The sequence below is a fragment of the Acetobacter pasteurianus subsp. pasteurianus LMG 1262 = NBRC 106471 genome, from assembly GCF_000285275.1.
GTDB classification, from domain to species: Bacteria; Pseudomonadota; Alphaproteobacteria; order Acetobacterales; family Acetobacteraceae; genus Acetobacter; species Acetobacter pasteurianus.
On sequence record NZ_CADO01000034.1, the window covers coordinates 56053 to 111037 of the forward strand.

The window sequence follows — 54985 nt, forward strand, 5'->3', positions numbered from 1 at the left end:
CAATTACCCGGAGAGACATGCCGGTGACGGTAGAATCTGGGTAGCCAGAATTAGAAACCAGCCCCCAGGGATCTCCCGCTAATGTAATGGTGCCCAGTGCAGTACCATTACTATCTGCCAGATGTATGATGGTTTCTTGATCGGGCTTTGCCGTAACATCTACTTTACTATTCGCTAAGGAAACATTGTCTGCCGTGCCAAACGTCAGAATGTTGCTAATGCCACCTCCAAAATTTCCGGTAATTGTAAGAGAGAGCGGGTTGGAGGCAGACAGGTTCTGCAAATCCAGATTGCCGCTTGTGCCCGTAAAATCAATGGTGCTGTTTAGTGTGCTGGATGAGGCATCAAATGTAACAGTTTGGTTGCTGCCAATGGTAATTGTGGATGTCGCCATAACAGATGCTTTCTAAATATAAATTAAGTTTGAAAATCCCTAATATGTTTGCGTTCAATAAGGAAACCAAAAACGCGAAAGTTAAAAATGTTTAAACTAATAAAAAGTGAGGGAACCTTTCATCGCGGGCCATAACACGGCTGTGTGCCGCAGTTTCTGGCCATGTTGCGGGGGCGTGTGTAAAACAGGCTGTCTCTCTCACTATGTTTATCAATATACAGTAAGGCTTGTAGTATGACCTGGCACAACTGGGGTGTGTTCTGCGGCATTGTGTTCTTTCTGTGCGCCATACCCGGCCCTAACATGCTGCATGTGTTGGCCAGCGTGGCGCGGGTGGGCATGGCGCGCGGGGTGGCCACCATGCTGGGCTGCTTAAGTGCGGTTGTGCTGGTGCTTGTGGCCTCTGCCGCCGGGCTGGGGGCAGCGCTTGCGGCATCGCCCCATCTGTTTGGCGTGCTGCGCATATGCGGCGCAGTGTATCTGATCTGGCTGGGCATACAGGCGTGGATGGAAGGCGGGCAAACACCCCCGGCCAGCATATCCGCCCCGCAGGTAGAAAACGCCGTGCAGGGCAGCGCATGGAGCCGCTGGCGCAAGGGCTTCTGGGTGGGGCTGAGCAACCCCAAGCTGTTGCTGTTTGCGGCAGCGTTTTTCCCGCAGTTTATTGCGCCCCATGCCCCGCAACTGCCGCAGTTTGTGGTGCTGATAACCACCTTCGCGCTGCTGGAAATGCTGTGGTACGGCGTTTACGCCATAGGCGGTTACACACTGGCCCAGCAGCTCCAGCGCCCCTCCATCCGCCGGGTGTTCAACCGCATAACGGGCTGTGTATTTGTGGGCTTTGGGGCCGTACTTTTACGCGGGCGCGCATAAGGCGGCGGTAGGGCAGCCATTCGCTGCGTAGAGTGTGCCCGGCGGCCAAGGTGCGCCATAATACCGCATCAACAGCCCCATTGTGCGGGCAAAAATAAGGATAGCCCCATATGTCTCAGCCCAAAGAATCTGCCCTTGTTGCGCAGGCATTGCAGAGCATTTTAGAAAAATCTGGCCAAAACTGTGTCACCCTGCCGTGGGCAGATGTGTATGCCATTGCAGACCGTAAGCACTGGACAGACAAAGCCCATGAAGAAACCCGGTACGAACTGCATGATCGGGGTATTACAATAGGTTACGGCAAGCACTTTGTTATTGTGGCAAAGGATGAAGATTTTGCCCCGTTGAAAGGTGCATCCGCGTAATTTTATAGCACCCTAATCTTGCGTGCCCCAGCGCCACTTCCACCCGCCTTGGGTGCGCGTTTTGCACACCCAGAAAAAGGCTGCTGTGGCCGCAAGATTAAGCACCATCACCACGCCTACGGTTAAAAGGGGCCTGTGCAGAGGCACAAAGGACAGGCCAAAACTGGAGCCCAGCGTAACAGCCAGAAACAGCCCCAAAGCCACCCAACCCTGCCACGCAATAGGCAGGCCTGCACCATAGCCAAAACGCCGGGCGGCAAACCACGGGGTGGGTGCGGGCGGCGGGTTTTTATGTGGGGTGAGCATAACGGTGCCTTTTATGCCAAAAGGGTGTGCCTGTTATTTTTACAAAAAATGCAGCGGCATAAAAGCATGATCTACCAAAAGTGATTGCGCCCGCATGTCTTTCAACATGCTTACACGCTGGCCACCAGCGGGGGTGTTTGCAGCGCCTTGCCATGTGTGGGCTGTTCAACCGCGTAACGGGCCGTACTTTTGCGCGGGCGCGCATAAGGTGGCGGTAGGGCTGCCATTCGCTGCGTATATTGTGCCAAGCCGCCCAGTTGATTACGATACGCAATAACACAGCACCCACAGCCCTCGTTGCGCGGGCAAGATGAGGATACCGCCGCCACATGTCTCAGCCCAAAAAGGGATGGCCCAAAAGCTGGCCTCTGGCCGTGTTGTGCTGCTGTATTATTCTTACGCTCTCTATTGCCGCCTTTAGTGTGGGCGTGGCCTTGGTGCTGGAAAACAGCGTGGCGGGGCCGCTATGGCTGTTTATTGCCGCCATTACCTATTACATCGCCGATCAATCCATAGAATGGAAGAACAGGCCCGGCGGCGGAAACTAAAACCCCCGCACGTTGGGCAACATGCGGGGGCAAAAGTAGGCGTTAGCCGTTGGCGGCAACTGGCAGCGTAAATGCAACCGGCGTGGCCAGATAAGGGCCAGCCTGAAGCACTTCCACCGTTAGCAGCGCGGGGCCGCGTGCCGTGGTGGTGCCCAGTGGCAGAAGGGCGTTGCCATCTGTCCACCGTGTTGTGGGCTGGGGCATATCCTGCCAGCCATTTGCACCATCTTCTTCTGCCAGATGCGCGGTTATGTCTGCGGTGGTGCCAGCAGAAAGCACCGTTACGCGGCCCAGCAGCACGCCCAGCACGCGGCGCTTATCTACAAACGGGCCTTCCACATCACACGGGCGCGCAGCGCGAGAAACAAGGCGCACGTTCTCCACCCCGGCAGGCAGCATGAAGGAGATATTGCGCCCCATGGCCCGCAAAGGCCGAATAACCGTGCCCGCTGCCGTAACAAGGTGCAGCCCGTGGTTGTGGGTGATGTCCGGCTTGGCGAGGGCGGAAATATGGCCTGCAATTTTGGTTGCACGCGCGGCCAGCACACGCCAGATGGGTTCTACCACATGGCGCGCAGTGCCCAGCGGTGCGGCCGCGTGTTCTGCCCAGTTTTTGGCCTTGGCCCCAATGGTCACAACATTGCCATCGGATACAAAATTGCGGCGGTTGCCTGTATCCAGATAGCTTTCCGTCAGCATGCCATTGGCCATGATAACGCTGTGTTCTGCCGTTTCCACATGGTAATAGGCGTATGCGGTAATGGAGCGATCAAAAAAGATGCTGCTGCCATTTACCAGCATACGTGCGGGCACCAGCATGCCATTGGCAAAAATGCCGTGTTCCGCCGTAACCAGCAGATCCTGATACGGCACACCCGGCGCAATGGCATCGGCCAGAATACGCACGGGGTAGCCTGCCATATCATCGGGCAGGGCGGGGTTAACCGTGGCCTGCGCCATGCCAGCCCACACCACCGGGCGCACATGGGTTACGCCGTTTACAAACGTTAACACCTCATCACCCCGGCGGATGTTTTCCACCGCCACCACACCGTTGGGCGTGGCAATCATGCTGCCTGCCAAAAAGCAGATCACGCCTTGCCCGCTATCAATGGTGACAGTCTGGGTTTCATCCCCCGTAGGCGCATCCGTGTAGGAGCTGTCATACGTAACGGACTTGGGCTGAACGGTTTGGCCCGATGTCGTGGTCAGGCTCACATTGCTGGCGCTGAGTGTGGCGGTTGCAACATCCTGCCCGTTCACGCCCAGCCTGTCTCCCTCTTTCAGGCCTGTAATGGAAACACCTGCGGCCGGGCTGCCTCCTGTTGAACTTACTGGCAGCACCACCGTGTTGTTGCCCGTGCCAAACACAACAGTAGCTGTGGGCCATGTGCCGTTGCCAAACGTGGCGGTTGCGCCATTGTTCAGCGTAAGCGTGCCATTATATTGAAAATTGGGCGTAAAGGTGGAGGACGTGACCGTAATGGGGCCACTGTAGCTGAGCCCGCCATCATATGAGCTGACATTGGAGCCATTGGTAATGTTCAGTGCCCCAGCCGTGGCGCCGTTGGTCGTGCCGATGACAATATTGGAATCATCAATGTTCAGCGTGCCGCCAGAGGCCACATTGAACATGAAGGTATGAGTGTGCCAGTCCTGCGTGACATCCTTGACCGTGGCCGTGCCGCCGTTGTTGACTGTCAGGCCGTTATTTGTTGTCAGCGTGCGTGAAATGGTGGCGCTGCCGCCGCTATCCACCACCAGAGAGCCAAATGTCAGATTGCTGCTGCTGCTGGCAATGCTCAGCTTGCCTTGTACGTCTATGAGCAAAGACCCCAGATCCGTCACGGTTGACGGAATGGTAATATCTGCTCCAGCGGGAATGGTGAGCGTGCCAGTGGTGTTGGCATCTGGCGCATTGGGTGCGGGCTGGCCGTTATAGAGCCAGTTGCTTACGTCGTCCCATACCCCTCCTGAAGCAGGACCAATCCATGTATAGGATGAACCAGTTGTCGAAGCCGTGTTTGTCATAGGTGGGTATAGTCCTGTGCGAATACAGTAAAGCCATTCAACAAGCACATCAGTACTTGGTGTTTTTGTTCACTTTAAGGCATTGTTAGGGCGCGTTTAACGCATTTGGTGGGATGTGTTTACGCAACAGGAAACAGGACCGCAAGGGTCTTGTTAAAGAAAATGTGAGGTTTTAATGAACTCTTAACGCGATTGTTGCAAAAAAGCCGCAGCACTTATACGCAATGTGCATACCACACAACGCGGCCCAGTATCTGCACGCGGCTGGCGGGCAGGGTGCAGGCAGAAAACCTTTTGTTCTCGCAGCTTATCTGCACCACGGGGCGGGTTTGGGCATCAAACGTGCGTTCTGCCCAGCGGCACACCACGCTTTCACCATCAAACAGCACAAAAAGCCCCGGTTCTGCCAAGGTGGTGCGCTGTGTATCCATCAGCACCAAATCCCCATCACGCAGCAGGGGTTCCATGGCCTGGCCCTCTACATTCAGGGCGCGCAAATCTTCGGCGCGGGCGTTCAGGCGCTGGGTTATCAGGCTTTCTTCAAAATATTTGGGGCTGCCCAGCAGTTGTGCCTCATCATACCGGCCAGAAGTGATGCTGCGCTGCGCCAGATAAGGCACCATCACATAGCCCGGTGGTGCTGGCACTGCGGGCATGGCGGGGCGAGGCTGAGTGGTGCTGCGTGTCCGTTTGATCTGCGCCATATCCAGCGCCAGTTGAGGGGCGTTTTCTGGTTTTTCCCGGCTGGAAAACCCATGCACGCGCAATGTGTCACGCGGGGTTTCCTGCGGGGTAAAAGGCGGGGGCAGGTAAGGGGTGCGGCGTTCACGCAGCATCAGCCCCGGCTGGGCGTGGTCCACACCGGGAAACAGCAGATCCCGCGCGGTGCAGCCCAGCACCGCAGCAATGCATTCCAGTTTTTCTCCACCCGGATTGCGAGACTTCCCCTTAAGAATATCGCGCACATAGGTATCGCCCACACCAGCCTTGCGGGCCAGTGCCTTTTGGGAAAGCCCAAGGTGGGCCATCCGGCGTTCCAGTTCATCTGCTACGGGTGATCTTGTCATGGTTCCGCACTATTCCACGCCGGGGGTATGTGTGCAAAAGGGGATATATCCCTCTTTTTTGGGTTGACGCTGCGGGAGTGGTCACCATAGCGTCCGGGGCAGGCCATGTTTTGGTGGTGTAAATGGCCAGCCACCCAGCAACCACGGATACCCCATTATGCCTGTTCCCGGTTCCATTGCGTTCAATGTTTTTTCAAACACCATTTCAAATCATAATGTTTTGCAGTTTCCTACCCTGTTGCGTGCCCCCAAAAGGGGTGGGGTTATGCCCCCCAATGCCGCCGCACTGCATCAGGCTGCGCCAAAGGGTGGCACCCCAGCCCTTAACGGGCAGAAAGAGCCGGATGAAAAGGTTTCTAACACGTTAAAAAGGTGTGACACATCACAACATCACGCCGAATCCGCAACCGCTTTGGTGCTGCCGCCGCAGGGGGGTGTGAACGCGCGGGCCTGCCAGCAGGCACAGCGACCCGGCACATCGGCGCAGGTGGTGGCCAACATGGTGGGGCTGCGGCGCAAGGGCTATTCCTTCCGGCGTATCGGGCGGGAAGTGGGCCGGTGTATGGAGGGCGTGCGGCAGGTGCTGATGCGGTATGAAGATGCCCTGAAAGCCCAAACCCCCGCCCACGCGCCCCAGCCCAAAGGCTATGCCGAACTGGTAAGAGACCCCGAACCCCTGCCCGCAGGCCACCCCATTGCCATGCGCGGGCTCTGGAAAGGGCTGGAACACTGGCAACCCACACAGGCCCACACCCCCACCACATGGCAGCAGGATGAAGCCGCTTTGGCGCAGGCGCTACTGTGGAACGGAGGTGCCGCTTAATGCCCCGTTCAGCCTCATCCCCCGCAACGCCCGCAGCCACACCCGCCAGCACGCGGCGCAGGTGGTCCAAGTTCTGGTGGCAGGACCATGAGCGAGATCCGGCCTTGCGGTTGTGCAGCCTGGCCGCACAAGGGTTGTGGATGCGCCTGCTATGCCTGATGCACGAGGCCGAGCCCTACGGCCATTTATGCGTAAACGGCAAACCCCTGCACCCGCGCCAGATTGCCCAGATGGTGGGCGTAGGCCCCCAGCAGGTGCGCCGCTATATGGCAGAGCTGCAAGATGCCGGTGTGTATGCCACCACGGCGGAGGGTGTGCCGTATTCTCGCCGCCTGGTGCGAGACCGCGCTGCATCCGATGCCGGGGCCGCGTGGGGCCGCACCGGGGGCAACCCGCAGCTTAAGCCCGATACCCCCGCAGCCGAGGCAGGGCAGGGGATAACACCCCCACCCAAAGCCAAGGTTATGCTCCAAGAAGCAGAGGCAGAAACAGAGGCAGAAGCAGAACATCCCCTCACCAAGTTCGGGCCGGACACGGATGCGCGCACGCATCTGTTCAAATCTGGTCTGGCATTTTTGAAAAAAGCCACCGGCAGGCCGGATCGTTCTGCCCGGGCCATTCTGGGCCGCTGGCTGAAGCTGACGGGGGATGATGCCGCCGTGGTGCTGAACGTGCTGGCAGAATGTGCACGCTTTAACCCCGCCGAACCCGTGGCGTGGATAGATGCCACTCTGCGCACCCAGTTGCAGATGCGCCCCGCGCCAGAAGAACCCACCAGCCAACACGCCCGCCGCATGGCCGCGTGGGATGGCGTGCCGGATGTGGAGGGCGTGTAAGTGCCGCAACGGGCGCAGATACACCTCGGCAGTGTGCAAGGCGGCACGGCCCAAAAGGGTACAGAACCGCAGGCGCGGGCATATGGTACGCGCTTGGCGCAGGCGCAGGGTGCGGGGGGCATAACGCACCCGCCCCACGGCGGAGGCTACACGCCCGCGCCACCAGATATACAGGCTCTGTTTGCCGCAAGGCGTGAAGGTGTGGCGTTAACTGCGCAAGACGTACCACCCAATATGGAGGCCCAAGTGCAGGCGTGCTGGCAGCGTGTGCAACTGGCCATGCAGCCGGTAAGCCAGCCTATTGTGGCGGCGTGGCTGAAAAAGCTGGGGCAGCTTGTTTCCAACCCACCGGGGGCGGCCGATGCCGCAGCGCAATGCCGCGCCATTTACGAAGTATGCGCCGATATACCAGCCGGGGCGTGGTGCCCGCAGGCGCGTCTGGCATGGGCGCGGCAGCCTGCGCGCAATGGTTACCCCGTAGGTGCCCGCTGGCCAGCCCCGGCGGAATTGCGGGCTGTGCTGCTACCTTTTGCCAACACCATCTGGCGCGATGCCCACGGTTGCAAGGCCCTGCTGGGGCTGCACACACGCACGCCCTAACCCACGCACACTTTGCAAACACCCTTTAAAAACACGGAACACACATGAAAACACAGGCCACAGCCCAGCACACAACATCCGCCCCCGTTGGCCTTATGGCGCAGGCCGCGCTCAACAAGCCACGCCGCACAGTGCAGGGCTTGTTACAGGCAGGGGATATTACGCAGGAAGCTGCCGATGCCGCAGAGCGATGGTGCCGCAACTATGTGTTTGGCTATTTTGATTATCTGGAACACACCACCCCAACCCCGCAGGGGCAGACTGTGCGGCATGATGCGGTATCCTGGCAGATGGTGCGGGCCAAGGCCATGGCGCGCATTACGGCGGTGCGCGATGCGCTGGGCCTGTGTGCACACCAGCGTTTGCGCATGATGCTGGTGGATGATCTTTCCTTCCGCGCAATGGGGGAGGCGTTGTTCCCCAATATTTCCAGCAGCTCCGCCCAGCGCAAGATTGCGGCGCAATGTGCCCTGGTGCTGGAGCAGCTTGCCGCGCTGGAGGCCTCGTTCCGCCGTGCGGAGCAGGCCAAAAAGGCCGGAAAGCGCAAAACAGCGCGTGCAGAAAAGGAAGTTTTGCAGGCGTAAGCCAAAAATACGCGTGCAAGAAAAAAGGAGCCGATGCACTCGCACCGGCTCCTTTTTTGCAAAGCGTATGCTGTGCTGTGCGATTTTTTACGCCAGAGCAGCCTGCGCATATATCTGGCCAAGCCCCTGCAACGTGGCGGGCAGTGGCGGCTTGGCGTGGCTTGGCTTGGCTGTTTGTCCCCCATGTCTGCCAGATGCAGGTTGGGCTGGGCATCTGCTGCACATGCAGGAACTGCCTACCCTACAAAAATGTTTTCTACGGTTGCATCACCTTTTGGTGTGCGGCGCAGGCGCGCATGGCATGTGGCATGTATAACATTGCCCGCCCCCGCAGTGTTAATGGGCGAGCCAGCGTTGCTGAAACCTGAAATGTTATTGAACGTTAGGGAACTGCGGCCGGATTGAAAGGGGAAGCATCAGGCTGCCGTTTCTGGTGCGTTTTTAAATGCTGTACCGGAAATAAAGCATATTTCTGATTCTTATATGTATATCATGCAAAAACGCTGATGAGGTGGTGTGTTTGGCTTTTTTTCAAAAATAGTAAAATTATGAAAAAGATATTTATATATAAACAAAAGTTTCAAAATTAAAATTAAGACATAATTGAAAATGGGCTGTTTTTGGTACGGATTGTTTCTATATGATGAAAGTGGTGCTATAAGGCCGCCAGAAAAGTCTGGAACTTTTTTGAAAAAAAAGGAAATTTTATCAAATTTCATATCTGAACATTATCTGCACATGGAGGTGATTATGAGTATAGGATATGTGAGTGCAGATTGCCCATTTGTAAAACAGGATGAGCAAAAGAAGATTTTAGAAGAATCTGGATGTCAGGTTATATTCACAGGTTCTTTTTCAAAAAATGGGTCGTCCTTTTTGCAATTTGTGGCACGGCAGAAGGTGGGCACACACATTGCTGTGGCGCAAATGGATTGTATTGTAAGCAGCTGGCGGCATTTGCGTGATATTATCCTGCAGGTTCAGAACCAGAACTGCGCGCTTATTTCTGTAAAAGAGCCGTGGGTGAACACACGCGCAGAACGCAGCACGCTTATGCTGGAAATTTTGGACGGGCTGGAAGAACTTGAAAAACGCTTTATACGCCAACGCATGTCTACAGGCCGGCACAAGGCCATGTCTGCCGGGTGCCGCATGGGGCGGCCCTGCAAATTAACGCAACTCCAGCATGAGGCCGTGGCACAGGCGCGCGCCAGAGGCCATACTTTGCGTGAAATTGCCAAGGAATATAATGTAAGTATCAGTATGATTTCGCGGTTATTGAAAAAGATACCCCGTAAATCATAAACTCATGTGTTCAGGAACGTGGCCCTATGTGTTGTGGGGGCCATATTCCTGAACGCGCTTTGTTTAAAAAAATATTTTATATTACTTGTGGTTTTTACGAGGGCCGTGGAAATCATGCGTCATGTACGGAATGGTATCCAGAATCTGGATAGACAGCAGCCCCATTTTGTTTTTGCTGCGCTCTGATGTCATGGGCAGGTGGGCGTGGCCATCTGTCCAGCGGCCGGGCTCACCATCATGTTCATGCCAGCCGGGCAGGTCTTTCTCCATATGTGAAGAAATCTTGCGGGGCTTTCTGTTTTCCTGAAGGGTAATTTCCCCCACGCGCACGCCCAGGCGGCGTTTATCCTGCACATAGGGGGCAATAACATCTACCGGCCTGCTTGCGCGGGAGGAAAGATGTACTTCATGCACATTTGGCGGCAGCATGAACATGGCCAGATTGTTTTGTTCACGCATTTTGCGGATAAGCTTGCCGGTATCCGTAATCAGGCTGAGGTCATGCTCATGCGTTATTTCGGGCGGTTCAAACAGGCTGTGGCTCAGGCCGCGGCTTTTGGCGCGGGCCAAAAGGCGGTGGTATAGCGCGCCCACAACTTCGCGCTCTGTTACCACGGGGGCATCTGTGCGGGTGTGCCAGTGGGTGTTGTTGGGGCAGGGGGGCAGGGCGCTGGCTACCAGCAGGCCTTCGGCCACAATAATGGCGGGGCCATCTGTTTCCAGCGGGTAGGCGATGTAGCGCTCAAACGTGTGGTCGTAAAAAATGGAAAGCCGGTTGACCAGCAGGGCTGCGGGCACAAACTTGTTTTCAAAAAACAGGCACTGGTCTGGTGTCAGCAGCACATCCTGCGTGGGCAGCCCATCTGCAATGGCATCTTGCAGCACGCGTATGGGGTATCCGGCCTCATCTTCTGGCAGGCCGGGCAGCACGCACACATGCTGAGCCATAACCTTGGTGATGGGGGCAGGCATTTCTGCCATTTCCGGATCATACGTTACCAGCACATGGCCGGGGGTAAGGCTTTGAACAGGCTGCGGCCCGCTTTGGGTATGGATGTTGGTATTATGGAGAACGCCCGGCACAGAGGTATCTGGATGGCGTGCGGAGGCACCATCGGGAAGGGTCTGATCGGATTTGTCGTGAATGTCATGCACAACCGCATGGCGGGGAAGCGCTGTCATTTCTTCCTTCTGACTTACACCACGGAAAACAACTTCCGTATCTGTGCTTCAACATAAAATGTTCCTTGATCCTGACAGGACAAGGCGCATCCAGAACTTTTTTTCAAAACCTGAGAAATAAGGCATACATGCCTAATGTATGTTGCAACTGCATTCATCAGGCCTTGATTGCGCCATACTGTACCAGCCATAAAAAATTTGCCAAGCTATAAAAGCAAATAAACCATGCCGAAGCTTAGTTTATCATTTTACTATGTTGTGTATATGTAAATCTAACTTAAGTAAAAATAAAAATAATATAAATAAACGCAAAAAGTAATTTTCTTATTTATTGAAATTTGTACAGATTTTGTGCGTCGTTGTCATGAAAAGTGCATTTATGCAAAAGACACGGGCAAGCTAAAAATTGGAAAACTGAAAATTATAACAACAATCTGAGGATTTTTTTCCAATGCGGGGCGGTCTGTAAATATTTCTTTAACGCGATTATCAATTTGTTATAGGTGCCCTTTGCAATCTATGTAATTTAAGTATATCTGAAATGCATTGCCGTTATGGTTAGCAGAAGCCTTCCCCCCCGCCGTTATGGCAGGGGAAAAGGACTTGGCTGTGGTGTTAGTAAATATCGAAGTCGTTATTGCCGGTGGAGGAAAAAGCCATGCGGCGTTCTGTAAGATCCAAAATCCACGAGGACATGTCAGACCGGGTGCGCGGCGGAAACGGCAGCCGCTTGAAGATGGAGCGCATGGAGTAGAACTTTTTATACATCCACTGAATGCGGGCTTCCATTTCCTTGGGGGAGCAGTTCTTGGGCCAGATCTGGCAGATTTGGCCGGGCCAGCGGTCAATTTCTGGCGCGTTGATAATACGGCCTGCCTTTTCCATACGGTTAAACAGCGCCGTGCCCTTGGTGGGCGTAAGGATGTTGAAATACGCCGCAGGCACCTTGTGTTCTTCCAGAAAGGAGATGGTGGCGCGGTAGATATCGTGATCTTCATCATCAAAACCGAAGATGAAGTTGAGCGAGTAGCTGATATCGCGCTGGCGCAGGTTTTCAAACATTTCGTGGTAGCGGCTGGCTTTGTTCCAGCCTTTGCGCATGCCGTCCAGAATATCCTTATCAATACTTTCAATACCGATATTCACGTGCATCACGCCGGATTTGCGTGCCAGATCGAGAAATTCCTTATCCAGACACAAATTGGAAGACCACAGGGTAGACCAGCGAATACCCAGCGGCACCAGCCCTTCCATCAGTTCCATGGCGCGGCTTTTCTTGCCGCCAAAGTTGCTTTCACCAAAAAAGAAGTGGCTGCCACGGTTCTTGATGAGCTTGAGCTCATTCACCATTTCGTCCACCGGGCGCCAGCGGTAGCGGCCACCAAGGTAGAACCGTTCGGAGCAGAAATCGCACACAAACGGGCACCCGCGGGAGGACTGCACCGCAAAAGTGCGGAAGGGGCCAAACTTTTTAAGGTCCAGCAGGTCATACCGTGGGGCGGGCAGGCCGTTCAGTTCCTTAAGCGGTGTGGCGCGGTAAATGCTTTTCAGCCGGTTGGCTGCGGCATCTTCGAGCATTTCCTTCCAGATGGGTTCGGCCTCACCCACGCCCACGGCATCTACGTGCTCGGCGGCTTCTTCGGCGTTAAAATACACATGGGGGCCACCCATAATTACTTTTACGCCGCGTTTACGAAATTCCTTGGCAATATCGTAAGCGCGGTAGGAATGGAGGGTCCAGGCCGTAAGGGCCACAACATCCACCGGCGCATCAAAATCTATATCTTCAAGCTGTTCATCCAGCAGCGTGACCTTCCACTCTGGCGGGGTCAGGGCGGCAAGGTACGGCAGGGGGAGCGGGACCATCTGTCGGCGCTTGGTTTTGAACAGCGTTCGGTCCGTAGGGGCTTTATAATGCGTGGGCTGAATGATCAGGAGGCGTAGGTCATTTGCTGGCATGTGGGTATCAGGATCTGCTGAATTAAAAGAAAAAACGGGCAGATGGTGCCCCTTTGTTACAGAATATACATAAGCAGGGGTGGGGGGCTGTCCACCTCCGCTCAAGCATGGCGGATGTGTGCCCACCGTAACCAAACGCAGCCCCTAAGCTGGCCTGCGGGGTGGCGGTAAGGCGCGGCGTGCGCCGTAATAACAGGGATGCACGCAGGGCATGGATTTGGCATATCCATGCGCGCACTGCAATGCGGCGGGGCCGGGCTTTTGGCATGGCTCCCATGCCTGCAAGTGGGGTCCGTGGCGGGCTGATCTTGCGCGGGGTGTGGGGGCCAGCAGGGGCCAAGGCAGGGCGCGGGGTAAAACCTGCGTGTAGGGTGGTGTTGCAGTATATATAAGGGGCATTGGCATATGGGCTGGCGGCGTAAAGGGGCGGGATGATTGGGTTTGGCTTTTTGCGGCCTGTTATGCAGGCGGCGGCGCGGGGTATGGCGCGCGCATATGTGCAGCCCTCCGGCGCGGTGCCTGTTGTGCTGGCCCGCATAAGCCAGCGCCTTGCCCGTGTGGCGGCGTGGTTCTGGCCCGGCAGTGCGGCCCAGCTTGTGGCCCCGCCCAACAATGCCGGGTGGCGGGCAGATATAGATGGCCTGCGCGCGCTGGCTGTGGTGGGGGTGGTGGTGTACCACGTCTTTCCCGCCGCGTTGCCCGGTGGCTTTGGCGGGGTGGATGCGTTTTTTGTAATCTCCGGCTTTTTAATTAGTGGGCATCTGGTGGCGCATTTTGGGGCGGGGCGGTTTTCTGTGGCCTCGTTTTTTGCGCGCCGGGTGCGCAGGCTGGCCCCCGCGCTGTTGGTGGTGCTGGCCGCCACCCTGCTGGCCGGGTGGTTTACCCTATTGCCCACCGAGCTTGCCGCCGTGGGGCAGGATGCCGCAGCGGGTGCGGCATCTGTAGCCAACCTGCTGATGTGGCACGCCCAAGGCTATTTTGACCGCGCAGCGGTGCTTAAGCCCCTGTTGCATTTATGGTCATTGGGGGTGGAGGAGCAGTTCTATCTGGTCTGGCCGTTGGTGCTGGCGCTGGGCTTTGCCGCACGGGTGCGCGCAGGCGTGCTGGTGGGGGCCACGGGGGCGGCGTGCTTTGTATATAGCGTGGCGTGCAGCGCGTGGTGGCCGGGGGCCGGGTTTTATTCTCCCTTTAGCCGAGGCTGGGAGTTCATGCTGGGCGCGGGCCTTGCGCTGCATGGTGTGGCGGAGCGTGGGCCGGAGGGTGCCACCTCGGTGCAGAGTGCACCTGCGGGCATGGGCCGCATGTTGGCGCGGTGTGGCACTTTACTACGCACAAGCCGGGCGCGGAATGGCGCGGGTGTTTTGGGGCTGGCCTGTGTGCTGGCCGGGTTTGTGGTGCTGCGGCCGGGTGTAGGCTTTCCGGCACCTTTTGCGCTGTTGCCTGCGGGGGGTACGGCATTGCTTATTTGGGCGGGCGTTGGCGCGTGGGTAAACCGGCACGTGCTGGCTGTGCGGCCCATGCGGGCGGTGGGGCTTATCAGTTACCCGCTGTATCTGTGGCACTGGCCGCTGGTTTCGTGGTTTCATATTGTGCGTGGGGCTGGGGTTATTCACAACAGTGCGGGGTTTGCGCTTATGGGCGCGGCACTGGCGCTGGCGTGGCTAACCACCAAGTGTGTGGAAAACCCGTTACGTGGCGGGCGTTTTCGGCAAGGCAAAACGGCGGCCCTTGTGGGCGGCTTGGTGGCCATATGCACGGCGGGGCTGGTAACGTGGCACACGGCAGGTTGGCCCGCACGGTTTGCGCACACCCCTGCGGGCACGGATCTTTCTGCCATCAATCTGGCGGTGCGCGATGGCATTTTTGCCCCCACAGCGCATATGCACATCACGCACGAAAACGGGCTAACAATCGCCTCCATAGGCCATGCGGGCCACCCCATAATGTTTACGGGGGACAGCCTGCTTTTTCAGTGGGGGCCGAGGGTAGAGGCGCTGTTGCAGCAGGGGCAACTCAAGCACACGGTTATATTTGTGGCAGGCCCCAGTTGCAGCCCCTTTGCGGGCGAGGTTTATGAAAAATCCTTTGCGTATTGCCGCAATATGCAAAACGTGCAGCAGCGTATCATGCAGCAGCAGAATGTTCAAGCCGTGGTGGTGGGGGCGTTCTGGCCGCGCGTGCTGTTACACACACCGGGCACACAGGCACAAAAACAGGCAGCTTTTGTGCAGGATATGCGCAGCCTTTCGGGCAACGGTGCGCGGCCCGTGTGGCTGGTATTGCCCACCCCGGCAGATGCACGCTTCAGCCCCGATAAACTGGTAGCCCGTAGCCTAACGCATATAGGCGTAAACACCGCCTTGCTGGAGCAGGGTATTCCCACCCAGCAGCTCCGCAATGATACAGCGGCGGATACGGCTTTTGTGCGCGCCCTTGCCGCACAAGCGGGGGCAAAGGTGCTGGATGCGTGGCCCGATATCTGCGGCACCGGCCCGGCCTGTGCGGTTATTACCCCGCCAGCCACGCCCAAATATGCAGATGACAAGCATTTAAGGCCCGGCTTTGTGCAACAGCACGCCACGTTTTTGGATGATGTTCTGGCCCGTTAGGGCGTGTTCCAGCCCAGCCAGAAATCCGGGGCATCGTTCCACTTGGCCAAGGTGGGGGAAAGGTGCCTGCGGGCCTGAAAACAGCCCATGGCAAAACCTGCCGTGCCATCGCACGAATCATTACGCTGGTGCACGGCACCCTGCATCCAGAACAATGCGCCGCGCTTGCGCTCACCACTCAGCCCGGCAATCCAGCGGTTCCAGTTATGGCGGGCGTTCTGCCCTTCATGATACGCCGTCATATCCTGCGCGGGGGCAGGGGGCATGGCCATTGCGGGTGGCATAAGCTGTGTGCCCGGTGCCGGGGGCGCGGTGTTAAGCGCGTAGGTAACGCCCGGCGGCATGCGCCCACTGGGCGGAGGTTCCAGCGGCACGGGGCCAGCCAGCAGCAGCATGGCAAAGCCTGCCGCCGCAATGCCCACAAGGCTTACCAGCCCAAAACGTATGGCGCGGGTTGCATCCGATGTGTGGGAAATGGGCTCAACCGAGACAGCACGCAGCGCTTTTTCTGCTTTTTTCTGGCACCGGGCGCTGCAATACGGCGCGTAGGTGTTGGTGTGGTAGATACGGTCACACCATGCACAAGCTTTGTCCATGACCTCCCCATCACCCAATCTGCCAAGATTTTCTGTCACGCGCGGCGCACTATAACAGTGTTCGATATATTTGCCAGTCCTGATTGGGAACAGTTCTTAACTGTCTGTTCACATACCGGTTTGCTTTGTTTTGACGGGCTGCGTGGTCAGCCCTAATTCCGGCTTATCATCCCAAAAATTGTAAAAACCAAGGACATTCCCATGCCTATAGCAGTGCGCAGGGCAGAGCTGGCCTGTGGCGCGGTTTTGCGTGGCAGTGGCCGATGGTGGGTTGTGGCGCAGGCTGTGCCCACGGGTGTGGTGATGTGCCCGCTGCTATGCACACCGCAAGACCATCACCGGGCAGATATTTGCATAGGTTGGGCGCAAGCCCTGCTGCTGGGGTGCCCCGCGCAGGCCGTGCTGCGCTGCCGCCCGGTATGGCGCGGCACTGTGGCGGGGCTGGCCTGTGTGGGCCAGCTTAACCCGCCCACATGCCAGCGCATGGTGGCCGCCCTTGCGCGCGAACACCACCACCATCAGCACGAAACAGACCGCCCGTTTGTAGCCCAAGGCAGGGGCGTGCGGTCTGGATCTTCCTTTGTTCAACAGGGTTGGATATGTGGCCATGCCCCGCAAGACAGCAGCACCCGCGCAGGGCGCATCAGGGCCATCAGCTTTGGCCCCGATGGCGCGCCGCAAAAGGCGCAGCACAAAACCCGTAACCCCGCTGGATATCTTCACCCGCATCATGCAGGGGGATGAAAGCATAACAGACCGCCAGTTTGATGCCGCCAAGGTGGCCGCGCCCTACATGCACCCCAAGCTTTCGGGCCTTGCCACAGATGCCCTGCCACGCCGCAGCGCAGATGCCTTTACGGATGAGGAACTGGCCGCCCTTGCGCAGGAAAACGGCGTGCACCCGCAGGCCTGATTTTTGTAGCTGTTATTTGGAAAAACCCTTTCATGCCCCACGCTCGGCCCGAATGCGCACGCACCATGCAGGCGGGCCGGGTGGCGCGGGCGGAACTGGCACGCAGGCAGGCCGCACGCCAGCATGTTCTGGATTTTGCCCGCTATACGCTGCCAGATTACAAGGCAGGCGCGCATCATGCCCTGCTGGCCCGCACGCTGGAACAGGTGGAGGCCGGGCGCATTGCGCGGCTGATGGTGTTTATGCCGCCCCGGCACGGTAAATCGGAGCTGACATCTCGCCGCTTTCCCGCATGGTATCTGGGGCGGCACCCCAAGCGGCAGATTATCGGGGCCTCCTACGGGGCCACGCTGGCGCAGGATTTTGGGCGCGATGTGCGCAATATTGTGGTGTCCTCCCGCTATGGGGCGTTGTTTTCCGGCACTCGGTTGGCGGCAGATAGCAGCGCGCGCGATGTATGGCACACCGCACAGGGTGGGGGGTACACCGGCATGGGTGTGGGCGGCGGGCTTACGGGCCGTGGCGCGCATCTGGCCATTATAGATGACCCCGTAAAGGACCGGCAGGAGGCCGAAAGCCCCGCCCGCCGTGCCGCCGTGCTGGACTGGTACCGCGCCGTGTTGCGCACCCGCCTGATGCCCGGCGGTGCCATTGTGCTGGTGATGACACGTTGGAGCCCGGATGATCTGGCAGGCCGCCTGCTGGATGACATGCACAACAAAACCGGCGAGGCATGGCATGTGCTGGACCTGCCCGCCCTAGCCACCCAGCACGATGCACTGGGCCGCAGACCGGGGCAGGCGCTATGGCCGCAGGCGTTTGATACAGCGGAACTTGCGCGTATTCGCCAAGCAGTGGGGGAGCGGGAATGGGCCGCACTTTACCAGCAAAACCCGGTGCCGCTTTCTGGCAATCTGTTCCACACCCACATGCTTGGGGTGCAGGAGGCACTGCCCGCAGCCTCCGGCCCCGCCGTGCGCAGGTGGGACCTTGCCGCCACCCGCCAGACCGGCAGCAACAACCCGGATTGGACAGTGGGCGTAAAAATGCACCACCTGCCAGATGGGCGCTTTGTGGTGGCGGACATTACCTGCCTGCGCGGAGACCCCGCACAGGTAGAAGCCGCCCTGCTGGCCACCGCCGCGCGTGATGGTGTGGGGGTGGACATTGTGCTGCCGCAAGACCCCGGGCAGGCCGGTGTGGCGCAGGCGCGGTACCTTACCGGCAGGCTGGCCGGTTACAAGGTGCGCTGTGTGCGTGAAACAGGAGATAAAGCCACCCGCGCGGCCCCATTTGCCGCGCAGGTAAATGCCGGCAACGTGCTGCTGCTACGCGCCCCGTGGGTGCATGCGTTTATGGAGGAACTGGCAGCATTCCCCGCCGCCACGCATGATGACCAAGTAGATGCCGCAGCCGGTGCTTTTGCCGCACTGGCAGAGGCACATCCCCTGCCGCGCTTTGGGGCGGATTTTTTGGCCCGTATTTAGTGTGCGTGCTGCTGGCGCAAGGCCTGCTGGCGGCGCTTTTCTTCCTCACGCTGCTGGCGTTTGCGGGCGCGTTCTTCCGCCATGTTGGCGCCCAAATGGGCCTCGCCCCGCTGTTCGGCCAAACGGGCCTGGCGTTCACGCTCTGCATGGCGGGCGCGGCGGGCTTCATCCCACTGGCCGTAGCAGTGCGGGCAGGATACGCCGGTTTCAAACTTGGGGCTGGCTTTATCTTCCGCCGTAATGGGCGTGCGGCAGGCGTGGCACAGTTCCAGCTCACCGGGTTTAAGGCCGTGGCCTACCGTTACACGCTGGTCGAACACAAAACATTCACCCCGCCACAGGCTTTCTGCCTCTGGCACGGTTTCCAGATACTTCAGGATACCCCCTTGCAGATGGTACACTTCATCCAGCCCTTCGGCCTTGGCAAAGGCGGTGGATTTTTCACACCGAATGCCACCGGTGCAGAACATGGCCACACGCGGCTTGCGGCCCTTTGCCAGAAGTTCCTCACGGTGCTGGCGGAACCATGCAGGAAATTCCCGAAAGGTTTTAATCTGCGGGTCTATCGCGCCTTCAAACGTGCCTACGGCCACTTCGTAATCATTGCGCGTGTCTATCAGAATGGTGTCGGGGTCTTTTAACAGTTCGTTCCATTCTGTGGGGGGTACGTAGGTGCCCACAATGTGGTTGGGGTCTGTGCCCTCCACACCCATTGTCACAATTTCCTTTTTCAGCCGCACCTTCATGCGCAGGAAGGGCATTTCTGGCGCGCGGGAGAACTTCACCTCAATATCCGCGCAGCCGGGCAGGGTGCGGATATGCGCCAGCACGGCCGCAATACCGGCATCTGTGCCTGCAATGGTGCCGTTAATGCCCTCGGATGCCAAAAGCAGAATGCCCTTTACCCCGTTGGCGGTGCACACATCCTGCAACGGCCCGCGCAGATCAGCCGGGTTTGCAAATGGGGTAAAGCGGTAAAGGGCCGCCACGCAAATGGGCAGGGCTGCGTTTTCGGTATCGGGCGTGGGGGCAGTGGGCTGGGCAGTCATGCTCGGCAAGTTCCTTGGGCTTGTTGGGTGATTGCAGATCATCCGTTCCGCGCCACGGCTTACAGCACCGCAATCAGGTTGCATTTCAATGCCGCCCATTTACCCGCCCGCAGCGGGGGCAGACAAGTTTTTTCCGCGCTTACCATAGGTTTTTGGCGGCGGAGGGGTGTGCATGCCGTGCGGGTGCATATGGGTTTGTGTCTTTTGTAAAAACAGGTTTTTCCAATTTTTAACTTAAGGGCAGGGTATGTCTGGTTTGTCTTTTTCTTCCCGCGCTCGGCTGGGGTGGTGGCAGCGTTTGCGCGGGCGGCGTGCCCCTGTGGCCCTGCCGCGTAAGGAGCCGGTGCTGCCCCAAGGGGCCTTTGCGGCAGATGTGGCCAAGGTGGCCCCGGCAGCCATGGCGCGGGCAGATGTGTTTGCGCCGTATCGGCCCCCGCGCGGGGTGCGGGCCAATGGCAGCACCGCCCCGCTGGCCATGGATAGTGCCGCCGCACAAAACGCCCCCGGTTTGCTGGACTGGCTGCGCAATGCCGTGGCGGATGGGGTGGTGTTTCCCGGTTATGCACGGCTGGCGGAAATGGCCCAGCGGGCGGAGTATCGGCACATGGTGGACACCATTGCCACCGAGGCCACGCGGCAATGGCTGGTATTCACTTCCCGCTCCGGGCAGGGGGCGGGCAAGGCAGACCGCATCAACCAGTTGGAGGCCGAATTTACCCGCCTGAATGTGCGCGATGTGCTGCGCCGCATGGCGGAAATGGACGGCCATTACGGCATGGGCCTGCTGTATGTAGATACCGGGCTTTCCCCCGTGGCGGGTGGTTTGGCATCCCCCTTGCTGTTGCGGCCAGAAACTTTTCGCAAGGGCAGTTTGCGCGCCTTGGTGCCGGTGGAGCCGGTTTGGACAACCCCCGCCACGTATGAAACCGCAAACCCGCTGCACCCGGCCTTTTACAAACCGCAAAGCTGGTGGGTGCAGGGCACGCTGTTGCATGCCACCCGCCTGTTGCGGTTTTGCGCGCGGGAGGTGCCGGATATTCTCAAACCCGCTTATAACTTCGGCGGGGTTTCCCTTACGCAAATGGCGCGGCCCTATGTGGAAAACTGGTTGCGCACGCGGCAGAGTGTTTCGGATTTGCTGAATGCGTTTTCCATTGTCGCGCTGTCCACCGATATGGCGGCCTATGCGCAGGACCCTGAAGGGCTTTTGGCGCGGGTGGAGGCGTTTAACCGCTTTCGCTCCAACCGGGGCACGTTTGTGCTGGATAAGGAGCGCGAAAAGCTGGAGCTTCTGGCCGCGCCCCTTTCCGGGCTGGACAGTTTGCAGGCGCAGGCGCTGGAGCAGATATGCACCGTGGCGCAACAGCCGCTGGTAAAGTTTGCCGGTATTTCCCCTTCCGGGCTGAATGCCTCGGCTGATGGCGAGATCCGGGTTTTTTATGATCGGATCAGCGCTTATCAGGAATCCTTCCTGCGCCCCAACCTCACGCACATTTTGCATATGGTGATGCTGAACCTATGGGGCGCGGTGGATACGGACATTACGTTCACCTTCCGCCCGCTCTGGCAGATGGATGAGGCCGAACAGGCAGAAATAGACGCCAAAAAACAGAGTACGCCACCATGAACACACGCAATACCGGGCAGGCCTGCGCCAGCCCGCACGCCGCTGTTGCGCCCGATACGCAGCTTTTGGCGCTAGATAGGGCCAGCGTGCGCCGGGTGGATGCAGATGGGCATTTGCACATTGCACACTGCATTCTCTCTGCCGCAACCGTTAGCCCCTATTATGGGCGCGAAATTCCGGGTGCCGCTGCGCTGGGCCTGAAAGATGATGTCCTTTACAGCGTTTTTCGCCCGCCAGATGCGCTTATGCAGGCTGCCCCCAGCCTGCGCGGCAAACCGGTGCTTATGCAGCATACCCCCGTAAGCGCGCAGGATCACCCAGCCAGCATTACCGTGGGCGCGGTGGGCAGCGATGTGCGCTTTACCTCACCCAACCTGACAGGCAGCCTGACGATATGGGATGCCTCAGCCATTAAGGCCATAGAAAATGGCACACAGCGCGCGGTTTCTGCCGGGTATCGGTACACGGCTATCAAACAGGCGGGCACCTATATGGGCACGCCCTATACGCTGATAATGGCGGATATTGCCTTTAACCATCTGGCCCTTGTGGCCCAGCCCCGCGTGCCTTCCGCCATTATTGGCGATGCCGCACCAAACCCCAACATGCCTTTTAATAACAGGAGCTTTCAGGCCATGCCTGATCAAACGCCCATTACCGTTGCGGCCATGGATGCCGCCATTGCCCAGGCAGTGCAGCAGGCGGAAGAACGCGCCGTGCGCCAGATGGCGGACCTGCACACAGCCCGCGCTGCCGTGCGCCCCTTTGTGGGCGATGTGGCCATGGATAGCGCCCCCGCCATTTACGCCTTTGCCTTAAAGGAAGCGGGTATTGATGCCACGGGCGTGCCCGAACAGGGGCTGAAACCGCTGTTTGAAAGCTTTGCCCGCATGCAGCCGCGTGCGGGTGGTGGTGCCCCCGTAATGGGGCAGGATGCCGCCGCCACACAGGGCTTTCGGCAGCGCTTTGGGCTGGAACGCATTGGCGTGCGCGGCTGAAGCCCTTTTTCCTTTTTGCATGATACAAGGCAGGTAAATGTCTTTTCAAAATCAGGTTAATATCCAGCCAGCGCCTGCTGTGCCGGGTGATTTTGCATCCCTCAACCCCACGGCCACCTTTCCGGCGGGCGAGGGCGCATTGGTGGCGGCTGCCGGTGGTTGCACAGTGGCTGCCTTTGGCTGGGTGCAGGCCGATGGCGTAAGCGTGGCCAACATGCCGCCCAGCGGCAGCACCACAGCGCCCGATGGCTTTGTGCATCGGGATCTGACAGCCCAGATCACGGATTTTACGGCATCGGAAAGCATGGTTATTCCGCAGGGCTTTCCCGTAACGCTGTTTACGGCGGGGGATTTCTGGGTGCAGCCCACCACGCAGGCTACACCGGGGCAGGCAGTTTTTGCCAGTTTGAGCGATGGCACCATCAAAACTGCCGCCACAGGTAGTTCCGTAACAGGTGCGGTGGCCACAGGGTTTTTTGTAGCTTCCGCCGGTGCTGCGGGTGAGCTGGTTCGGATTTCTACATGGATGCACGCATAATGCTAACTTCTCATTCAGAACTGGCGGAACTCAACCGCCTTGGCTTTGTGGTGCCCGATGCACGCGGCCTGATTGGCGCAGAACATCTGGTGTCAGACAGCATGGCGCTGGATGCCCAGCCCGCGCTTTCCACCACTGCCAATGCGGGTATTCCGGCCTTTATGTCCGCCTGGGTGGATACGGGGCTTATCAAGGTGGCCTTTGCCCCCATGCGCGCGGCCGAACTGCTAGGCGAGGTGCGCAAGGGGGATTGGGTTTCCAAAACCGCCGTCTTTCCCATGTTGGAAACGGCCGGGCAGGTTTCCTCCTACGGGGATTGGAACCAGAATGGCACGGTCAGCCTCAACCCCAGTTTTCCCGAACGCCAGTCCTACCATTATCAGGTGTTTGTGGCGTGGGGTGAGCAGGAACTGGCGCTGGCCGGGCAGGCACGCCTGCAATGGGCCGCCAGCCTGCGAGAGGCCGCAGCGCTTAAGTTGAACAAGTTTCAGAACCAGACATACTTTTTTGGCATCAGTGGGCTGAAACTGTATGGCTATCTGAATGACCCGCGCCTGCCCGCTGCCATTACGCCCGCCACCAAAACCGCAGGCGGCACGGCGTGGGAAAACGCCACCCCGGAAGAACGGCAGGATGACGTGATTGCCCTTATCAACCAGCTACGCAAACAAACCGCCGGGCTGGTGGATACGGATACGCCAATGGTGCTGGGCCTTGCCCCAACCCGCATGGGGCTGCTGACACGCCGCAACAGTTTTGGCCTTTCCGCCCTGACGATGCTGCGAGAAACCTACCCCAACCTGCGTTTTGTGCAGGCTGTGGAATATGGAGATGCCGCCGCCAACGGCGTGCAGACCATGCAGATCATGGCCGACCATGTGGATGTGCAAAAAACTGCCGAAGCCGCGTTTACAGAAAAACTGCGTGCCCATGCGGTGGTAACCGAGGCCTCGGCATGGAAGCAGAAGCTCTCTCAAGGCACATGGGGGGCCATTATTTACATGCCCGCAGGCATTGCCACCATGACCGGCCTGTAAAACACACAGCCCGCGTAACGCACACTCCTGCATAAAAACGGAAAAACACATGGCAACATCATCAACAGTTACCGTTGGGTGCAAACTGCCCAATGGGCTTGTGCTGGAACTGGCAGGCCAGAAGCACGAACTGGCAGGCGCACGCACGGCCAAGGCAGGCGGGTATGGGCTTACCCCCGTGCCAGCAGATTTCTGGCAGGCATGGGCGCAAAAATATGCAGGTTTTCCCCCGCTGGAAGCCGGGCTGATTTTTGCCCAGACCACGCCAGAAAAAGCCGCAGGCCAGGCCAAGGAACAAGCCAGCCTGCGCACGGGTATGGAGCCACTTAACCCCGCAGCCCCAGCCCCCGGCATTACGCCCGCGTAAGGCCAGAACTTCCGTTATCTTGCAGCATGTAAAAGGATGTTTTCCATGCCGGAAAATCAGCCAATGCAAGCGGCTGCCTTACCTTCTGCCTGCAACATGGCGGAAGATGGGGCTGTTGTGTTTGATGCCGCAGCCTTTAAGGCATGCTACCCAAATCTTGTAGCCAGTGCGGGGGCAGATGCCGCCAGCGCGTGTTTTGCCCGTGCAGGGCTGTTCTTGAACAACACTGGCACATCCCCCGTGCGCAACCCGGCCAAGCGGGCAGAATTGCTCATGCTCATTACAGCGCATCTGCTTCAGCTTGGCATCAATAGCGGGGCGTATGCCACAGGTACGGGGGATGGCACTGCCGCGCTAGTGGGGCGCATTACCACCGCGCGTATGGGCAGCGTGCAGGTGCAGGCCGATATGGGCACGGTTTCCCCCACACAGGCGTGGTGGGTGCAAACACCTTATGGCGCAACCTTTTGGGCAGCATCTGCCTTTTTGCGCATGGGGCGCTATGTGCCGGGCTGGCCACAAAGAGTGGTTTCCTGGCCATGAATGCGCTGTTTAACATGGCGCTGGGGGCCACGGCGGCCTTGTTGCCATCTGTGCCCGCCATATTGCGCGTGAACACAGGATACGAGACCGCGCCAGATGGTAGCACCACGCCGTGCTTTATGGATATTGCCGTAACAATCAGGGTGCAGCCCGTGCCCACGGCTGAACTGGTGCAAACCGATGGGCAAAACCAGAGCATAATTCAGCGAGAAATCTATATGCCCGGCACCATTTGCGGGGTGGACCGCACGCATCAGTTTGGGGGCGATGTGTTTGTGTTTGATAACGCCCACTGGTTGGTAACGGCCCAGCCCGAGGCATGGGGCGGGCAATGGTGCCGCGTGCTTCTCACCCAACAGGTGGCGGCATGAGCACCCAGAGCATGCAACAGCCAGATGAGGCACAGCTATTTGCTGCCCTTCGTGCCTTTGTGCTGGAAGTTCTGCCCGTAGGCACAACCGTTTTGCAAAGCCGGCAAAACCACACGCCACCGCCACGGGGGATGTTGGTGCTTATCACACCGCTTTCTCGCCAGCCTATTGGCACGGGCAGCACACGCTATGGGCCGCAAAGTTGCACCCTGTTGCGGCAGGAGCAACTAGCCACCCAGATAAGCCTTTTTGGCACAGGTGCAGCAGATGCCGCGCAAACGCTACTCACCCTCTGGCGCGATGCATGGAACACCACGTTTTTTGCAAACCGTGCAGCACAGCAACACGGCATGCCGCGCCTGGCCCCCTTGTATGCAGATCACGCCGAATGTCTGCCGTATGTAAACGCGCAACAGCAATACGAACCCCACTGGCAGCTTACCCTGCATAGCCAGCTTACTTTTTCCATCACCCTGCCAGCCGCCACAGCCACCGCTGCCACAGTGCACAGCGTGGCCGCAGACAGGCTTTGAAATGCGAGTGAAACCTGCATGATCCTTCCTGTTTCTTCCCTTGTGTCTGTCACGCCGGGTGTGTTGGCGGCGGGGGGCACCACAAACCTGCTGAACGGGCTTATATTTTCTACAAACACAGCGCTTTCTTCCGGCCTTTCCACATTTACAACTGCGGCAGAAGTGGCAGCCACATGCGGCGCGGAAAGTATTGAAGCCAGTATGGCCAGCATTTACTTTGCGGGCTACACCAATGCGCAGGATCTGCCGCAAACACTGCATTTTTACCAACTGCCCGCCACCCCGGCAGATACGGATTACACCACAGCCCTTACAAACGCTGCCGCCGCCAGTGCAGACTGGTGCGCCTTTGCCTTTGCGCAGGAGCCAGATGCCACGGCCAAAACCGCCATTGCCGCATGGATGCCCACAAACCCCAACCGCTACTGGGGCATTGTGCAGGATAGTGATGCCAGTATTTTGCAGGCAGAATCTCACTGTTTTGGCAGCACCGTTGCAGCGCAGGCCACGCCGGGGCTGACATGCCTGTGCAATACGGATGGCAACGGTACACTGGCTGCGGCCCTGTGTTTGGGCTGGGCGGCCAGCATAAACCCGCAGCGTAATGCCGGGCGCACCACGTTGATGTTCCGCAACAATGGCGGCGTTACCCCGGCGGATATTACGGCCACACAGGCGCAGGCCTTGCTGCAAAATGGATACAGCTTTTGCGGGTCCTACAAAAGTGGAGATTCCACATTCAGTTTTCTCAACAACGGGGCCGTATCCGGCGCGTTTGCGTGGGCAGACAGTTATCTGAACCAGATCTGGATGACATCCTCCTTCCAGTCCGATCTGCTCACGCTGTTTTCTGCCGTGGGGCAAATTCCCTATGCCGTGCAGGGTGATACGCTGCTGGCCACCGCTGTGCAGAACACCATTGATACCGCCGTGGCTTTTGGCGCTATCCAGCCCAACGTCACGCTTTCTGCCGCGCAGGCGCAGGTGGTGAATGCACAGGCCGGGCGCAGCATTGCAGATACGCTGGCCACACGCGGGTGGTACCTGCTGCCCGGTGCTTCCACCGCATCTGCCGCCACACGGGCCAAACGCGGGCCGGTGCAGGCGCGGTTCTTTTATATGGATGGGCAGTCTGTCCAGTCTATCTCTTTGGCTACGGTAGAGGTGCAGTAAGCATGTCTGATTACGATATTACAGCCGCCAACTCGGTTTTTACCATTACGGTGCCAGGGCTGTACAACACGCCCATTACGCTGGAAAACTATGCCGCCGACCGGGCTTTTGAAACCACCGCACGAGATCTAGCAGAAACGGCCATGAGCATTGATGGCTACCTGAACGCAGGCTGGATACCCACACCCGTGCGGCAGACAATCTCCCTTGCCGCCAGCAGTGAAAGTGGACTGGTGTTTGAGGCCATTGCCGCCGCCCAAGATGCACAGCGCGGGTTGTACCGGCTGGGGGCGGAAATTCAGCTTCCCTCTATCGGGCGCAAATACACCATGGTGCGCGGGCTGTTGCAGGCTGTGGCCGTAATGCCCAGCGCAGGCCGTGTGCTGGAAGCCCGCAGTTTTGAAATTCTGTGGGAACGCGTGTTGCCTGCTGCCCTGTAAAACAGGTGTGTTTTTAAAAACAACAGGAAAGAGCAGGCATGAAAACCGTGGAATACACGCATCCCCTACCGGGAGAAGATCAGGGCAAGGTATTTGTGCTGACACGCATGGATGCCTTTGCCGCAGATAGCTGGGCGCGCCATGTGTTGCAGGCCGCCATACGCGGAGGCGCACGCGTGGGAGCGGATATGGCAGAGGCAGGCCTTGCCGGGCTTGCCGCCTTTGGGCTGGAAATTTTTGGCTTTATGGAAGAAGCCGATCTGGATACCGCTTTGGCGCGGCTGATGCAGTGCGTTAAAATGCGGCCAGACCCACACCGGCCAGAAGTGACACGTGCTGTTATTTCCGCCGATTTTGCAGAACCCGAAACACTAGGCATGGTGCGGGCCGAGGCCTTTAGGCTGCATGTGGGTTTTTTGCGGGCCGCCGCGCACCAGCTTTTCCCCATGGTGGCGGCTTTGCTGGGGGACGAGGCCGCACAGGCCCCGTTGTAAACTGTGTAAACGTCTCGCCTGCCATGGCGGCAGTTGTGGCATCCGGCCTTGCAAGTTTGCATGACCTGAAAACGGTTTATGACAGTGAAGATTTTTACACGCTTGTAGAAATACTTTCTGTACGCAACTGGAACATGGCGCACACGCCCGCGCAGGAAAGCCCCCAAACATGGCCCAAATTGTAAACATATTTCCCAAAAGCAAGGCGCGCGCAAAGTTGCCTTTACTGGAACGCCTGCACCGTGTGCTGGAACGCTTTTTGCAAAGCCAAAAGCACACAAAAAAGACCAGGAACAAAGGGATTTTGGCATTATTGCAGCTTCTGCGCCAATACAGCATGGGGGCGGGAGGTGTGCCTTTGGGTATGAGGGCGCAGGAGCCCGTGTTGCCCGTTGTGCACGCTCTGCCGGGGGGTGCGCTGCCTGTGTTTGCAGCCAGAACTGGTGGTGGCGTGCGGCATAAGGTGGATGTGGGGTCTGTTAGGGGTATGCCTGACAGGCAGAAAGGTATTTTACAAAATAATCCTTCTGTATCCCGGCGTGTTATGTTGGCGTCCAGCACAGCATCGGTTGCGGCGGAAGGCGCTTTACAGGTTACGCACCCCAGAAAGACCCGCCAGCACAAAATCAAAGATACGGTGGAGCTTCTGGCGCGCAGGCCGTTTTTTATGCCGCCTGTACGTGCATCAAGGGGCAGAAGGTCTGTGCCCCGCATACTGGCCGCCGAAAAGAAAGGTGCCTCGGTTGTCACGCCTATATCTGCCCGTCCCGCGCTGGTGCGGAGGCAGGGAGTGCTGCGTGATACAAAAACCCTTGAAAGCACAGGTGGTTTAGAGAATATTCTGGTGCATGGGCGTGGCTTTCAAAGTGTTTCAAAACAGGTCGTGCATGGTGGCTTACGCACCTCGCAGCGTGTTGCTATGCCGGACAAAGCCCAACCTGTTGCGCGCAATATGGTGGGGGCATTTTTGCCGTCATCTCCGCTTATGCGGGCGGCTGTTCAACCTGTTGTGCCAGTGGCGCGGCCTGCTCCGGCTGCGTATGAGCCGCAAACATCTGCCAGAGCGTTTGCAACACCTGCTCCACACCCCGCACCCATGCCATCGCGCGCAGCCATGCAGGGGCTTGGTGGGGGAGATAGCGCCACTTTGGCAGCACTTTCCACGCTTGGTTCCATTTAAAAACCTGTTTCCTGTTCAATAAAGAGTTCTGTTTCATGCCCATGTTGCCAGTCAGCCTGCCATCTGTGTGGAATATTCCTGTGGCAGCGGGGGTGCCTGCCCTTATGGGGCAATCTGTTTCTGCCGGGGTGCAGGCTTCGGCCTCTGTTACGGTGGGGAGTTTGCTGGATGATCTGCAAATTACGCAGGCCGCCAGCCAGTGGGGCATTTTTACGCAGGACGGGCAGCGGGTTTTAACATCTGCCCATGTGCTTTCTGCCGATATGCAAACGGCGTGGCGCATTGCAGAAGCTCCGCTGGAGGAAGGTGCATTTTTATCTTACAGCAAGGTGCGCATGTCTCGGCAGCATCGGATTGTGATGGTGTGCGATGGGTCTGAAGCCGGGATGGAAGATGCCAACGCCACCAGCCTGGCGTTGGATGTTCTGGCCGGGGCGGGGCAGGCGGGCGCGCTGTATGTGCGGGCAGGTTTTTTTGCCACGCTGGAGGCATTGGAGGCCGATACAAACCTGTATGCCGTAATAACCCCGGAAAAGAAATACGATAGCGTGAACATTATCGGCCACCGTTGGATGCGGGAGGCCCGGCAGGGCATTACCATGCCGGTTGTAGAAATTGCCTTGCAGGAAGTGCGTATAACCGGAAGCACGCAGTTTGCCAGCACACGCATGCCGCAGGGCCAGCAGATACAGTGCGGCGGCATGGCCTATGCCACCACCAGCACCGCCAATGCCGGAGAAATTGCATGAGCAGCACAGATACCACACTGGTGCAGGTGCCCATAAGTGCTGTGCCTGCACAAATGTTTAAGATCACACTGGCAGAACAGACACTTCAGATAGCCCTGCGCCAGCGGTCCACCGGCCTGTATGCAGATATCTGGTGTGCAGGCGCGCGCGTGCTTTCTGGCGTGCTGTGCCAGGACCGCACATGGCTGGCGCGCACTGCCGCCACCGGCCTGCCGGGAGATCTGGCGTTTATGGATACCCAAGGCACGCAGGACCCGCAAAGCACAGGGCTTGGCACGCGCTATGTGTTGCTCTGGCGCACCGGTTGGCCCGCATGAGCGGCACACAAACTACAAAAACGCCAGATTGGGCAACGCGGGATGTGGAGGTGACGTTCCGGCTGCTCAATGGTGTGTTTGGTGCGGCGGATGGGGTGGATACGGTTACCCTTTCTGGCTTGCAGGTGCAGGCGGATATCATGCAGGCCCCATACCCAACGGGAGAAACAGCGCAGATACGCATAACCGGCCTACCCCCGGATTTGATGAACCGCCTGAGCCTGAGCGCGCCAGACCCCACCAGCCAGAGTGCCAGCGAGGTGCTGCTGATGGTGCCAGATGGTACTTCTGGTGCGCAGGCCCTTGTGTTTCAGGGCGGGGTTACGCTGGCTTTTGCAGATTATAGCGCAGCGCCAGATGTTGCCTTTGTGGTGCAGGCGTTTTCTACAGTTCTGCCAAACGCACTGCCTGCCGCGCCCACCGGGTTTAGGGGGGCTGTGCCATTGGCGCAGGTGTTGGCGCGTATTGCCGCACAGGCCGGGCTGAATTTTGAAAATAACGGCCTGAACACCGTGCTGCATGATCCGTATTTTCATGGCACGGCGGGGCAGCAGATCAGCCAGTGTTGGAACACACAGCCTTTTCAGGCCGCATTGGGCCGGGGGCGTTTGGCGGCATGGCCTGCCAGAACGGGCGGGGCTAACGCAACGGTGGAAACATCTGCCGCCATTGTGGTTTCAGCCAGCACGGGGCTGGTGGGGTATCCCACATGGTCTGCCGGTGGGGTGGCGCTGAACATGCTGTTTAACCCGCGTATCAGCTATGGCAGTGTACTGGCATTGCAAAGCCAGTATCAGCCCGGTGGGGGTGGCACGGGGCTGTGGCAGGTTTTGCAGCTTCGGCACAGTTTAAGCGCACAAATGCCAGATGGCCCGTGGTTTACCCATGTGGTGGCGCAGGCTGTGGGGGCAGAAAATTCATGACGTATCAAAACAGTTTTGCATCCGGCTTTCCGCCCAACATGCCTGCATCCGGGCAGGCGGTGTTTGACAGGGCAGGTGCTGCGGCATCGGATTACAACGCACTTGTGGCGGTTATGCGCCGCATGTTGGTGGAGGTACGCACCGCCATACCGGTGAAGGTATGCGCGGTTTCGGGCGCAGGTTTGGCCCCCGTGGGGTTTGTGGATGTGCAGCCCATGGTGCACCAGCAAGATGCCGCAGGCCAGACCACGCCGCATGGGGTTTTGTATAACGTGCCGTATTTTCGGCTTCAGGGCGGCAGCAGCGCTGTGGTGCTGGACCCGGCAGTGGGGGATATCGGGCTGGCCGTGATGGCAGACCGGGATATCCTGAACGTTAAAACCGCGCGTGCCGCCGCACCGCCCGCCAGCTTTCGCCATAACAGCATGGCGGATGCGCTGTATCTGGGTGGTTTTTTAAACGCGGTCCCCAGCCAGTACATTCAGTTTACGCCCGATGGGGTGGTGATACACACACCCGGAACGGTGGAAATATCTGCAAAATCACTCAAGATTTCAGGAGATGCCAGCATAAGCGGCAGCCTGAATGTGGGGCAGGATGTGCAGGCCGGTGGTGTGTCTCTTACATCGCATGTGCATGGCGGGGTTATGCCCGGCAGTGGCAGCACCAGCACCCCGCAGGGTTAGGAGAAGCACATATGAAAACCTTGTTGCTAGACCGCGCAACGTGGGATCTGGCCGTGGATGCGCAGGGCAATATTGCCGTGGCGGATGTGCCTTATGCTACCGCGCAGGATGTTTCCAGCGCGGTGCGCGTGTTTAGGGGCGAGTGCTGGTACAACACGGCCCTTGGCCTGCCTTATCTGGCGGGTGTTTTGGGGCGCAACCAGTCTGCTGCTTTGTTTCGGGCCGATGTGGCGCAGGCTGCCCTTGCCGTGCCCAACGTGGCGCGCGCCACCTGTGTGCTGGCCAGCCTTGGGGCAGACCGCAAACTCAGCGGCCAGATTTATCTGACATTGGAAAACGGAAGCACAACCCTTGCCAGTTTCTGAAACCTCACTTGCCGCAGGCACTACATCCGTGCCCGCGCCCACGCTGGATGATACCGGCTTTGTGCTGCCGCAGGAGGCAGACATGCTGGCCGGTGTTCTGGCAGATATCAACGCCGCTTTTGGCAATACGCTGGATACAGACCTATACACCCCACAAGGGCAGTTGGCCACATCGCTTACCGCCATTTTGGGTGATGCGTATGATCAGATGCTGGCCGTGTTTAACGGGGTGGACCCTGCGCGCGCTTCTGGCCGGATGCAGGATGCCATTGGCCGCATTTACTTTATGGAGCGCAAACCCGCCACGCCCACGGTTGTTATATGCCAGTGCACGGGGGTGGAGGGCACGGTTATTCCGCAAGGGGCCTTGGTGGCAGATGCTGCGGGCAACACCTACGCGGCAGATGCCGCCATTACGCTGGATACCACCGGCACAGGCGCTGGCACGTTTTCCTGCACCACGCTGGGGGAGGTATCCTGCCCGGCGGGCAGCGTGCGGCTGTGCCAGTCTGTTGCCGGGTGGTCTGGCGTCAGCAACGCCGTGGCGGGGGGAAAGGGGCGCGAGGTAGAAGGCCGCGCGGCGTTTGAAGCCCGCAGGCAGGCCGCCGTGGCGGTAAATTCCGTGGGGCCATTGGCTGCCATTCTGGCCGCCGTGCAGGCGGTGGATGGCGTAACAGATGCATATGTTGCAGATAACAGCAGCAATGTTGCGGTTACGCAGGGTGGCATAACTCTTGCGCCCTATAGCCTGTATGTGTGCGTAAATGGCGGCACGGATGCCGATGTAGCCTTGGCCATTTTGCGCAAAAAACCGCCCGGCTGTGCCTATACCGGCAGCACCCGTGTAACGGTAACGGATACATCTGGCACCTACACCACACCGCCCAGTTATACGGTGGCGTTTGAGCGTGCGCAGCCCACGCCGCTTTATGTGGTGCTTACACTGGCAGCAGGTTCTGGCGTGCCTAATACGGCAACATCTGCCGTGCAGCAGGCGGTGCTGGCGTGCTTTTTGGGGCAGGATGGCTCGGCCCGTGTGGGCATTGGCGGCACGCTGTATGCCAGCCGGTTTTATGCCTGTGTGGCGGCGGTGGGCAGTTGGGCGCAGGTGGTGGATATTCGGGTAGGCACGGCGGCCAGCCCCACGGGTGTTACGGCGCAGGCCGATATCAACCAGATTTTCACGCTGGAACTGGCCGATATTACCGTGGAGTTTGCCTGATGCAGAATGTGGGGCAAACGGTGCTTTCGCAATACGCATGCTCGCCCAGCCTGAACGCGCTGCTGGAAGGCTGGAACCAGTGTTTTGATCCTGCACAAAATATAGAAAACTGGTTTGCCAACATATGGAACATAGAAACAGCCCAGGGCTACGGTCTGGATGTATGGGGCCGCATTGTTGGGGTATCGCGCGTGTTGCGCATGGCATCTGGCCAGTATTTAGGCTTTGCCGAGGCCAATGATCTGACAGAGCAGGGTTTTAACACTGCCCCGTGGTATGCGGGCCGTGTTGTGGTGGGTGATTTTACAAATTGCAGCCTGTCCGATGCCGGGTTTCGGCAGCTTATTTATGCCAAGGCGCTGGCCAATATTACAGATTGTTCCGTGCTTTCGCTCAACGCCATTTTGCGCACGCTGTTTGCCGGGCAGGGCGATGCATGGGTGGAAGATAACACCAACATGAGCATGACCTACGCCTTTGGCTTTGTGCCAACAGATGTGCAGGTTTCCATTATCGAAAACGCCGGCGTGCTGCCGCGCCCTGCCGGGGTTGCGGTTTCCTACAGCATCAGGGGCTGAAGAACTTATGAAACAAGCTGATATTTCCGGGCGGTTTACAACGCCTATTGCGGCCTCTGCCGCAGCGGCCAACTGTGCGGATATTCCCGCAGCGCAAACCACGGCGGGCGATGGCTCGGCCAGCATGGCGCTGGGCTTTCCGCCCGAAACCTTTACGGAACGCGCAGCCGGTGGCGTGCCCCCGCGCGGGGCAGATATGAACGGGTTTTTAAAAACACTTTCCGCTGCCATACAGGTTTTGCAAACAGGTTATGTTGGCCCGTTTGATGCCAGCTTTGCCGCAGCCATTGGCGGCTACCCCGCCGGGGCCGTGGTGGCGGGCAGCGTTGGGGGCACATTTTGGGTTTCCGGGCAGGATAACAACCTATCCACCCCCGGCGCGCAGGGGGCAGCGTGGACAAACCTGTTTAACGGGTTGCTTACATCCGCCCAAGCTGCACAAAGCTTTTTTCCGCTCACAGGCGGCAAGATTAGCAATGGCTATTACGATAGCACCGGCACATGGGGCGGCAGCGGCAGCAATGGCGCACCGCAGGCGGGTGATATTCCGTGGGGGCCGCAGTTTATTTCCCGCTTGGGGTATAGCGCCACCATGAAGGCGCTGTTCTGCCTGCGTGATGCGTTTGAACAATACGCTTTTGCCAGCGTGCAGCTTACAGATGCCGCAGGCGGATGGCATGAATGGCAGTTCCGCCAGGATGGTTCCATCCATATGCCAGATGGTGCGGTGGTGGCCACGCAGGGCTGGGCCAACGGCGTGTTTCAGCCTGCGGGCAGTTATGTGGGGCTGGGCACGTATCAGGCCGATTTTGCCACGCAGGATGGGCGCGTCATCAACCTGCCATACGGGCAGCGTATTCAGTCCTTTTCCGTAAGTATTCAGGATGGAGAGAGCATTACCTTTCCGCAGGCGTTTGCGGGGGTGCCTACATCCGTGCAGTTGCAGTGCATGCAGTATGAACAACGCATGACACTCGCCATGCCAGAACAGCCCCCCACCGCCACAGGTATTGGCGCTGTGGGCGTGCGCTACGTGGTGGATGATCACGATGGCGCGGTTTCCACCCCCATTACGGTGTGGGTTACAGCTATTGGGCCAAGGTAAAAAATCATGACATGTTCTTGCAATACTGCCAGCACGGCGTGCGCCCTTCTGCCAGATGGGGCCGTGCTGGCGCCGGGGTGGCAACCCGCCAGCGCACGTGTGCTGCCGGTTATGATTGCACCGGGCCTGTGCCTGCGCGGCCAACTGGCAGAGCAGGTGGTGCAGGCATGGCCTGCGCGCAGCAGTGCAGATGCTCTGGATTATACGCTCACCCCCGCTGCATGGCTGGAAGGCACGGGCGATACACTGGCCAGTGTTACAGCCAGTGTGCCCACCGCCACCGGGCAGGATACGGATCTGGCGGTGCTGTGGGTGACCATTATTCAAGGCATGGCCTGCGTGTTTTTGGGCAGCGGCCCGCCAGATACGGTGCAGACAGTGCAGATGGTGCTGCACACCGTGCAGGGGCGCAGTGTTACGGCAAGCGTGCAGCTTTACATCAGTGCAGAAAGTGCGGCCACGCTGCCGCCGCAGGTGCCCACTTTGGCCGATGGCACGCCCATACCGCCCAACGCGCTATTGGCCCCGCAAGGGGTTATCACCACCCCCACGGGCCAGCCCTATCTGCTGGCCTGAAGCATGGTGGTGGGAGCCAGCCCTGCTGCCCGCAGGCGGACAAGCCCACAGCGCTGTGATACAGTTTTGCCCAAAGAGATGACCTGCCAGCAAGGCGGGTATTTGAGGCAAAAGGTATAGAAATGAAACCCAAACAACAGAAACCTGCCGATTCATTTGTGAACCGATTTAACGAGAACGTGGCTGTTAAAATGACAATCATGTTCGGCAGTATCTGGTGCGTGTATGTGTTTTTCCTGTTCTCTCTGGTGCCAGCGGTTGTGCCCCAGTGGCAGAACACGCTGCTATATATCAGCAACTGTATCCAGCTTGTGGCACTGCCCGCGCTGATGGTGGGCAACGCGGTGCTCAGCCGTGGGGCAGACCGGCGCGCGGCGGAAGACCATCAGGCCCTGCTGGAAATTCTGGGCGATGTGCGTGAAGAACTGGCAGACCTGAAGGACAAGACAGCCGGTTTGGCGCGTTCTGCCAACGAAGCCTTGCAACGTCCTGAACTGACAGACGTTTCCATTTCGGATCAGACGATCGTGAATATGGATGAGGCCGGGCAGCCGCAGAATAACGCCTGATCTGGCATCCGGTTTTGCGGTTTTCTGGTTTGCATTCGTCATCAGCCTGTCTGATCAGACTGGAAACCGCTCATGCCGCCTTTTTTCAATCCGCTGGCGCTGTTTGCCATTGTGATCACACTGGCAACAGCTTTTGCCATTATCAACCACCGCTACCTGCACCTGCCCACCACTATTGGCATTACGGCACAGGCTTTGGGGGTGGCCACGATTTTGCTTTTTCTGGAGCAGGCCGTTCCCATGCCCCGCATGGATGCCGCCCGCGCGGTGCTGGATAGCATAAACCTGCCCGCTACCTTGCTGGATGGGGCTTTATCATTCCTGCTGTTTGCGGGCGCGCAATCGGTAGATCAGCGCGAGCTGTGGCAGAACCGTTTTTCCATTCTGGCACTGGCACTTTTGGGCACAATGCTGGCCGTGGCCCTGTTTGCCGCAGGTATGTGGATGGCGTTTCCGCTGGTGGGGCTTGCGGTTTCCCTGCCGTGGTGCGTGGTGCTGGGGGCCATTCTGGCCCCAACAGATCCGGTTTCTGTTGTGGGCATGTTGCGCCGTTTGGGGCTGCCGCCCAGAGTGCAGGCCATTTTTGCGGGGGAAAGCCTGTTTAACGATGGCGTGGGCGTTGTGGTGTTTGCCGTGGCGGTGCAACTGGCAGAGGCCGGCACCATTGGCCCGCTGGGGGATTTGGTGTGGCAGATGGTGCAGGAGGTCGGCGGCGGTCTGCTGCTGGGCTTTTTGTGCGGGTGTTTGGCGGTATGGTGCATCCGGCTGGTAACAGATGCGCATCTTGAACTGCTTATTTCCATCTCCCTTGCCAGCGGGGTGTACAGCCTTGCCAAAATGCTGGAAGTTTCTGGCCCCGTGGCAGCCGTTACGGCGGGTTTGGCCTTGGGCATGCCCCGCGCCTTGGGGGCGCTCAGCCAGCACGGGCAGCGTGAAATCCGCAATTTCTGGATGATGGTGGATGAGGTGCTGAACGCCTGCCTGTTTGTGCTGATAGGGTTTTACGTGCTCAGCGTGCCCATACGTGTGCCGGTATTGCTGGCGGCTGTTCTGGCCATTCCGCTTTCCATTACCGTGCGGGCGTTAAGCGTGCTGCTGGCCATGCTGCCGGTGTATTTGCGCGATTCACAACGCTGGCGCGTTTTGGCCATTATGACATGGGGCGGCCTGCGTGGCGGTATTTCCATAGCCCTTGCGTTAAGCCTGGAACACGGGCCTATGCGTGATGTGCTGCTTGCAGTGTGTTATGCGGTGGTTGTGTTCACTATTTTAGTGCAGGGGTTAACAATGGAGCGCGTGGTGCGGCAGGTGCGCCTTGGTACGGCAGAAGGATAAAGCCAGATGTCCGCCTTAATACAACGTGAGGTGTGCTGGTGTGCGGCCCCCAAGGTGCGGCGCTGTTGCCGCCAACGGTGGTGGATGGCCTGTGCGCTGGCCTCTGGCACGCTGCTTTCTGGCATGGCGTGGCCGGGTGGGGCTGCGTGGGCGCAGGCTGTTTCTGCCCCACCTACAGGGCAAAAAGCTGCCCAGCATACGGCAGCACCCGCAACGGCACATGCAGCCCCCACAGCCCCCAAAGCGCCGGGCGCGCCGGTGCAGGCTTCTGCCCGCCCGCAGGTGGTGATTGTACGTGCCAACCCGCTGCATGCCAGTGCCGGGGGCGGGCTGATACACCCGCAATCTGAACCACAGGCCCAAAGCGTGGTGGGGCAGGAATACATCCGCCTGCAATCCCCCACCGCCACGGCGTTTGAGCTGGTGTCTCAATTACCGGGCGCGAATGTAAGTGGGTCAGACCCGTTTGGGTTTTCACCGCAAACCAATATCAGCGTGCGCGGCATGAATGGAGATGCCATAGGTTATGTGCTGGAAGGCATGCCGCTAAACGATATTGCCTATTACACCGGCTACCCCAGCCAATTTGCAGATAGCGAGAATTACGAAAGCATTGCCCTGCAACAGGGATCTCCCGATCTAGACAGCCCGGTGATGAACGCCGCGGGCGGGTTGATGAAGCTGCGTTTTCGCACACCGGCAGAAAAGGCGGGCGGGCAGTTCAGCGCCTCCTACGGTTCTTACGATACCAACCGCGAGTTCCTGCGGCTGGATACGGGCGAGATCGGGCACAATACCGGCCTGCGGGGCTTTGTATCGTATTCTCATAGCGCCACGGATAACTGGCGCGGCGCCGGGCGGGATGAGCGCCAGCATGTTGATTTCAAGCTGGAGAAAACATGGGGCCAAGGCAACAGCGCGGGGCTGTTAGGATCTTGGAACCAAGCGGTGGACAGCTACTACCCGCAGGTGAGCAAGGATGACTGGCGCACGTACGGCATAGGCGGCCCCAATAATCTGGACAGGCACTTCCATGCTGATGATGATTACGGCGGGTTGGGCTACTGGCGGCTTTCCCGCCAGCCGGAACGCACGCTGTATCTGGCCGCACCCTTGCAGTTTACACTGGCGGAGGGGCTAAGCCTGCATGTTACACTCTATGCACAAGGTGCGTATGGTAATGCCGCAGGCGGCACGCAGTTGCCTACATCCGGCCTGTATAATGGCACGCAGGCTGTGCCCGATGTGCTGGATCTGCCCGTAACGGCAGATGGCTACAGCACGGTGCGGGCAGATTACACACAGCGCAGCTTTCGCTCCGGCTTTACATCTGCGCTGGAATGGAAGCGCGGCGTGAATGATCTGGTGCTGGGCTACTGGTATGATTACGGTGATGACACCGAGCGCGAAACCTTTGCCGCCGTAAATGGCAGCGGCAATGCGGGCAGCATATGGGGCGGGCGGCCCATTACGCTGGCCGATGGCAACATGCTGCTGGGGGCCAGCAACCACACTATCTCGCAAACCAATGCGCTGTTTGTGGGAGATCGGGTTTCCCTTTTGCATGATCGGCTGTTGCTGACAGCAGGTTTTAAGGAAGTGATGTTCTCGCGCATAGGCACAAACGCCGTGCCGGGCGCGCCCTACCACGCCAACATGAACACCGCCGTGCCCCTGCCGCGCTTTGGCGTGCGTTTTCAGATTACGCCGGAACATCAGGTGTTTTTCAATGCCACCACCAACTTCCGCACCCCGGCAGAACCCGCCTTGTATGATGCGTATGACCCCACATCTGGTGCGGTAACGCAAAAAGGCACATCCAGCCTGAAAAACGAATACTCCATAGCGGAGGAACTGGGCTACCGTTACGCAGGCAGCCGCGTTGTGGGCAGCCTGACGTTATTTAACTATAATTTCACAAACCGCCAGATTGCCACTTTGGCCATGATAAATGGTGCCCCGGTGGAGTCCACCATCAACGCGGGCGGGCAGACATCTCGCGGGGTGGATGTGGAAATAGGTTTGCGCCCGTGGCACCATATCAGCCCATATCTTTCGGGCGAATATCTGCACGCCACCATTGATAATGACCTGTATTCGGGCGGAGACCTGCTGCCCACACGCGGCAAGCGCGCCGTGCGCAGCCCCACGCTACAGGCCGCCGCTGGCCTGACCTATGATGACGGGCACTTTTTTGGCGTGATGACCGTAAAATATACCGGCCACCAATATGCAACGTTCATGAATGATGAGCGCATGCCCAGCCATGTTACGGGCAATCTGGCGCTGGGGTATCGGATGGATGATGTTTCCGTGCTGCATCGGCCGGAGTTCCGCATGAACTTTATTAACATCACCAACCAGCATTACCTTTCCGGCGTGGCAGACCCCACCATGAACGCGCATGACACGCAGGGCCGCTACGGCACCACCATAGCCGGGCAGGCCCCGGACTATTACATTGGCGGCGGGTTTGCGGCATTGTTTACAGCCTCCACCGGGTTTTAGGCGTGGCAGATATTTCCCCCCAGAACACGGCGCAGTTTGGCGTACACGGTGTGCAGGAAAAGCGGGATTGGCCCTGCCTGACGCTTGATGAAGTTTGTTCTGTGCTCGCACATTTTGCCAACATGCCGCCTGCGCGGGATGTTGTGTGGCACAGCATGCGCCCGTTTTCTGCCGCCTGCGTGGTGCAACTTGCGGGGGAGGTTTCTGCCAGCGCCGGGGGTGCCAACGTAGGCGGGCAGGGTGCGCGGGCGACAAGCTGCGTGCTCAAACGCCATGCGCGTGCATTGCGTAGTGCGGCCATGCTGGAGCAGGAACACGCCTTTATTCGCCATCTGGCCAGCAAGGGGCTGCCCGTATGCCCCGCATTGCCCTTGCGTAACGGGCACACCGCGCTGGAACTTGGCAACTGGACGTACGAGGTTTTCCTCCCCGCCAAGGGGGAAGATACCTACCGGGATGTGATGTCCTGGAAGCCCTATTTCTCCACCGCGCAGGCCCATGCGGCGGGGGCGGCGCTGGCGCAACTGCACAAGGCCGCGGCGGATTACACAGCCCCGGAACGCAGCGCATATGTAGCGGGTAAAACCGCCCCGGTGGTGTCGTTGGTTTCCAGCATGTGCGTGGTGGGGCAAGTAGATTTTACAACTGCACTGCAACAATGGGTGGCACGGCAACCGGGGCTGGTGGCGGCACTGGCCAACCGCCCGTGGCAGCAGGATGTGGCGCGGGATGTTCTGCCGTTTCATGAGCATCTGCGCCCGTTATTGCCCGGCATAAAACCCGCTTGGGGGCATGGAGACTGGCACCCTTCCAACCTGTTCTGGCATGCAAACACACCTGTTACCGTGCTGGATTTTGGCATGGCAGACCGCACCTGCGCCGCGTTTGATGTGGCCGTGGCCATAGAGCGCGCCATGGTGGATTGGCTGGCTTTGCCAAGCTGTAGCGCAACAGCGCAATCGGTGCGGCCTTTGGTGGTGTGGGACCAGCTTACCGCGTTTGTGGCGGGGTATCAGCACATTCGGCCTTTAAGTGCGGCGGAGCGTGCGCAGGCGGTGGCGTTTCTGCCATTGGTGCATGTGGAATTTGCGCTGTCTGAAACAGCATATTTTGGAACACTTCTGCAAGATCAAGCCTCGGCCGAGGTGGCTTATACCGAGTATCTGCTTGGCCATGCCCGGTGGTTTGCGCAGGCGCAGGAGGGGCAGGAACTTCTGGCCCGTTTGCCTGCCTTGCTTGCGGGGCAGGCGTAGTGTCCGGGCTGGAATGGCTGGCGGCCATTACCAGCGCTTTGGGCGTGTGGCTTACGGGGCGCAGAACGGTGTGGTGCTGGCCGGTTATGCTTTTGGCATCGGTGCTGTATGGCGCAGTGTTTGCGCAGGATCATTTATACGCAGATGCCGCTTTGCAGGCCGTGTTTGCAGCTTTGGCGCTGTACGGATTGTGGTGCTGGCTGCGCGGAGTGGAAGAAAGCGGGCAGGTGCGTATTGCCACCACAACGGCTCAAACCCTGTTGCGAGATACCGGCATAACAGCCGTAGTCGGTTTGGCATTGGGGCTGGCCCTGCGCGCCATAACGGATGACCCCATGCCCCTTTCCGATGCCGGGCTGAGCGCGTACAGCGTGTTGGGCCAGATATGGACAGCCAAACGCTACCGCGCCTGCTGGGTGCTGTGGATTGTAGTGGATGTTTTGTATGCGCTGCTGTTTGTACAACGCAGGTTGTTTGTAACCGCCGTGCTTTACGCCGCCTTTATTGGCCTTGCCGTGCAGGGCTGGCGGCAGTGGCGCGGTGTGGCGGCACGCGCCCCGTAAAAAACCGCGTTAAAAAAGAAAAAAGCCGCGCCCCGGTAAACAGGGCAGCGGCCTTTTGCATGTGCAGGATATTGCCAGATTGTAAAATACGTTCTGATAATATCCTGCGTTATATATGGTAGTTTTTAGTAACCGCCGGGTGCGGCGTATCCGGGTGCTACATAACCGGGGGCAGCGTAGCCCGGTGCTGCGTAGGTTGGCGCGGCATAGGTGGGGGTTGCGGGGGTGGCAACGGCCCCAATGGTAGCACTTACAACACCGGCAATAATGCCCGTGGTAAGGGATGTTAGCAGGAACTGGTTGCCATAGCGCATCCAGTAATAGCCAGATGGCGGGGCATACAGGCCGCGCTGGCCCTGCCAGTTGCGCACAATCCAGCGGTCATTACGGGGGCCATCGTAGCGGTCTCCCTTGCGCCATGTGCGGTTCATGTCAAAGTTGTCACCACCGCGTGCGGGGCCACCACGGCCGCCTCGGTTGGCGTTGTGCATGGCTGGGCCGAGGCCACCACGCTGGCCGCCGTGCATGGCACCACCACCGGGGCCACCGTTGGGGCCGCCCTGTGGGCCACCACGGCCACCGGGGCCGTTAAACTGTGGTTCGGCATGAAGGGGGGCGGATGCACACATCACACCCATCATGGCAGCGGCTGCAAGATAACGGAATTTCATGTCAAACCTCTATGCTTCAATACGTCTGTTTTTCACATACGCTTGTGGCAGAATTACGTTCCTGCTTTCAAACACATATATAAGGGGCAAGGGCAGGCGGCATGAGTGAGATGCAACGCAGGGCATAAATCAAATTAACATAATGTATGTCTGCCAGCCTTTATTTTGTCTCAATTCTTTCCTAGCTTCATTTTCGACACGCACTGCCAAGTGCGGTGCCAAACATATTGAACGAAAGTATTGTTAACGATGAAAAAAGCTCTTTTCCTGCTTGCTGCTCTGGGTGTTGCTATGCCGGTTGCTTCTCATGCAGAAAGCCACCATCACAAGCACGAACACAAGCACAACGAAAACGGTGACAACCAGAACGGCCGTGGTGACGAAAACCGTGGTGATCGTGGTGACCGCGGTGATCGTGGCCAGCAGGGTGGTGAACGCGGCGAACGCGGTGATCGTGGCCAGCAGGGCAACTTCGGTGGCGAACATGGTGGCCCCGGTGGCGAACATGGCGGCCCGGGTGGTGAACACGGTGGCCCGAACGGCGGCGACAACAACAGCAACTAATCTTGCTGCATGTGGCCCTTACGGGCTGCATACGGAAAAAGGCGCTCCATTTGGGGCGCCTTTTTTTATGGCCGCAAAAGCCAAACCGCCCGCAATGGGGCGGCAGCCTTTGGGTGTTTTAGGCAAACACCACAGTGCGGTGGCCGTTGATCATGACCCGATGCTCAACATGCATCTTCACCGCCCGCGCCAGCACTTGCGATTCCACACCCCGGCCGGTGGCAATGTAATCTTCCACCGAGAGGTTGTGCGTAACCCGCGCGGTTTCCTGCTCGATAATCGGGCCTTCATCCAGATCCGCCGTCACGTAATGGGCGGTGGCGCCAATCAGTTTCACACCACGCGCATATGCCTGATGATATGGCTTGGCCCCCTTGAAGGAGGGCAGGAAGGAATGGTGGATGTTGATGACCCGGCCACTTAATTCTGCGCTGAGCGAATCCGAAAGCACCTGCATGTAGCGGGCCAGCACCACTAAATCAGCCTTTGTTTCCTTTATAAGGGCGCGCAGCTTGTCTTCCTGCTCGGCCTTGTTCTGCTTGTTGACGGGCCAGCAGTAATAGGGAATGCCCGCCTGTTCTGCCGTGGCAGCGCTATCTGTGTGGTTGGAAACAATGGCCACAATATCCGCCTTAAGCCAGCCCACACGCACCTGATACAGCAGGTTGAGCAGCGCATGATCAAAGCGGGACACCATGATGATAATGCGCGGCAGCACGGCGGCATCATGCAGGCGCATGTTCATGCCAAAGTGTTTGGCCACGGGGGCCAGAACATCATTTATTTCTGCCAGACCACCCGGCGCGGGCGCATTAAAGGCCAGCCGCATGAACAAAGTGCCAGATTCCCGGTTGCTGAACTGGTGGGTTTCGGTTATGTCCGCACCTCGCTCTGCCAGAACGGATGTAACAGCCGCAACAATGCCGGGCTGGTCCGGGCAGGAAAAAGTAAGAATAAACTGCATGCGCTGGCGTATGCTCCTTTGTTCTTCTACTGGGCCTGTATAAAGGGCGCGGGGGGCGCAATGGGCCTCATCTTGTGCCAGTGCACAGGGGGCTGCGCAATAGCTTGTGTTACCACCTGTTTATAACCGGTGGGGCGTTGGGCAAATTGTGTGGATGGCCTGTGGATGAATCGTGGCAAGCCCGACTCGTCATGTTTTTTTCAGGTCAAGCTGATTCTCTGCTTGTCATAAAACGAATCCCTAAAAATCCCAGAAAACAGCCGATTCTGAACGTTTGTTCTCCTGCTTTGTCATAAATCTTATCCACAGAAAACGGGGAGAGAATGTGGGAAAAGCCTGTGGATAGTTTTGTGGAAGGCAGCGTGCCTATAGTGTTTTCCCGCGTTTCCCGCTTTGTTCTCTAGCCTTGGGTGTGCCGGTTTTTTTTATGTGCGGTGGGCCAGATGGGCAGCCATGTAGGTGGCTAGCACCACGGCCTCGTTATGTGCCACATCGCGCGCGCCAAATAGCAGGGTGATGCGGCCTTTGCGGGCCAGATCGGCCAGTTGCTGCACAGCCTGCGGGTTGGCGTTCAGCTCTGCCGTGTAGCGTTGGCAAAAGCCTTCCCACTTTGCGGGGTCATGCGCAAACCACTGGCGCAGGGCGGTGGAAGGGGCAATGTCCTTCAGCCACAGGGTGAGGGCGGCGCGCTCCTTGCTGATGCCGCGTGGCCACAGCCTATCCACCAGCACGCGGGCGCCATCATCTGGCTGGGTGGCTTCATACACACGGCGGATGCGGATATCGGGCTGATGGGGCATTGGGGCCTCTGGTTGCGGTGAACGCATGGGGGTTTTGGGCCGTTAGTTAAGATGTGTTTTTAAGGTATCTTAAAGAGATGAATGGGCATACCAGCCCATCATGGTGTAAAAGGCCCCATGCGTCTGACACTGCACACAGATTATGCCCTGCGCACGTTGCTTTATCTGGCCGTGCACACCAACCGCCGCGTTTCCATTAAGGAGATTGCGCGGGTGTATGGCATTTCAGAAAATCACTTGGTCAAGATCATTCATCATCTGGGCCGGGGCGGGTTTGTAGATACACTGCGCGGCCGGGGCGGTGGGCTCATGCTGGGCCGTGCGCCGCAGGATATCTGTATTGGCGATGTGGTGCGCCATACGGAAGATGATATGGCGCTGGTAAGCTGCATGTCGCCTTCCCCCGGTGTGCCGGGCAGCACGGAATGTCTGCTCTCCCGCGCGTGCCATTTGCGCGGCGCGTTGGGTGAGGCGCTGGATGCGTTTATGGCGGTGCTGGATAGCCGCACCTTGGCAGACATGCTGCACACGCCAGAGCGCCAGATCTTGCAGGATGCCGAAGCCAAGCTGAGCACGCCCACACCCCCGTAAAACCACCACCCAAGATGGTGTTTTGAAACTTGCCCCGCCTTGCCCTACAGTTGCAGGCACTGCGGGAAGCATGGCGCACGCCCATTGCTGCGGCTTTCCTGCTTTGGGGCTCGCCCCGTTTCATGCACAAAAAAGGGCTATGGGTATGACACGCAAGCAACCACAAACAGTTTTGGTAACGGGTGCCACCGCCGGATTTGGGCATGCCATTGCGCTGCTTCTGGCCCAGCAGGGCTACCGCGTTATTGCCACAGGCCGCAGGCAGGAAAGGCTGGAAGAACTGGCCGCCCAAGCCAAGGGTGAAATCCTGCCGTTTAAACTGGATATGACAGACGCCCCCGCTCTTGCCGCCCTGCCGCAAAGCCTGCCCGCAGGCTGGCAGGAGGTAGACGTGCTGGTGAACAACGCCGGGCTGGCGCTGGGGCTGGAAAAAGCGTGGGAAACCAACCTGCAAGACTGGCAGCGCATGATAGCCACCAACGTAACCGGCATGGTGGAAATTACGCGCGCGCTGCTGCCGGGCATGGTGGCGCGTAACTGGGGGCATGTTGTGGCCCTTGGCAGCACGGCAGGCACGTATCCTTACCCCGGTTCCAACGTGTATGGGGCCTCCAAGGCGTTTGTTGAGCAGTTCATGCGCAATTTGCGCAGCGATCTGCTGGGCAAGCAGGTGCGCGCCACCACCATTGCCCCCGGCCTGTGCGGCGGCAGTGAGTTCAGCCAGGTGCGGTTGGGAGATGCCACCAAGGCAGAGGATGTTTACAAAGGCACGCACCCGCTTTTGCCCGAAGATATTGCCCAGACGGTGGCATGGGTTTTAAGCCTGCCTGCACATGTAAACATCAACCATGTGGAAATGATGCCCACCTGCCAGGCCTCTGCCGGTTTGGCGGTGGATCGCACAATGGCGGAGTAAGGTTTCCTTTATGTCTTTCTATTCCTGCCTGATCGTTATGCTCGGGGGCGCGCTGGGCACACTGGCGCGCTATTTTGTTTCTGTTCTTACTGCACCCATCAGCCGGTATATTCCGTGGGGCACCATTATTGGTGTGAACATGGTGGGCTCTTTTGTTATCGGCTTTTTTGGCACGCTTACGCTGGCATCTGGCCGGTATCCGGTATCGGAAACCACGCGGCTGTTTGTCATGCTGGGCATATGCGGCGGATACACCACGTTTTCCTCCTTCAGCCTGCAAACGCTGGACCTTATTCGCGTTGGGGGCTGGGGCCGTGCGCTGGTGAACGTGGTGCTGTCTGTTACGCTTTCCGTTGGCGCGGTGGCTGTGGGGCACATGCTGGCATCCCGCATGAACTCCCACGCCATTCTGGTGGCGCAAACCAACACGGAAGAAGAAGTGTAGGCTGGTTTTTGCGTCTGTTTTCAAAGGGAAAAATGCGGTAAGGTTGGGTTAGGTAATTTTTTATGCTGCCGGATATCCAGACATTTAAGCGAAGGCATACAAACAGATGGCTGAGTCAACCCTTACCGTTTCCAGTGGGCAGACCCTGAGCGGGCACACCATCAACGTAAATGAAATTGTAAAGGTGGCCAAAGGTGGCACCGTTGTAAATACGGTGCTGGACCCCACAAATACCAATGAGCAGAGTGATGATGTTGAGACAGCCGAACTGGACGTGCACGGCTCTGCACTGAACACCCAGATCAATGATGGCGATGTGGAGGTTTACAAGGGCGGCGTTCTTTCCGGCGCAACAGTGGGGAATGACGGACAGCTTACTGTGGATCTAGGCGGCAGCGCCACCGATGTGCAGGTTGAAAGTGCCGGGATTGTAACCGTTGGATATGATGAGGGCGGCACGTTTAAAACCTCTGCCGTGCTAAGTGGCGGGACCATTTCTGCTGGCGGCAACATATTTGCCGAGGCAGGCAGCATTGTAACCAGCGTAAATGTTTTGGCTGGCGGGTACATACAGGCATCAGATACGGGCGGCACCCTTTCTGGCAACACCATACAGTCCGGCGCAATGGAATATGTGGATTCCAGCGGTTCCGCCACGCATGAAACAATCCAGAGTGGTGGCTTTTTCTTTGCAGAAAGTGGCGCCAATGTCAGCGATGTAACCGGTGCGCTGCCCGGTTATGCCGTGACCACAGATAATGATGTGGTGCTGCAAACACATATTGCAGCAGATGGCATGCCCTTTTCTGGTGTGGATCTTTCTGCTCTGCCAGCAGAGCTGGACCAGTCGGTTGAGGTGTATGTGACATCCGGCGCAGAAATTGATTCCTTAAAACTCGGCTCCCTCAATACAGATGACAATTTTACAGATGTTGAACTGGAAGGCACGCTAAGCGGTGTAAGCCTTGCTACGGCATCTTCTGGCCTGTACATTCACACAATCACCACCATAACGGCATCTGAAAACGCCGTGGTGGAAGGTAATATTAATGGTGGCGAGCTTTCCACCAGTTCTGGCGCGCAATCAACCTTACTTGTCTCCATGGGTTCCGGCACCACGCTGGAAAACGCCACCGTAAGTGGAGGCGCATCAATATACGGGGATGAACAGGTTGTTTCCAACCTGTGGGTGAACAGCGATGCCAGCATTGTTGGCTCTGCTACAGTGACATCCGGCGGGTCTGTAAGCGTTGTCGGTGGCACTGCCAACGGTCTGACATTTACAGCAGGCTCGCAGGAAGAGTTGTTGGGCGCGGGTGGCACACTCAGCGGGCAAATCTTTCAGGACGGAAGCGAACTGAATGCCCAGAACTCCGATATCTACCATGTTTCTGGCTCCACCACCTCGGTTCAGTCTGCACCTGCCAACATTGTCGGCAACACATTTGCCAGCCACACCACCGCAACACTCAGCGGTGAGGACACGAAGTTTGCAAACAATACCGTAAACGGTGGTTCGGTTACCGTTTTGGGCTCCAGCCAGACATTAACCAGCAACACCTACACATCGGGCGCTTCCATCGCATTGGAAGGTGCCGTTACCCAAACAGCAGATACATTGGGCAGTGGTGTTACAGAAAATGTGATGAATGCCAGCGATACCCTGCAAAATATCACGCTGCAAAACGGGGCTTCGCTTCTAATTGACCACGGCAGCGCCAGCCAGGTTACAACACAAAGCAATGTGTCCGTTTACGTGGGGGCGGATGCCTCGCTTAGCAACACCACCATTGCTTCTGGCGCCACACTTCAGTTTAACGAAAACTCCAATCTGCAAAATGATATCTTGCAGGACGGGGCTATCCTGACACCGCAGTTTGATGGCGGCATGAGCATAAGTGGCAGCACGTTTACGTTCACCAACTCAGACACCGGGCAGGTGGAAACGCTGCAAATAGAAGGTGGGTCTGGTGACTATACGCTGGTCACTCTGGATGATCAGGGTATTTATGAAATTGAAGATGGCACGCCCTGCTATTGCCGCGGCACGCTGATAGAAACAGACCGGGGCGAAGTGCCGGTAGAACACCTGCAAATTGGTGATCTGGTGCGCACGCTGGAACATGGTTTTCGCCCCATACGCTGGATTGGCCGCCGTGCGTATTCCGGCCAGTTTGCTGCGGGCAACCCGGATGTGCTGCCGGTTATTTTCCGCCGTGGCTCCTTGGCGCAGGGGCTGCCCCGGCAGGATCTTTCCGTTTCCCCACTGCACGCCATGTATCTGGATAACGTGCTGGTGCCTGCCGTGGCATTGGTGAATGGCACCTCCATTATGCAGGCAGAGGCCATGGATGAGGTGGCGTATTTCCACATCGAGCTGGAAAGCCACGATGTTATCTTTGCCAACGGTGCGTGGTCTGAAACCTTTGTGGATGATGAATCGCGCGGCATGTTCCACAATGCGGCGGAATACGCGGCACTTTATCCATCAGCCCAAAAACAGCCTGCGCAGTATTGCGCCCCAAGGGTGGAAGAAGGCCCCCGGCTGGAGGCCATTCGGAAACGTCTGAACGCCCGCGCTGGCACGCGCCCACGGGCACAGGGGCCGCTGGAAGGCTATATTGATACAATCACCCGCACCCGTTTGACAGGCTGGGCCAGCAACCCAGAAAACGGTGCCCCCGTGCGCCTGCGTGTTCTGGATTGTGGCGTGGTGCTGGGTGAGGTTGTGGCCAACCAGCCCCGTGCAGATATGGCAGATGCCGTAGGCTTTGTGTTTGAAGTGCCCGGCGGCCTGAGCGTGCACGAAAGGCACGTGCTGGAAGTGCAGCGCGTGGATGACCATACAGCCCTTGGCAACAGCCCGTGGATGCTGGATCTGGCCCCCGCCAAACCCGTGCAGGCTGTTCTGGCCCGCACCCCCGCAACGCCACTGCTGGGGTATGTGGACTGCGCAACGCGTGAACGTGTGGCAGGTTGGGCGCACAGCCCCGCCACGCCGGATGAACCCGTAGCCCTGCAGATTCTGGATAACGGGCAGCTTGTGGTGTCCATTGTGGCCAATGGTCTGCGGCCAGATGTGCGCCGCGCTGGTGGCTGCGCAACAGAACGCTGCGGGTTTGATGTGCTGCTGCCAACCGGCCTTTCCCCCTTTACCCGGCATGTGCTGGAAATCCGGCGAGAGAGCGATGGCGCATTGCTGGGGGCCCCGCATGTGCTGGAAGCGGTAGATGCGTTTGACCCCACAATGCAGCAGGCTATTGCGCAGGCGGTAACCGCCGCAACGGGAGAGGCCGAACAGGCGCAGGTGCTCTCCTTCCTGCTGGGGCAGGTAGAAAAACTAACGCAGGCCCACGCACGCGCACAAAGCGGGCAGGATATGCGCAATCTGGCCGCTGCCCGTGCCCGCCGTGGGCAGGGCATGGCCCCATTGCCTGTGCGCAAACGTGCATTGGTGGTGGATACATTGCGGCCCGATACCGGGCGGGATGCGGGCTCTCATGCCGTGCTGTCCCATATGCGGGCACTTGTGGCCCTGGGGTATGATGTCAGCCTTGTTGCGGCAGATCAGATGGATGGCGCAGCCACGCTGGAAGCCCTGCCTGATGTTACGGTGTGCACGCTGCCATTCTATTCATCGGTAGAAGATGTGCTGCGCCGTCAGGCTGGTAGTTTTGATGTGGTGTATCTGCACCGTATGGATACCGCCACGCGTTATGCGGCGCTGGCACGGCGGCACCAGCCCAAGGCGCGGGTGCTATATGCGCTGGCCGATCTGCACTGGCTGCGTCTGCTCCGGCAGGCGCAGGCACAGGGGCGGCCAGAGCTTATGGCGCGTGCCCGTAAGGTAAAACAGGCGGAATACAGCGCCATGCTGCTGGCCGATGCGGTGATTACCCATTCCACCGCCGAGGCCGAACTGCTGCGGCGTGAACTGCCGCAGGTGCGGGTGCAGGTAACACCGTGGGATGTGCCGGTGCGTGCGCGTGTGCCGGGGTTTGCGCGGCGAGATGGTATGGTGTTCGTGGGCAATTATGCACATGCCCCTAATGCTGATGCCGCGCGCTGGCTGGTGCAGGACATCATGCCCCGCGTATGGGCCACCAACCCGGATATTCGGTGCCTTCTGGCCGGTGCCAGCATGCCCGCCCAACTGCGTGCCCTTGCGCGTGATGGTGTGGAAGTTCTGGGCCATGTGCAGGATTTGCAGGCCCTGTTTGATAGCGTGCGCCTAAGCGTTGCACCGCTGCGTTTTGGCGCGGGTGTTAAGGGCAAGGTGCTGGATAGCTTTGCTGCCGGTGTGCCCTGCGTGCTTTCCCCTGCCGCGGCAGAAGGGTTGGATCTGCCGCAGGATCTGGCCGCTTTTGTGGGGCAGGATGCAGATGCATTGGCAGCAGCCATTGTGCGGCTGCACCAGCAGGCCAGCGTGAACAGCAAGGCCAGCCGGGCCGGGCGGGTGTTCATGCGGGCTGGCTTTACGGCCCAGCAGGTGCAGCAGGCTCTGGCTGCCGCCATTGGTGCGCCCGTGGCCGCACGGCAGGCCGGATAAGCCACAAGAGCATACAGCCCTGAACACAGCGTAAAATCAGGCACAAAAAAAGCTGCGGCCCGCAAAAGGGAACGCAGCTTTTTTTTATTTAAGCCCCGGCGGAAAAGAGTGTTCTGCCAAGGTTAAACGCAACCTGTTAGGGCTTAGGCCGGAACCTTGCAGCCAATGCACAGCTTGTTGCCGTCCGGGTCCCGCAGGTAGGCCAGATATAGTGGGCCTACGCCGGTCTGGCGCACGCCGGGTGGGTTTTCAATGGCCTGTCCGCCATTGGCAACACCAGCCTTGTGCCATGCATCGGCCATGGCGGGGGAGGCAGCTTCCAGCCCGATGGTGCCACCGTTGGCCGGGGTGGCGGGTTTGCCATCCAGCGGCTTGGTGACCACAAAGCGCTGGCCCTGCTTGGCATAAACCAGACGGCCATTGGGGTGAATTTCCGAAGGGGGAATATCCATGGCTTCAAAAATGGCATCGTAGAATTTTTTGGAGCGGGCAATATCGTTACTGCCCACGACAATATGCGTAAACATCAGATGTAAATCTCCGTCTGTTTTGACGGAAGCGAGCTTACGCCGCCATAGTAAGAAGGAGAAGGGCCGCTAGCTTATGCCCGCAATGCGCGCAAACTTGCGCTGGCGGCTGAAGAACAGTTTTTCTGCAATCCAGAACACAGCGCTCTGCCATTTGCCATGCGGGTTAACGCCAATGGTCTTGAACACCATGTTGGCCACGCGCCGCAGGTGCTGGGGCTGATAGTTCTTCATGGCGCGGGACATATACGCCGCAATGCAGCGCGTGTGGTCATACGGTATGTTTGCGGGGTCGTTCGTGGTGTAGTAGGCGGATGCCAGCTCGTCATCCTCGCTTTCCGTTACGCGGCCCAGGGCAATGCGTGCGCGTTGCAGCGTGCCAATGTTTTCGCGCTTCAGGTAGCGGTTCATGTGGTCATAAAACAGTTTGAAGTGGCGGAACTCATCCGCCGCAATCTGCTTGCACAGGGCCTTGAGCACAGGTTCTTCCGTGGCATCGGCCAGTGCGGAATAAAAGGAGGACGTGCCTGTTTCCACCATACATCGGGCAATCAGTTCCCCCGTGCGGGAACCACGGACAGATTGCTCCACTTCCAGCGGAATCTGGTAAAAGTCCCGGTAACGCTGGAAGGCGGCATGATAATCCCACGTGGGGTCTGCCAGCATGGCCCAGCGGCCCAGCGCATCACCGTGCTGTACTTCTTCTATGGCCCAGTGGTCTGCGGCTTCTCTAAAGTCCGGGTCATCACGGAATACGTTGTTCAGGTAAAGCGCGTAATCCACGCTGTTGCGTTCCACCACCGAGGCCGCCTTGATGGCAGGCACCAGTTGCGGATCTACTTTAGAGGGATCAAACTGATCCCAAGGCAGTTGGTCGATCTGCCAGTGTTTCATAAGCCCGGGCCTCCCTTTCCTGCCTTTTTTACGCGTATGCGTGGTTTATATGCCGTGCAGGCCGGGTTTGCGCCAGAGCCAAGGCATGAAAAAACCTGATGGCCGGATTTCTAGACCATCCGGCCTTGGCGTGAAAAGCTGAAAAAACCCAAACAAGCCAGATAACACCCAAGGTGTGCTCTGGCTGCCGGGGCATAACGCGGCAGGGGCTTATAAAGCTGCCGCGTGGTGTTTAGCGTGCTGTGGGGGGCACAATTTCTGGCAGTTCATCCCCCGGCTGTGCGGGCGGCAACTGGCGGGGGCGGCGGTTTTCATCCAGCGCCACAAAAATAAATTCACCTTCCGTTACCTTGGATGTCAGATGCGTGTGGCGGGCGCGGCGCCATGTTTCAACATGAATGGTAAGCGACGTGCGGCCCGCGCGAATAATGCGGGTGTAAATGCTCACCTCATCCCCCACTACCACGGGTTCCATAAAAACAAGGCTGTTAATGGCAATGGTGGCACACCGCCCGTTGGCCCGAAAAGCCGCCGTGGTGCCGGCTGCAAGATCCATCTGAGAAACAATCCACCCGCCAAACACGTCCCCCGCCGGGTTGGTATCTGTGGGCATGGCCACCACGCGGATGGTGGGGATATCTGTGGGGATTTGCGAATTCTCTGAACGGGGCATGCAGTACTGTTCCTTCTGGCAGGAGCCTTATGTTCTGACTTGCAGGGAAGAAGCCGCCCTGCACGAAAGCATTGCCCGTAGGATAGCCCGTAAACATGGCGGGATGCAGCTTCAGTTTTTCGTGATCAAACCTGCCTTGAGCGTAGAGCGGGTGGCGGTGCGCTTACGTATGTGTAGCATTTTCATAACATCTACGTAAATTTTTTTAAAACGTTTACTATTTATAAATAAAATCAAAATAAAAATGAAGTCACCGCCCGTTAATACTTAATAAATAGTTAACGGGGTTGTCTTTATCCAATAAGGATTCCACGTGTCATGGCCATCAATCTCCTGTTTGATAGGGTAATAGATTACTCGGTTGAGGATCTGCTCAACCTTAACGTAACCGGCAACATTCTGATCACGCGGGATATCAACACCCCGGCGGGAGACCCCGTGGTGGTGAACCTGAGCAACCTGGCCGATGTGCAGGCGCTCAGCAGCATTGTGGTGGAAAATGGTGCCACAGTTGTAGCCGGTGGTGGCTTGGCCTCTGTTGGGGCCATTAAGAACATTACGGTAGATGGTGGCACGCTGGAATTGGGGGGGAATATTATTTCTGCCAACGTGCTCAGCTCCATCAATGTTGGGCCAGAAGGCGGCAACATCAAGGTGGATAGCTCTGGCGTGGGCGTGGGTGTGCTTTCCAACGTGGTGACGTTTGTTGATTCAAACGGCAACTCAACCAGCACCATCCCCAAAAACTTTACGGTAGATTTTCCCGATTCCCAAAGCGTGTGGGGATATTATGATCCGATAACCAACACCACCACGGTGGGGTTGGATCTGAATATTGCTAACGTCATTGACGTGTCGCTTGGCCCAAGCATCAAGGTCTCTGGCAACCCGTTCGGGCTGACATGGTATATTCCCAAGGAATGGACAAACACTTCTAACCCCGATAGCGGCCATGGTATTCTCATCTGCTATCTGGCTGGCAGCATGATCCGCACTCCCAAGGGGGATGTAGCGGTGGAAGACCTGCGCGTGGGTGATACCGTGCAGGCCTATAAAAACGGTGCGGCAGAACCCACAGAAATTGTATGGGCAGGCCACGCACAGGCAACAGTCAACTCCAGCTTGCCGGATGATGAGGCCGGATACCCTGTGTGCATTGTAAAGGATGCCATTGCAGATGGCGTGCCCTACAAGGATATGCTGGTAACGCCTGAACACTGCCTGTATTTTGATGGCCGCTTTGTGCCAGTGCGTATGTTGGTAAATGGCAGCAGCATTTTTTATGATCGCACCTTTACATCCTACACCTATTACCATGTAGAAACGCCCGAACATGCCGTTATCATGGCCGATGGCATGTTGAGCGAAAGCTATTTGGATACGGGCAACCGTGCCAGTTTCCGTAGCACTGGCGTGGTGGTGGCCAGCATTGGTGGCAAGGTGCGCGATTGGTCTGTAGATGCCGCAGCCCCTTTGTGCACGCAAAAAGAGTTTGTGCAGCCTTTGTTTGAAAAAATTGCAAACAGGCACACGGCAAAAGGGCACACACCTGCACAGCTTGCGCAGCGTGAGTTGCTGACAAACCCCGATATCTGCCTGCACACCAACACGGGCAAGCGTATCCGGGCCATAAAAATGCAGGATGGGCATTACACCTTTATGCTGCCAGCCAATGTGCAAAACGTGCAGATTGTCTCCCGCACCAGCCGCCCGTGTGATGTGGAAGGCCCGTTTGTAGATGATCGCCGCCAGTTGGGTGTGGCTGTGGGGCAGATAACCCTGCGAGATGTCCGAAATGTGCAGGAAATTTCAAC

63 protein-coding genes (2 of these 63 running past the window's edge) are annotated in these 54985 nt (G+C 58.2%); 46 read left to right on the top strand and 17 right to left on the bottom strand.

The genetic code is table 11. The features are described from left to right. Positions 1–394, bottom strand: partial view of a Hint domain-containing protein gene (locus APA10_RS07990; protein WP_003628931.1) — the start only. 1061 nt of this gene lie to the left of the window's left edge; only the first 394 of its 1455 coding nucleotides appear in the window; the start codon lies at positions 392–394; the stop codon falls past the left edge of the window. A gap of 234 nt (positions 395–628) precedes the next feature. Here APA10_RS07990 and APA10_RS07995 point away from each other — a divergent pair, with 234 nt between their 5' ends. Continuing rightward, entirely contained in the window at positions 629–1267 is a 639-nt protein-coding gene (locus APA10_RS07995; RefSeq protein ID WP_003628933.1) for a LysE family translocator, read from the top strand. A 110-nt stretch (positions 1268–1377) separates the two neighbouring features. Then, positions 1378–1632, top strand: coding sequence for a hypothetical protein (locus tag APA10_RS08000; protein ID WP_003628934.1), 255 nt, complete (start codon positions 1378–1380; stop codon positions 1630–1632). A 12-nt stretch (positions 1633–1644) separates the two neighbouring features. On the opposite strand, the gene APA10_RS08005 is transcribed toward APA10_RS08000, so the two are convergent. Further along, on the bottom strand, positions 1645–1938 hold the full coding sequence (locus APA10_RS08005) for a hypothetical protein (RefSeq protein ID WP_003628935.1): 294 nt from the start codon (positions 1936–1938) through the stop codon (positions 1645–1647). A gap of 110 nt (positions 1939–2048) precedes the next feature. Next, positions 2049–2267 carry a hypothetical protein gene (locus APA10_RS14910; protein ID WP_124326502.1) on the bottom strand — a complete coding sequence of 73 codons (219 nt, stop codon included), beginning with the start codon at positions 2265–2267 and terminating at the stop codon, positions 2049–2051. Between APA10_RS14910 and APA10_RS08010 the strand changes: the two genes are divergently transcribed. Then, on the top strand, positions 2268–2486 hold the full coding sequence (locus APA10_RS08010; protein ID WP_003627553.1) for a hypothetical protein: 219 nt from the start codon (positions 2268–2270) through the stop codon (positions 2484–2486). A gap of 42 nt (positions 2487–2528) precedes the next feature. On the opposite strand, the gene APA10_RS08015 is transcribed toward APA10_RS08010, so the two are convergent. Both APA10_RS08015 and APA10_RS08020 read right to left on the bottom strand, forming a co-directional pair. After that, positions 2529–4565, bottom strand: a complete 2037-nt coding sequence (locus APA10_RS08015) for a Hint domain-containing protein (RefSeq protein WP_035365662.1) — start codon at positions 4563–4565, stop codon at positions 2529–2531. Between the two features lie 167 nt (positions 4566–4732). Beyond that, complete coding sequence (locus APA10_RS08020) at positions 4733–5584, bottom strand: LexA family transcriptional regulator (protein WP_003628940.1); 852 nt, start codon at positions 5582–5584, stop codon at positions 4733–4735. Between the two features lie 157 nt (positions 5585–5741). On the opposite strand from APA10_RS08020, the gene APA10_RS08025 reads away from it, so the two are divergent. Genes APA10_RS08025 through APA10_RS08040 form a run of 4 tightly spaced genes read left to right on the top strand, consistent with a single transcriptional unit; the run spans position 5742 to position 8427 of the window. Continuing rightward, positions 5742–6407, top strand: coding sequence for a hypothetical protein (locus APA10_RS08025; RefSeq protein ID WP_003628941.1), 666 nt, complete (start codon positions 5742–5744; stop codon positions 6405–6407). Beyond that, positions 6407–7243: a hypothetical protein gene (locus tag APA10_RS08030; RefSeq protein ID WP_003628942.1), complete on the top strand. Its 837-nt coding sequence runs from the start codon at positions 6407–6409 to the stop codon at positions 7241–7243. Before APA10_RS08025 ends, APA10_RS08030 begins: the two co-directional genes overlap by 1 nt. Further along, entirely contained in the window at positions 7244–7843 is a 600-nt protein-coding gene (locus APA10_RS08035) for a hypothetical protein (protein ID WP_174714289.1), read from the top strand. It abuts the gene before it with no gap. 44 nt (positions 7844–7887) lie between these two features. Continuing rightward, positions 7888–8427 (top strand): hypothetical protein, encoded by a 540-nt coding sequence (locus tag APA10_RS08040; protein WP_003628944.1) that lies wholly within the window; start codon positions 7888–7890, stop codon positions 8425–8427. A gap of 87 nt (positions 8428–8514) precedes the next feature. Here APA10_RS08040 and APA10_RS14915 read toward each other — a convergent pair whose 3' ends face one another. Next, positions 8515–8652 (bottom strand): hypothetical protein, encoded by a 138-nt coding sequence (locus APA10_RS14915; protein ID WP_155116675.1) that lies wholly within the window; start codon positions 8650–8652, stop codon positions 8515–8517. A gap of 525 nt (positions 8653–9177) precedes the next feature. Here APA10_RS14915 and APA10_RS08050 point away from each other — a divergent pair. Then, a complete protein-coding gene (locus APA10_RS08050) occupies positions 9178–9732 on the top strand; it encodes a recombinase family protein (protein ID WP_250697613.1) in 555 nt (184 codons plus the stop codon). Positions 9733–9813: 81 nt separating this feature from the next. Here the strand turns inward: APA10_RS08050 and APA10_RS08055 are convergent, their stop codons facing one another. From APA10_RS08055 to APA10_RS15145, 3 genes are all read right to left on the bottom strand, one after another. Further along, on the bottom strand, positions 9814–10914 hold the full coding sequence (locus APA10_RS08055; RefSeq protein ID WP_003628948.1) for a Hint domain-containing protein: 1101 nt from the start codon (positions 10912–10914) through the stop codon (positions 9814–9816). A 615-nt stretch (positions 10915–11529) separates the two neighbouring features. Next, positions 11530–12873, bottom strand: coding sequence for a B12-binding domain-containing radical SAM protein (locus tag APA10_RS08060; protein WP_035367467.1), 1344 nt, complete (start codon positions 12871–12873; stop codon positions 11530–11532). A gap of 22 nt (positions 12874–12895) precedes the next feature. Continuing rightward, positions 12896–13411: a hypothetical protein gene (locus APA10_RS15145; RefSeq protein ID WP_162096952.1), complete on the bottom strand. Its 516-nt coding sequence runs from the start codon at positions 13409–13411 to the stop codon at positions 12896–12898. Between APA10_RS15145 and APA10_RS08070 the strand changes: the two genes are divergently transcribed. Next, positions 13305–15482: an acyltransferase family protein gene (locus tag APA10_RS08070; RefSeq protein WP_003628953.1), complete on the top strand. Its 2178-nt coding sequence runs from the start codon at positions 13305–13307 to the stop codon at positions 15480–15482. The two genes, APA10_RS15145 and APA10_RS08070, sit on opposite strands and share 107 nt — an antisense overlap. Here the strand turns inward: APA10_RS08070 and APA10_RS08075 are convergent. Further along, a complete protein-coding gene (locus tag APA10_RS08075; protein WP_003628954.1) occupies positions 15479–16117 on the bottom strand; it encodes a hypothetical protein in 639 nt (212 codons plus the stop codon). The two genes, APA10_RS08070 and APA10_RS08075, sit on opposite strands and share 4 nt — an antisense overlap. A gap of 162 nt (positions 16118–16279) precedes the next feature. Here APA10_RS08075 and APA10_RS08080 point away from each other — a divergent pair, with 162 nt between their 5' ends. Genes APA10_RS08080 through terL form a run of 3 tightly spaced genes read left to right on the top strand, consistent with a single transcriptional unit; the run spans position 16280 to position 18478 of the window. Beyond that, entirely contained in the window at positions 16280–16822 is a 543-nt protein-coding gene (locus APA10_RS08080) for a hypothetical protein (protein ID WP_035365669.1), read from the top strand. Beyond that, a complete protein-coding gene (locus APA10_RS08085; protein ID WP_003625349.1) occupies positions 16809–16991 on the top strand; it encodes a hypothetical protein in 183 nt (60 codons plus the stop codon). Before APA10_RS08080 ends, APA10_RS08085 begins: the two co-directional genes overlap by 14 nt. A gap of 32 nt (positions 16992–17023) precedes the next feature. Then, on the top strand, positions 17024–18478 hold the full coding sequence (gene terL, locus APA10_RS08090) for a phage terminase large subunit (RefSeq protein WP_003628956.1): 1455 nt from the start codon (positions 17024–17026) through the stop codon (positions 18476–18478). On the opposite strand, the gene trhO is transcribed toward terL, so the two are convergent. After that, on the bottom strand, positions 18475–19527 hold the full coding sequence (gene trhO, locus APA10_RS08095; protein ID WP_003628957.1) for an oxygen-dependent tRNA uridine(34) hydroxylase TrhO: 1053 nt from the start codon (positions 19525–19527) through the stop codon (positions 18475–18477). The two genes, terL and trhO, sit on opposite strands and share 4 nt — an antisense overlap. A 247-nt stretch (positions 19528–19774) precedes the next feature. On the opposite strand from trhO, the gene APA10_RS08105 reads away from it, so the two are divergent. From APA10_RS08105 to pnuC, 27 genes are all read left to right on the top strand, one after another. Next, positions 19775–21154, top strand: coding sequence for a DUF1073 domain-containing protein (locus APA10_RS08105; RefSeq protein ID WP_003628959.1), 1380 nt, complete (start codon positions 19775–19777; stop codon positions 21152–21154). Beyond that, positions 21151–22152, top strand: coding sequence for a DUF2213 domain-containing protein (locus APA10_RS08110; RefSeq protein WP_003628960.1), 1002 nt, complete (start codon positions 21151–21153; stop codon positions 22150–22152). Before APA10_RS08105 ends, APA10_RS08110 begins: the two co-directional genes overlap by 4 nt. A 37-nt stretch (positions 22153–22189) precedes the next feature. Continuing rightward, entirely contained in the window at positions 22190–22690 is a 501-nt protein-coding gene (locus APA10_RS08115; RefSeq protein ID WP_003625360.1) for a structural cement protein Gp24, read from the top strand. After that, positions 22690–23727 (top strand): major capsid family protein, encoded by a 1038-nt coding sequence (locus APA10_RS08120; protein WP_003628961.1) that lies wholly within the window; start codon positions 22690–22692, stop codon positions 23725–23727. Before APA10_RS08115 ends, APA10_RS08120 begins: the two co-directional genes overlap by 1 nt. A 49-nt stretch (positions 23728–23776) precedes the next feature. Beyond that, positions 23777–24094, top strand: coding sequence for a hypothetical protein (locus APA10_RS08125; protein WP_003628962.1), 318 nt, complete (start codon positions 23777–23779; stop codon positions 24092–24094). 36 nt (positions 24095–24130) lie between these two features. Continuing rightward, on the top strand, positions 24131–24637 hold the full coding sequence (locus APA10_RS08130; protein ID WP_003628964.1) for a DUF4054 domain-containing protein: 507 nt from the start codon (positions 24131–24133) through the stop codon (positions 24635–24637). After that, positions 24628–25008, top strand: a complete 381-nt coding sequence (locus tag APA10_RS08135) for a hypothetical protein (protein WP_035365686.1) — start codon at positions 24628–24630, stop codon at positions 25006–25008. The genes APA10_RS08130 and APA10_RS08135 overlap by 10 nt, the downstream gene beginning before the upstream one ends. Beyond that, entirely contained in the window at positions 25005–25541 is a 537-nt protein-coding gene (locus APA10_RS08140; RefSeq protein WP_174714291.1) for a phage neck terminator protein, read from the top strand. Before APA10_RS08135 ends, APA10_RS08140 begins: the two co-directional genes overlap by 4 nt. 18 nt (positions 25542–25559) lie before the next feature. Beyond that, positions 25560–26714, top strand: coding sequence for a DUF3383 family protein (locus APA10_RS08145; protein WP_003628970.1), 1155 nt, complete (start codon positions 25560–25562; stop codon positions 26712–26714). Between the two features lie 2 nt (positions 26715–26716). Continuing rightward, positions 26717–27154: a phage tail fiber protein gene (locus APA10_RS08150; protein WP_003625374.1), complete on the top strand. Its 438-nt coding sequence runs from the start codon at positions 26717–26719 to the stop codon at positions 27152–27154. A gap of 38 nt (positions 27155–27192) precedes the next feature. Further along, positions 27193–27648 carry a hypothetical protein gene (locus APA10_RS08155; RefSeq protein WP_003628971.1) on the top strand — a complete coding sequence of 152 codons (456 nt, stop codon included), beginning with the start codon at positions 27193–27195 and terminating at the stop codon, positions 27646–27648. Between the two features lie 35 nt (positions 27649–27683). After that, positions 27684–27833, top strand: a complete 150-nt coding sequence (locus APA10_RS15150; RefSeq protein WP_185332807.1) for a hypothetical protein — start codon at positions 27684–27686, stop codon at positions 27831–27833. Then, positions 27818–28828, top strand: a complete 1011-nt coding sequence (locus APA10_RS08160; protein WP_003628972.1) for a hypothetical protein — start codon at positions 27818–27820, stop codon at positions 28826–28828. Before APA10_RS15150 ends, APA10_RS08160 begins: the two co-directional genes overlap by 16 nt. 35 nt (positions 28829–28863) lie before the next feature. Further along, positions 28864–29577, top strand: coding sequence for a hypothetical protein (locus tag APA10_RS08165; protein ID WP_003628973.1), 714 nt, complete (start codon positions 28864–28866; stop codon positions 29575–29577). Continuing rightward, complete coding sequence (locus APA10_RS08170) at positions 29574–29894, top strand: phage baseplate plug family protein (protein WP_003628974.1); 321 nt, start codon at positions 29574–29576, stop codon at positions 29892–29894. The genes APA10_RS08165 and APA10_RS08170 overlap by 4 nt, the downstream gene beginning before the upstream one ends. Next, positions 29891–30817 carry a baseplate hub protein gene (locus tag APA10_RS08175; protein ID WP_003628975.1) on the top strand — a complete coding sequence of 309 codons (927 nt, stop codon included), beginning with the start codon at positions 29891–29893 and terminating at the stop codon, positions 30815–30817. Before APA10_RS08170 ends, APA10_RS08175 begins: the two co-directional genes overlap by 4 nt. Continuing rightward, positions 30814–31503 carry a Gp138 family membrane-puncturing spike protein gene (locus tag APA10_RS08180; RefSeq protein ID WP_003628977.1) on the top strand — a complete coding sequence of 230 codons (690 nt, stop codon included), beginning with the start codon at positions 30814–30816 and terminating at the stop codon, positions 31501–31503. The genes APA10_RS08175 and APA10_RS08180 overlap by 4 nt, the downstream gene beginning before the upstream one ends. Before the next feature lie 11 nt (positions 31504–31514). Beyond that, positions 31515–31868 (top strand): hypothetical protein, encoded by a 354-nt coding sequence (locus APA10_RS08185; RefSeq protein WP_003625391.1) that lies wholly within the window; start codon positions 31515–31517, stop codon positions 31866–31868. A gap of 28 nt (positions 31869–31896) precedes the next feature. Then, entirely contained in the window at positions 31897–33090 is a 1194-nt protein-coding gene (locus APA10_RS08190) for a baseplate J/gp47 family protein (protein ID WP_196218990.1), read from the top strand. Beyond that, positions 33090–33668: a DUF2612 domain-containing protein gene (locus tag APA10_RS08195; RefSeq protein WP_003625393.1), complete on the top strand. Its 579-nt coding sequence runs from the start codon at positions 33090–33092 to the stop codon at positions 33666–33668. Before APA10_RS08190 ends, APA10_RS08195 begins: the two co-directional genes overlap by 1 nt. A 7-nt stretch (positions 33669–33675) precedes the next feature. Then, positions 33676–34773: a hypothetical protein gene (locus APA10_RS08200; protein ID WP_003628980.1), complete on the top strand. Its 1098-nt coding sequence runs from the start codon at positions 33676–33678 to the stop codon at positions 34771–34773. A gap of 6 nt (positions 34774–34779) precedes the next feature. Next, positions 34780–35349: a phage fiber-tail adaptor protein gene (locus tag APA10_RS08205; RefSeq protein ID WP_003628981.1), complete on the top strand. Its 570-nt coding sequence runs from the start codon at positions 34780–34782 to the stop codon at positions 35347–35349. A 122-nt stretch (positions 35350–35471) separates the two neighbouring features. Beyond that, on the top strand, positions 35472–35918 hold the full coding sequence (locus APA10_RS08210) for a hypothetical protein (protein WP_003628983.1): 447 nt from the start codon (positions 35472–35474) through the stop codon (positions 35916–35918). A gap of 72 nt (positions 35919–35990) precedes the next feature. After that, positions 35991–37253, top strand: coding sequence for a cation:proton antiporter (locus APA10_RS08215; protein ID WP_003628984.1), 1263 nt, complete (start codon positions 35991–35993; stop codon positions 37251–37253). Positions 37254–37259: 6 nt separating this feature from the next. Next, complete coding sequence (locus APA10_RS08220) at positions 37260–39761, top strand: TonB-dependent receptor (RefSeq protein WP_196218989.1); 2502 nt, start codon at positions 37260–37262, stop codon at positions 39759–39761. Positions 39762–39763: 2 nt separating this feature from the next. After that, on the top strand, positions 39764–41014 hold the full coding sequence (locus tag APA10_RS08225) for a phosphotransferase enzyme family protein (protein WP_003628987.1): 1251 nt from the start codon (positions 39764–39766) through the stop codon (positions 41012–41014). Continuing rightward, positions 41014–41577 (top strand): nicotinamide riboside transporter PnuC, encoded by a 564-nt coding sequence (pnuC, locus tag APA10_RS08230; protein ID WP_003628988.1) that lies wholly within the window; start codon positions 41014–41016, stop codon positions 41575–41577. Before APA10_RS08225 ends, pnuC begins: the two co-directional genes overlap by 1 nt. 125 nt (positions 41578–41702) lie before the next feature. On the opposite strand, the gene APA10_RS08235 is transcribed toward pnuC, so the two are convergent. Further along, the gene (locus tag APA10_RS08235) at positions 41703–42248 is read right to left on the bottom strand and encodes an RcnB family protein (RefSeq protein ID WP_003628990.1); all 546 of its coding nucleotides are present in this window, start codon (positions 42246–42248) and stop codon (positions 41703–41705) included. A 249-nt stretch (positions 42249–42497) separates the two neighbouring features. Here APA10_RS08235 and APA10_RS08240 point away from each other — a divergent pair, with 249 nt between their 5' ends. Continuing rightward, positions 42498–42812, top strand: coding sequence for a hypothetical protein (locus APA10_RS08240; RefSeq protein WP_003628993.1), 315 nt, complete (start codon positions 42498–42500; stop codon positions 42810–42812). A 118-nt stretch (positions 42813–42930) separates the two neighbouring features. Here APA10_RS08240 and purU read toward each other — a convergent pair whose 3' ends face one another. Then, on the bottom strand, positions 42931–43776 hold the full coding sequence (gene purU / locus APA10_RS08245) for a formyltetrahydrofolate deformylase (protein WP_003628995.1): 846 nt from the start codon (positions 43774–43776) through the stop codon (positions 42931–42933). Positions 43777–44201: 425 nt separating this feature from the next. Beyond that, positions 44202–44576 carry a DUF488 domain-containing protein gene (locus APA10_RS08250; RefSeq protein WP_003628997.1) on the bottom strand — a complete coding sequence of 125 codons (375 nt, stop codon included), beginning with the start codon at positions 44574–44576 and terminating at the stop codon, positions 44202–44204. A gap of 81 nt (positions 44577–44657) precedes the next feature. Here APA10_RS08250 and APA10_RS08255 point away from each other — a divergent pair, with 81 nt between their 5' ends. From APA10_RS08255 to APA10_RS08270, 4 genes are all read left to right on the top strand, one after another. After that, positions 44658–45167, top strand: a complete 510-nt coding sequence (locus APA10_RS08255) for an RrF2 family transcriptional regulator (protein ID WP_003628998.1) — start codon at positions 44658–44660, stop codon at positions 45165–45167. A 139-nt stretch (positions 45168–45306) separates the two neighbouring features. Continuing rightward, entirely contained in the window at positions 45307–46083 is a 777-nt protein-coding gene (locus APA10_RS08260) for an SDR family NAD(P)-dependent oxidoreductase (RefSeq protein WP_003627015.1), read from the top strand. A gap of 10 nt (positions 46084–46093) precedes the next feature. Then, positions 46094–46528 carry a fluoride efflux transporter CrcB gene (gene crcB / locus APA10_RS08265; protein ID WP_003627014.1) on the top strand — a complete coding sequence of 145 codons (435 nt, stop codon included), beginning with the start codon at positions 46094–46096 and terminating at the stop codon, positions 46526–46528. A gap of 106 nt (positions 46529–46634) precedes the next feature. Next, positions 46635–51077 (top strand): Hint domain-containing protein, encoded by a 4443-nt coding sequence (locus APA10_RS08270; protein WP_003628999.1) that lies wholly within the window; start codon positions 46635–46637, stop codon positions 51075–51077. 143 nt (positions 51078–51220) lie between these two features. Here the strand turns inward: APA10_RS08270 and APA10_RS08275 are convergent, their stop codons facing one another. From APA10_RS08275 to APA10_RS08285, 3 genes are all read right to left on the bottom strand, one after another. Next, positions 51221–51604: a VOC family protein gene (locus APA10_RS08275; RefSeq protein ID WP_003627013.1), complete on the bottom strand. Its 384-nt coding sequence runs from the start codon at positions 51602–51604 to the stop codon at positions 51221–51223. 69 nt (positions 51605–51673) lie between these two features. Then, a complete protein-coding gene (locus tag APA10_RS08280; protein ID WP_003627012.1) occupies positions 51674–52498 on the bottom strand; it encodes a ferritin-like domain-containing protein in 825 nt (274 codons plus the stop codon). Positions 52499–52730: 232 nt separating this feature from the next. Then, positions 52731–53171, bottom strand: coding sequence for an acyl-CoA thioesterase (locus APA10_RS08285; protein WP_003629000.1), 441 nt, complete (start codon positions 53169–53171; stop codon positions 52731–52733). On the opposite strand from APA10_RS08285, the gene APA10_RS08290 reads away from it, so the two are divergent. Further along, positions 53170–53370, top strand: coding sequence for a hypothetical protein (locus APA10_RS08290; RefSeq protein ID WP_003629001.1), 201 nt, complete (start codon positions 53170–53172; stop codon positions 53368–53370). The genes APA10_RS08285 and APA10_RS08290 overlap by 2 nt on opposite strands. A gap of 119 nt (positions 53371–53489) precedes the next feature. Further along, positions 53490–54985, top strand: partial view of a Hint domain-containing protein gene (locus APA10_RS08295; RefSeq protein ID WP_003629002.1) — the 5' portion only. The gene runs 199 nt beyond the window's last position; only the first 1496 of its 1695 coding nucleotides appear in the window; its start codon is at positions 53490–53492; the stop codon falls past the right edge of the window.

What these genes read in the sequence shown, in the direction of transcription:
- APA10_RS08175 (WP_003628975.1), top strand. Translation starts at nt 29,891, where the DNA reads ATGAGCGGCACACAAACTACAAAAACGCCAGATTGGGCAACGCGGGAT.
- APA10_RS08200 (WP_003628980.1), top strand. Translation starts at nt 33,676, where the DNA reads ATGAAACAAGCTGATATTTCCGGGCGGTTTACAACGCCTATTGCGGCC.
- APA10_RS08105 (WP_003628959.1), top strand. Translation starts at nt 19,775, where the DNA reads ATGTCTGGTTTGTCTTTTTCTTCCCGCGCTCGGCTGGGGTGGTGGCAG.
- APA10_RS08160 (WP_003628972.1), top strand. Translation starts at nt 27,818, where the DNA reads ATGGCCCAAATTGTAAACATATTTCCCAAAAGCAAGGCGCGCGCAAAG.
- APA10_RS08140 (WP_174714291.1), top strand. Translation starts at nt 25,005, where the DNA reads ATGAGCACCCAGAGCATGCAACAGCCAGATGAGGCACAGCTATTTGCT.
- APA10_RS08155 (WP_003628971.1), top strand. Translation starts at nt 27,193, where the DNA reads ATGAAAACCGTGGAATACACGCATCCCCTACCGGGAGAAGATCAGGGC.
- APA10_RS08205 (WP_003628981.1), top strand. Translation starts at nt 34,780, where the DNA reads ATGACATGTTCTTGCAATACTGCCAGCACGGCGTGCGCCCTTCTGCCA.
- APA10_RS08170 (WP_003628974.1), top strand. Translation starts at nt 29,574, where the DNA reads ATGAGCAGCACAGATACCACACTGGTGCAGGTGCCCATAAGTGCTGTG.
- APA10_RS08085 (WP_003625349.1), top strand. Translation starts at nt 16,809, where the DNA reads ATGCAGGGGGATGAAAGCATAACAGACCGCCAGTTTGATGCCGCCAAG.
- APA10_RS08060 (WP_035367467.1), bottom strand. Translation starts at nt 12,873, where the DNA reads ATGCCAGCAAATGACCTACGCCTCCTGATCATTCAGCCCACGCATTAT.
- APA10_RS08220 (WP_196218989.1), top strand. Translation starts at nt 37,260, where the DNA reads ATGTCCGCCTTAATACAACGTGAGGTGTGCTGGTGTGCGGCCCCCAAG.
- APA10_RS08110 (WP_003628960.1), top strand. Translation starts at nt 21,151, where the DNA reads ATGAACACACGCAATACCGGGCAGGCCTGCGCCAGCCCGCACGCCGCT.
- purU (WP_003628995.1), bottom strand. Translation starts at nt 43,776, where the DNA reads ATGCAGTTTATTCTTACTTTTTCCTGCCCGGACCAGCCCGGCATTGTT.
- APA10_RS08020 (WP_003628940.1), bottom strand. Translation starts at nt 5,584, where the DNA reads ATGACAAGATCACCCGTAGCAGATGAACTGGAACGCCGGATGGCCCAC.
- APA10_RS08080 (WP_035365669.1), top strand. Translation starts at nt 16,280, where the DNA reads ATGCCTATAGCAGTGCGCAGGGCAGAGCTGGCCTGTGGCGCGGTTTTG.
- APA10_RS08050 (WP_250697613.1), top strand. Translation starts at nt 9,178, where the DNA reads ATGAGTATAGGATATGTGAGTGCAGATTGCCCATTTGTAAAACAGGAT.
- APA10_RS07995 (WP_003628933.1), top strand. Translation starts at nt 629, where the DNA reads ATGACCTGGCACAACTGGGGTGTGTTCTGCGGCATTGTGTTCTTTCTG.
- APA10_RS15145 (WP_162096952.1), bottom strand. Translation starts at nt 13,411, where the DNA reads ATGCGGGCCAGCACAACAGGCACCGCGCCGGAGGGCTGCACATATGCG.
- APA10_RS08280 (WP_003627012.1), bottom strand. Translation starts at nt 52,498, where the DNA reads ATGAAACACTGGCAGATCGACCAACTGCCTTGGGATCAGTTTGATCCC.
- APA10_RS08120 (WP_003628961.1), top strand. Translation starts at nt 22,690, where the DNA reads ATGCTAACTTCTCATTCAGAACTGGCGGAACTCAACCGCCTTGGCTTT.
- APA10_RS14915 (WP_155116675.1), bottom strand. Translation starts at nt 8,652, where the DNA reads ATGTGCAGCAGATGCCCAGCCCAACCTGCATCTGGCAGACATGGGGGA.
- APA10_RS08150 (WP_003625374.1), top strand. Translation starts at nt 26,717, where the DNA reads ATGTCTGATTACGATATTACAGCCGCCAACTCGGTTTTTACCATTACG.
- APA10_RS08270 (WP_003628999.1), top strand. Translation starts at nt 46,635, where the DNA reads ATGGCTGAGTCAACCCTTACCGTTTCCAGTGGGCAGACCCTGAGCGGG.
- APA10_RS08070 (WP_003628953.1), top strand. Translation starts at nt 13,305, where the DNA reads ATGATTGGGTTTGGCTTTTTGCGGCCTGTTATGCAGGCGGCGGCGCGG.
- APA10_RS08125 (WP_003628962.1), top strand. Translation starts at nt 23,777, where the DNA reads ATGGCAACATCATCAACAGTTACCGTTGGGTGCAAACTGCCCAATGGG.
- APA10_RS08030 (WP_003628942.1), top strand. Translation starts at nt 6,407, where the DNA reads ATGCCCCGTTCAGCCTCATCCCCCGCAACGCCCGCAGCCACACCCGCC.
- terL (WP_003628956.1), top strand. Translation starts at nt 17,024, where the DNA reads ATGCCCCACGCTCGGCCCGAATGCGCACGCACCATGCAGGCGGGCCGG.
- APA10_RS08055 (WP_003628948.1), bottom strand. Translation starts at nt 10,914, where the DNA reads ATGACAGCGCTTCCCCGCCATGCGGTTGTGCATGACATTCACGACAAA.
- APA10_RS08255 (WP_003628998.1), top strand. Translation starts at nt 44,658, where the DNA reads ATGGGCATACCAGCCCATCATGGTGTAAAAGGCCCCATGCGTCTGACA.
- APA10_RS08195 (WP_003625393.1), top strand. Translation starts at nt 33,090, where the DNA reads ATGCAGAATGTGGGGCAAACGGTGCTTTCGCAATACGCATGCTCGCCC.
- APA10_RS08165 (WP_003628973.1), top strand. Translation starts at nt 28,864, where the DNA reads ATGCCCATGTTGCCAGTCAGCCTGCCATCTGTGTGGAATATTCCTGTG.
- APA10_RS08000 (WP_003628934.1), top strand. Translation starts at nt 1,378, where the DNA reads ATGTCTCAGCCCAAAGAATCTGCCCTTGTTGCGCAGGCATTGCAGAGC.
- APA10_RS08250 (WP_003628997.1), bottom strand. Translation starts at nt 44,576, where the DNA reads ATGCCCCATCAGCCCGATATCCGCATCCGCCGTGTGTATGAAGCCACC.
- APA10_RS08285 (WP_003629000.1), bottom strand. Translation starts at nt 53,171, where the DNA reads ATGCCCCGTTCAGAGAATTCGCAAATCCCCACAGATATCCCCACCATC.
- APA10_RS08130 (WP_003628964.1), top strand. Translation starts at nt 24,131, where the DNA reads ATGTTTTCCATGCCGGAAAATCAGCCAATGCAAGCGGCTGCCTTACCT.
- APA10_RS08290 (WP_003629001.1), top strand. Translation starts at nt 53,170, where the DNA reads ATGCAGTACTGTTCCTTCTGGCAGGAGCCTTATGTTCTGACTTGCAGG.
- APA10_RS08235 (WP_003628990.1), bottom strand. Translation starts at nt 42,248, where the DNA reads ATGAAATTCCGTTATCTTGCAGCCGCTGCCATGATGGGTGTGATGTGT.
- APA10_RS08275 (WP_003627013.1), bottom strand. Translation starts at nt 51,604, where the DNA reads ATGTTTACGCATATTGTCGTGGGCAGTAACGATATTGCCCGCTCCAAA.
- APA10_RS08005 (WP_003628935.1), bottom strand. Translation starts at nt 1,938, where the DNA reads ATGCTCACCCCACATAAAAACCCGCCGCCCGCACCCACCCCGTGGTTT.
- trhO (WP_003628957.1), bottom strand. Translation starts at nt 19,527, where the DNA reads ATGACTGCCCAGCCCACTGCCCCCACGCCCGATACCGAAAACGCAGCC.
- crcB (WP_003627014.1), top strand. Translation starts at nt 46,094, where the DNA reads ATGTCTTTCTATTCCTGCCTGATCGTTATGCTCGGGGGCGCGCTGGGC.
- APA10_RS08010 (WP_003627553.1), top strand. Translation starts at nt 2,268, where the DNA reads ATGTCTCAGCCCAAAAAGGGATGGCCCAAAAGCTGGCCTCTGGCCGTG.
- APA10_RS08185 (WP_003625391.1), top strand. Translation starts at nt 31,515, where the DNA reads ATGAAAACCTTGTTGCTAGACCGCGCAACGTGGGATCTGGCCGTGGAT.
- APA10_RS08040 (WP_003628944.1), top strand. Translation starts at nt 7,888, where the DNA reads ATGAAAACACAGGCCACAGCCCAGCACACAACATCCGCCCCCGTTGGC.
- APA10_RS08210 (WP_003628983.1), top strand. Translation starts at nt 35,472, where the DNA reads ATGAAACCCAAACAACAGAAACCTGCCGATTCATTTGTGAACCGATTT.
- APA10_RS08025 (WP_003628941.1), top strand. Translation starts at nt 5,742, where the DNA reads ATGCCTGTTCCCGGTTCCATTGCGTTCAATGTTTTTTCAAACACCATT.
- APA10_RS08240 (WP_003628993.1), top strand. Translation starts at nt 42,498, where the DNA reads ATGAAAAAAGCTCTTTTCCTGCTTGCTGCTCTGGGTGTTGCTATGCCG.
- APA10_RS08145 (WP_003628970.1), top strand. Translation starts at nt 25,560, where the DNA reads ATGATCCTTCCTGTTTCTTCCCTTGTGTCTGTCACGCCGGGTGTGTTG.
- APA10_RS08260 (WP_003627015.1), top strand. Translation starts at nt 45,307, where the DNA reads ATGGGTATGACACGCAAGCAACCACAAACAGTTTTGGTAACGGGTGCC.
- APA10_RS08215 (WP_003628984.1), top strand. Translation starts at nt 35,991, where the DNA reads ATGCCGCCTTTTTTCAATCCGCTGGCGCTGTTTGCCATTGTGATCACA.
- APA10_RS08180 (WP_003628977.1), top strand. Translation starts at nt 30,814, where the DNA reads ATGACGTATCAAAACAGTTTTGCATCCGGCTTTCCGCCCAACATGCCT.
- APA10_RS08115 (WP_003625360.1), top strand. Translation starts at nt 22,190, where the DNA reads ATGTCTTTTCAAAATCAGGTTAATATCCAGCCAGCGCCTGCTGTGCCG.